This is a genomic window from Spiroplasma endosymbiont of Monopis laevigella (assembly GCF_964019975.1).
Taxonomy (GTDB): Bacteria; Bacillota_I; Bacilli_A; order Mycoplasmatales; family VBWQ01; genus Spiroplasma_E; species Spiroplasma_E ixodetis_A.
The window spans coordinates 807,400-865,070 of the sequence record NZ_OZ026473.1 but is presented as its reverse complement, the minus strand read 5'-3'; the positions used below and the strand labels follow the sequence as shown (position 1 = coordinate 865,070).

Annotated in this window: 51 protein-coding genes and 2 pseudogenes (2 of these 53 only partly in view); 24 read left to right on the top strand and 29 right to left on the bottom strand. The window is 24.2% G+C overall.

Annotation, left to right across the window (positions count from 1 at the left end):
* The 6 genes from AACK94_RS04675 to AACK94_RS04650 form a co-directional block, all read right to left on the bottom strand.
* Window positions 1-3,023: the 5' portion of a DNA-directed RNA polymerase subunit beta gene (locus tag AACK94_RS04675; RefSeq protein WP_338975321.1), read on the bottom strand. 688 nt of this gene lie to the left of the window's left edge; only the first 3,023 of its 3,711 coding nucleotides appear in the window; it begins with the start codon at window positions 3,021-3,023; its stop codon lies off the left edge, out of view.
* A gap of 182 nt (window positions 3,024-3,205) precedes the next feature.
* Window positions 3,206-3,586, bottom strand: coding sequence for a 50S ribosomal protein L7/L12 (gene rplL / locus AACK94_RS04670; protein WP_252320298.1), 381 nt, complete (start codon window positions 3,584-3,586; stop codon window positions 3,206-3,208).
* 41 nt (window positions 3,587-3,627) lie between these two features.
* A complete protein-coding gene (gene rplJ, locus AACK94_RS04665; protein ID WP_338975320.1) occupies window positions 3,628-4,119 on the bottom strand; it encodes a 50S ribosomal protein L10 in 492 nt (163 codons plus the stop codon).
* 363 nt (window positions 4,120-4,482) lie between these two features.
* The gene (locus AACK94_RS04660) at window positions 4,483-4,695 is read right to left on the bottom strand and encodes a hypothetical protein (protein ID WP_252320294.1); all 213 of its coding nucleotides are present in this window, start codon (window positions 4,693-4,695) and stop codon (window positions 4,483-4,485) included.
* A 152-nt stretch (window positions 4,696-4,847) separates the two neighbouring features.
* Window positions 4,848-6,428: a hypothetical protein gene (locus AACK94_RS04655; protein ID WP_338975319.1), complete on the bottom strand. Its 1,581-nt coding sequence runs from the start codon at window positions 6,426-6,428 to the stop codon at window positions 4,848-4,850.
* 506 nt (window positions 6,429-6,934) lie between these two features.
* On the bottom strand, window positions 6,935-7,285 hold the full coding sequence (locus tag AACK94_RS04650) for a TIR domain-containing protein (RefSeq protein WP_338975318.1): 351 nt from the start codon (window positions 7,283-7,285) through the stop codon (window positions 6,935-6,937).
* A gap of 242 nt (window positions 7,286-7,527) precedes the next feature.
* Here AACK94_RS04650 and ileS point away from each other — a divergent pair, with 242 nt between their 5' ends.
* The 4 genes from ileS to AACK94_RS04630 are packed head-to-tail and all read left to right on the top strand — an operon-like array spanning window position 7,528 to window position 13,198.
* Window positions 7,528-10,290: an isoleucine--tRNA ligase gene (gene ileS, locus AACK94_RS04645; protein WP_338975317.1), complete on the top strand. Its 2,763-nt coding sequence runs from the start codon at window positions 7,528-7,530 to the stop codon at window positions 10,288-10,290.
* A 31-nt stretch (window positions 10,291-10,321) separates the two neighbouring features.
* Entirely contained in the window at window positions 10,322-11,029 is a 708-nt protein-coding gene (lspA, locus tag AACK94_RS04640) for a signal peptidase II (protein ID WP_338975316.1), read from the top strand.
* Window positions 10,917-11,840 (top strand): RluA family pseudouridine synthase, encoded by a 924-nt coding sequence (locus tag AACK94_RS04635; RefSeq protein WP_338976343.1) that lies wholly within the window; start codon window positions 10,917-10,919, stop codon window positions 11,838-11,840. The genes lspA and AACK94_RS04635 overlap by 113 nt, the downstream gene beginning before the upstream one ends.
* On the top strand, window positions 11,840-13,198 hold the full coding sequence (locus AACK94_RS04630) for a rhomboid family intramembrane serine protease (protein WP_338975315.1): 1,359 nt from the start codon (window positions 11,840-11,842) through the stop codon (window positions 13,196-13,198). Before AACK94_RS04635 ends, AACK94_RS04630 begins: the two co-directional genes overlap by 1 nt.
* A gap of 40 nt (window positions 13,199-13,238) precedes the next feature.
* On the opposite strand, the gene tsaE is transcribed toward AACK94_RS04630, so the two are convergent.
* Together tsaE and pnuC are read right to left on the bottom strand one after the other, a co-directional pair.
* Complete coding sequence (tsaE, locus tag AACK94_RS04625; protein WP_338975314.1) at window positions 13,239-13,709, bottom strand: tRNA (adenosine(37)-N6)-threonylcarbamoyltransferase complex ATPase subunit type 1 TsaE; 471 nt, start codon at window positions 13,707-13,709, stop codon at window positions 13,239-13,241.
* Window positions 13,710-13,804: 95 nt separating this feature from the next.
* Window positions 13,805-14,566, bottom strand: a complete 762-nt coding sequence (gene pnuC, locus AACK94_RS04620; RefSeq protein WP_338975313.1) for a nicotinamide riboside transporter PnuC — start codon at window positions 14,564-14,566, stop codon at window positions 13,805-13,807.
* 150 nt (window positions 14,567-14,716) lie between these two features.
* Between pnuC and AACK94_RS04615 the strand changes: the two genes are divergently transcribed.
* Window positions 14,717-15,955 (top strand): IS256 family transposase, encoded by a 1,239-nt coding sequence (locus tag AACK94_RS04615; protein ID WP_338976342.1) that lies wholly within the window; start codon window positions 14,717-14,719, stop codon window positions 15,953-15,955.
* Window positions 15,956-16,099: 144 nt separating this feature from the next.
* On the opposite strand, the gene AACK94_RS04610 is transcribed toward AACK94_RS04615, so the two are convergent.
* Window positions 16,100-16,636 carry a hypothetical protein gene (locus AACK94_RS04610; RefSeq protein ID WP_338975312.1) on the bottom strand — a complete coding sequence of 179 codons (537 nt, stop codon included), beginning with the start codon at window positions 16,634-16,636 and terminating at the stop codon, window positions 16,100-16,102.
* Window positions 16,637-16,819: 183 nt separating this feature from the next.
* Here AACK94_RS04610 and asnS point away from each other — a divergent pair, with 183 nt between their 5' ends.
* The 3 genes from asnS to AACK94_RS04595 all read left to right on the top strand — a co-directional run bounded on the left by asnS (window position 16,820) and on the right by AACK94_RS04595 (window position 20,307).
* Window positions 16,820-18,235: an asparagine--tRNA ligase gene (asnS, locus tag AACK94_RS04605; protein WP_338975311.1), complete on the top strand. Its 1,416-nt coding sequence runs from the start codon at window positions 16,820-16,822 to the stop codon at window positions 18,233-18,235.
* A gap of 147 nt (window positions 18,236-18,382) precedes the next feature.
* On the top strand, window positions 18,383-18,604 hold the full coding sequence (locus tag AACK94_RS04600; RefSeq protein WP_338975310.1) for a hypothetical protein: 222 nt from the start codon (window positions 18,383-18,385) through the stop codon (window positions 18,602-18,604).
* A 464-nt stretch (window positions 18,605-19,068) separates the two neighbouring features.
* Window positions 19,069-20,307, top strand: a complete 1,239-nt coding sequence (locus tag AACK94_RS04595; protein WP_338976341.1) for an IS256 family transposase — start codon at window positions 19,069-19,071, stop codon at window positions 20,305-20,307.
* Between the two features lie 61 nt (window positions 20,308-20,368).
* On the opposite strand, the gene greA is transcribed toward AACK94_RS04595, so the two are convergent.
* Both greA and AACK94_RS04585 read right to left on the bottom strand, forming a co-directional pair.
* Window positions 20,369-20,890, bottom strand: a complete 522-nt coding sequence (gene greA, locus AACK94_RS04590) for a transcription elongation factor GreA (RefSeq protein WP_338973629.1) — start codon at window positions 20,888-20,890, stop codon at window positions 20,369-20,371.
* 109 nt (window positions 20,891-20,999) lie between these two features.
* Window positions 21,000-21,347 (bottom strand): HPr family phosphocarrier protein, encoded by a 348-nt coding sequence (locus AACK94_RS04585; protein ID WP_281749432.1) that lies wholly within the window; start codon window positions 21,345-21,347, stop codon window positions 21,000-21,002.
* Between the two features lie 218 nt (window positions 21,348-21,565).
* On the opposite strand from AACK94_RS04585, the gene rpmB reads away from it, so the two are divergent.
* The 5 genes from rpmB (at window position 21,566) to phoU (ending at window position 26,558) form a co-directional block, all read left to right on the top strand.
* On the top strand, window positions 21,566-21,757 hold the full coding sequence (gene rpmB, locus AACK94_RS04580) for a 50S ribosomal protein L28 (RefSeq protein ID WP_252320665.1): 192 nt from the start codon (window positions 21,566-21,568) through the stop codon (window positions 21,755-21,757).
* A gap of 224 nt (window positions 21,758-21,981) precedes the next feature.
* Entirely contained in the window at window positions 21,982-22,947 is a 966-nt protein-coding gene (locus AACK94_RS04575) for a PstS family phosphate ABC transporter substrate-binding protein (protein ID WP_338973633.1), read from the top strand.
* A gap of 14 nt (window positions 22,948-22,961) precedes the next feature.
* Entirely contained in the window at window positions 22,962-24,983 is a 2,022-nt protein-coding gene (pstA, locus tag AACK94_RS04570) for a phosphate ABC transporter permease PstA (RefSeq protein WP_338975309.1), read from the top strand.
* A complete protein-coding gene (gene pstB, locus AACK94_RS04565; RefSeq protein ID WP_338975308.1) occupies window positions 24,908-25,843 on the top strand; it encodes a phosphate ABC transporter ATP-binding protein PstB in 936 nt (311 codons plus the stop codon). The genes pstA and pstB overlap by 76 nt, the downstream gene beginning before the upstream one ends.
* 37 nt (window positions 25,844-25,880) lie before the next feature.
* Window positions 25,881-26,558: a phosphate signaling complex protein PhoU gene (phoU, locus tag AACK94_RS04560; protein ID WP_338975307.1), complete on the top strand. Its 678-nt coding sequence runs from the start codon at window positions 25,881-25,883 to the stop codon at window positions 26,556-26,558.
* Window positions 26,559-27,146: 588 nt separating this feature from the next.
* On the opposite strand, the gene AACK94_RS04555 is transcribed toward phoU, so the two are convergent.
* From AACK94_RS04555 to AACK94_RS04545, 3 genes are read right to left on the bottom strand one after another with little or no spacing between them, the layout of a single operon-like run.
* Window positions 27,147-28,145, bottom strand: a complete 999-nt coding sequence (locus AACK94_RS04555) for an ABC transporter ATP-binding protein (RefSeq protein ID WP_338975306.1) — start codon at window positions 28,143-28,145, stop codon at window positions 27,147-27,149.
* 20 nt (window positions 28,146-28,165) lie between these two features.
* The gene (locus tag AACK94_RS04550) at window positions 28,166-32,161 is read right to left on the bottom strand and encodes an ABC transporter permease (protein ID WP_338975305.1); all 3,996 of its coding nucleotides are present in this window, start codon (window positions 32,159-32,161) and stop codon (window positions 28,166-28,168) included.
* A 40-nt stretch (window positions 32,162-32,201) separates the two neighbouring features.
* Window positions 32,202-33,065, bottom strand: a complete 864-nt coding sequence (locus tag AACK94_RS04545) for a hypothetical protein (protein ID WP_338973642.1) — start codon at window positions 33,063-33,065, stop codon at window positions 32,202-32,204.
* A gap of 118 nt (window positions 33,066-33,183) precedes the next feature.
* On the opposite strand from AACK94_RS04545, the gene AACK94_RS04540 reads away from it, so the two are divergent.
* Complete coding sequence (locus AACK94_RS04540; protein WP_338973644.1) at window positions 33,184-33,477, top strand: hypothetical protein; 294 nt, start codon at window positions 33,184-33,186, stop codon at window positions 33,475-33,477.
* 25 nt (window positions 33,478-33,502) lie between these two features.
* Here the strand turns inward: AACK94_RS04540 and AACK94_RS07465 are convergent, their stop codons facing one another.
* Both AACK94_RS07465 and AACK94_RS04535 read right to left on the bottom strand, forming a co-directional pair.
* A complete protein-coding gene (locus AACK94_RS07465; RefSeq protein ID WP_422397405.1) occupies window positions 33,503-33,634 on the bottom strand; it encodes a hypothetical protein in 132 nt (43 codons plus the stop codon).
* 66 nt (window positions 33,635-33,700) lie between these two features.
* Window positions 33,701-34,818: pseudogene (locus AACK94_RS04535) on the bottom strand (IS3 family transposase).
* A 278-nt stretch (window positions 34,819-35,096) separates the two neighbouring features.
* On the opposite strand from AACK94_RS04535, the gene AACK94_RS04530 reads away from it, so the two are divergent.
* From AACK94_RS04530 to AACK94_RS04505, 6 genes are all read left to right on the top strand, one after another.
* On the top strand, window positions 35,097-35,990 hold the full coding sequence (locus AACK94_RS04530) for a hypothetical protein (protein ID WP_338975304.1): 894 nt from the start codon (window positions 35,097-35,099) through the stop codon (window positions 35,988-35,990).
* Between the two features lie 13 nt (window positions 35,991-36,003).
* Window positions 36,004-37,158, top strand: a complete 1,155-nt coding sequence (locus AACK94_RS04525; RefSeq protein WP_338975303.1) for a YitT family protein — start codon at window positions 36,004-36,006, stop codon at window positions 37,156-37,158.
* A 151-nt stretch (window positions 37,159-37,309) separates the two neighbouring features.
* On the top strand, window positions 37,310-38,347 hold the full coding sequence (locus tag AACK94_RS04520) for a DUF3137 domain-containing protein (RefSeq protein ID WP_338975302.1): 1,038 nt from the start codon (window positions 37,310-37,312) through the stop codon (window positions 38,345-38,347).
* A 54-nt stretch (window positions 38,348-38,401) separates the two neighbouring features.
* Window positions 38,402-39,478: a hypothetical protein gene (locus AACK94_RS04515; protein ID WP_338975301.1), complete on the top strand. Its 1,077-nt coding sequence runs from the start codon at window positions 38,402-38,404 to the stop codon at window positions 39,476-39,478.
* Between the two features lie 22 nt (window positions 39,479-39,500).
* A complete protein-coding gene (locus AACK94_RS04510; RefSeq protein ID WP_338975061.1) occupies window positions 39,501-40,388 on the top strand; it encodes a hypothetical protein in 888 nt (295 codons plus the stop codon).
* A 247-nt stretch (window positions 40,389-40,635) separates the two neighbouring features.
* Window positions 40,636-41,487 (top strand): hypothetical protein, encoded by an 852-nt coding sequence (locus AACK94_RS04505; RefSeq protein ID WP_338975300.1) that lies wholly within the window; start codon window positions 40,636-40,638, stop codon window positions 41,485-41,487.
* On the opposite strand, the gene AACK94_RS04500 is transcribed toward AACK94_RS04505, so the two are convergent.
* A protein-coding gene (locus AACK94_RS04500) for an IS3 family transposase (RefSeq protein ID WP_422397382.1) occupies window positions 41,474-42,591 on the bottom strand; the annotation gives its coding sequence in 2 pieces (ribosomal slippage) (window positions 41,474-42,321 and window positions 42,321-42,591; 1,119 coding nt in all). The two genes, AACK94_RS04505 and AACK94_RS04500, sit on opposite strands and share 14 nt — an antisense overlap.
* A 383-nt stretch (window positions 42,592-42,974) precedes the next feature.
* Between AACK94_RS04500 and AACK94_RS04495 the strand changes: the two genes are divergently transcribed.
* Window positions 42,975-43,118, top strand: coding sequence for a hypothetical protein (locus tag AACK94_RS04495; protein ID WP_338975298.1), 144 nt, complete (start codon window positions 42,975-42,977; stop codon window positions 43,116-43,118).
* A gap of 81 nt (window positions 43,119-43,199) precedes the next feature.
* Here the strand turns inward: AACK94_RS04495 and AACK94_RS04490 are convergent, their stop codons facing one another.
* The 6 genes from AACK94_RS04490 to AACK94_RS04465 all read right to left on the bottom strand — a co-directional run bounded on the left by AACK94_RS04490 (window position 43,200) and on the right by AACK94_RS04465 (window position 47,910).
* Window positions 43,200-43,511: a hypothetical protein gene (locus tag AACK94_RS04490; protein WP_338975297.1), complete on the bottom strand. Its 312-nt coding sequence runs from the start codon at window positions 43,509-43,511 to the stop codon at window positions 43,200-43,202.
* Between the two features lie 134 nt (window positions 43,512-43,645).
* The gene (locus tag AACK94_RS04485; RefSeq protein WP_338960836.1) at window positions 43,646-44,227 is read right to left on the bottom strand and encodes a hypothetical protein; all 582 of its coding nucleotides are present in this window, start codon (window positions 44,225-44,227) and stop codon (window positions 43,646-43,648) included.
* 45 nt (window positions 44,228-44,272) lie between these two features.
* A complete protein-coding gene (gene fmt, locus AACK94_RS04480; RefSeq protein ID WP_338975296.1) occupies window positions 44,273-45,220 on the bottom strand; it encodes a methionyl-tRNA formyltransferase in 948 nt (315 codons plus the stop codon).
* Window positions 45,207-46,961, bottom strand: a complete 1,755-nt coding sequence (locus AACK94_RS04475) for a DUF2779 domain-containing protein (RefSeq protein WP_338975295.1) — start codon at window positions 46,959-46,961, stop codon at window positions 45,207-45,209. The genes fmt and AACK94_RS04475 overlap by 14 nt, the downstream gene beginning before the upstream one ends.
* 36 nt (window positions 46,962-46,997) lie before the next feature.
* The gene (locus AACK94_RS04470) at window positions 46,998-47,606 is read right to left on the bottom strand and encodes a hypothetical protein (protein WP_338975294.1); all 609 of its coding nucleotides are present in this window, start codon (window positions 47,604-47,606) and stop codon (window positions 46,998-47,000) included.
* A gap of 22 nt (window positions 47,607-47,628) precedes the next feature.
* Window positions 47,629-47,910 carry a hypothetical protein gene (locus AACK94_RS04465; protein WP_174480491.1) on the bottom strand — a complete coding sequence of 94 codons (282 nt, stop codon included), beginning with the start codon at window positions 47,908-47,910 and terminating at the stop codon, window positions 47,629-47,631.
* Window positions 47,911-48,122: 212 nt separating this feature from the next.
* Here AACK94_RS04465 and rpsT point away from each other — a divergent pair, with 212 nt between their 5' ends.
* Window positions 48,123-48,383, top strand: coding sequence for a 30S ribosomal protein S20 (rpsT, locus tag AACK94_RS04460; RefSeq protein ID WP_338960848.1), 261 nt, complete (start codon window positions 48,123-48,125; stop codon window positions 48,381-48,383).
* 106 nt (window positions 48,384-48,489) lie between these two features.
* Here the strand turns inward: rpsT and ilvA are convergent, their stop codons facing one another.
* Complete coding sequence (gene ilvA, locus AACK94_RS04455) at window positions 48,490-49,740, bottom strand: threonine ammonia-lyase (RefSeq protein WP_338975293.1); 1,251 nt, start codon at window positions 49,738-49,740, stop codon at window positions 48,490-48,492.
* 173 nt (window positions 49,741-49,913) lie between these two features.
* Window positions 49,914-50,936, bottom strand: coding sequence for a DDE-type integrase/transposase/recombinase (locus tag AACK94_RS04450; RefSeq protein ID WP_338975292.1), 1,023 nt, complete (start codon window positions 50,934-50,936; stop codon window positions 49,914-49,916).
* A gap of 368 nt (window positions 50,937-51,304) precedes the next feature.
* Here AACK94_RS04450 and AACK94_RS04445 point away from each other — a divergent pair, with 368 nt between their 5' ends.
* Window positions 51,305-52,195 carry an ABC transporter permease gene (locus AACK94_RS04445; protein ID WP_338975291.1) on the top strand — a complete coding sequence of 297 codons (891 nt, stop codon included), beginning with the start codon at window positions 51,305-51,307 and terminating at the stop codon, window positions 52,193-52,195.
* A gap of 59 nt (window positions 52,196-52,254) precedes the next feature.
* Here AACK94_RS04445 and AACK94_RS04440 read toward each other — a convergent pair whose 3' ends face one another.
* The 4 genes from AACK94_RS04440 to AACK94_RS04425 form a co-directional block, all read right to left on the bottom strand.
* Window positions 52,255-53,631 carry a hypothetical protein gene (locus AACK94_RS04440; protein WP_338975290.1) on the bottom strand — a complete coding sequence of 459 codons (1,377 nt, stop codon included), beginning with the start codon at window positions 53,629-53,631 and terminating at the stop codon, window positions 52,255-52,257.
* 43 nt (window positions 53,632-53,674) lie between these two features.
* On the bottom strand, window positions 53,675-54,586 hold the full coding sequence (gene holA, locus AACK94_RS04435) for a DNA polymerase III subunit delta (protein ID WP_338975289.1): 912 nt from the start codon (window positions 54,584-54,586) through the stop codon (window positions 53,675-53,677).
* A gap of 215 nt (window positions 54,587-54,801) precedes the next feature.
* Complete coding sequence (locus tag AACK94_RS04430) at window positions 54,802-55,845, bottom strand: SGNH/GDSL hydrolase family protein (protein ID WP_338975288.1); 1,044 nt, start codon at window positions 55,843-55,845, stop codon at window positions 54,802-54,804.
* Window positions 55,846-55,997: 152 nt separating this feature from the next.
* Window positions 55,998-57,095 carry an MBL fold metallo-hydrolase gene (locus AACK94_RS04425; protein WP_338975287.1) on the bottom strand — a complete coding sequence of 366 codons (1,098 nt, stop codon included), beginning with the start codon at window positions 57,093-57,095 and terminating at the stop codon, window positions 55,998-56,000.
* 357 nt (window positions 57,096-57,452) lie between these two features.
* Between AACK94_RS04425 and AACK94_RS04420 the strand changes: the two are divergent.
* A pseudogene (locus AACK94_RS04420) lies at window positions 57,453-57,671 on the top strand (transposase); its annotated part runs 126 nt beyond the window's last position; the annotation flags it as partial.

The window sequence follows — 57,671 nt, the reverse complement described above, 5'->3', positions numbered from 1 at the left end:
AAGACTTTAGAAATAACACCTTTATTTCCGTGTCTTCCAGCCATTTTATCTCCTTCTCGGATTTTACGTTTTTGGACAATAAATACTTTAACTACTTCTTCTACTTCTGAAGGTAAGTCAAAACCATCTTCACGTTTATAACGTTTAATACCTTGAACAATTCCAGCACCACCATTAGGTACTCGTAATGAATTATCTTTAACATTACGTGATTTTTCACCAAAAATAGCTGCTAATAATTTTTCTTCAGCAGTTGATTGTGTTTGACCTTTTGGTGTAACTTTACCAACAAGAATATCTCCTTCTTTAACTTCAGTTCCAATTAAAACAATTCCTTCATCATCAAGATAACGTCTTGATTGTTCAGAAGTATTAGGGATTTCACGTGTAATTTCTTCTTTACCTTGTTTTGTTTTTCGACATTCTAAATTATATTCTTCAATATGCATTGAAGTATAAACATCATCTTTTACTAAACGTTCACTAATAATAATAGCATCTTCATAGTTATAACCATGTCAAGTCATGAAAGCAATAATTACATTTTGTCCTAATGCAAGTTCGCCATCTTTCATCGAAGGTCCATCTGCTAAAATTTGATTAACTTCAACTTTATCACCAACTTTTACTAATGGCACATGAGTTACTGCTGTTCCTTGATTACTACGTTCAAAACGACTTAACTCATAAGTTGTTATTTCATCTTCTGATTTAATAATAATTTCATGAGAATCAACATATTGTACAACTCCCGGTAAATTAGCAACAATAGCTAATCCTGAGTCACGAGCAACAGCATACTCAACACCCGTACCAACAATTGGTGTTTGGGGTTTTAATAATGGAATTGCTTGACGTTGCATATTAGCTCCCATTAAAGCACGGTTAGCATCATCATTTTCTAAAAAGGGAATACAACTTGTAGCTATTGACACAATTTGTTTTGGTGAAACATCAATATATTCAACTTCGTTTGGTCCAACAATAATATTTTGACCATTACTACGAGCAATAACATTATTATTTTTAATAACATTATTAGTATCTAATTCAATATTAGCTTGTGCAATGATATAATTCTTTTCTTCACCAGCAGTTAAATATTTAATTTCATTAGTAATTTTACCTGCAATTACTTGACGGTAAGGTGTTTCAATAAAACCGTATTCATTAATACGAGCATAAGTGGCTAAATTATTGATTAAACCAATATTAGGTCCTTCAGGAGTTTCAATCGGACAAATTCTTCCATAGTGAGAATAGTGAACATCACGAACTTCTAAACTAGCACGATCACGTGATAATCCACCAGGTCCTAAAGCAGTTAAACGTCTTTTATTAGCCAATTCTGCTAATGGATTAGTTTGATCCATAAATTGTGATAATTGTGATAAGTTAAAAAACTCACCAATAACAGCTGTTAATGGTTTATTATTTGTAATATTTGCTGGTTTCATTTTATCACTATCAGTAGTTGACATTTTTTCTTTAACGTTTTTTTCAATACGTACCATTCCAATACGAAATTGGTTTTGTAGTAATTCACCAATTGTACGAATACGACGATTTGCTAAGTGATCAATATCATCAGCATTACCAATACCATGAACAAAATTTAAAATATAAGAAAGAGTTGCTAAAATATCAGCAATAGTAATAATTACTTCTTTACATTTAGGATTAATTCCAACAACATTAATAACTTCATTTAATCTTTCTTTATCATTATAAACTTTAATTAACTGCACATAATGTTTTGGTTCACTATCACTGATTGATGTTTTTAAAGTTACTAAACATGCTCCTTCTTCTAATACTGTTTTTAGAATTTCTAATTGTGATTTACCAATTACTGTTTTTTTGGATAAAACAACATTACCTCTAATATCTTTAATATCTTCAGCTAGAGTGTAATTTAAAACACGATCTGTAATAGCTAATTTTTGAATTAGCTTATATCTTCCTGCTTTTGTTAAATCATATTTTTTTGAATCAAATAATAATCCAGTTAAAAATTTTGCAGCACCATCAACACTGGCAGTTTCTCCGGCTTTAATTTTTTTATAAATTTCTTGTACTGCTGCTGGTCAATTTTGATGTTCATCATATTCATAAGTATTTAATAAAACATCATCTTTACCAATGATATTAATAACATCATCTTTAGTTAATCCTAAGGCAGTAAGTAAAGTGGTTACTGCAATTTTACGTGATTTTTCAATTTTAACTTGAATAATATCTTTAATTGCATTTTTATTACGAACTAATTTATTACGTTTAGAATCAGTTTCAAATTCTAGTCAAGTTCCACGTGATGGAATTAAATCACCTAAAAATTTATATAATCCGGTTTTTGGATCAATTTCAATTTTAAAATATGCACCTGGTGAACGAACTAATTGTGAAACAACAACCTTTTCACTTCCATTAATAATAAATGTTCCTTTTTGTGTCATTAATGGAAAATCACCTAAAAATACATCTCCTTCACGAGTTAATGTATAATCAACAATTAAAACATCTTCTTCTCTACTTTTAATAGTAACTTCAATAGTTGAAAATTCACTATTAGCATGAACATTTTTTTCTTCAAAATAATATATATTATCGCTAACTTTTGGTTCATTAATGTTTTTAATACCAAATTGGTCTTTAATTCAACGCATTAAATAATCTAAAATATTATCTTTAGCAGCAATAGTTAAATGACGATTATTTTCATGAATTGATAGAGATAATTTTGTATAGATTGGTGCTTCATAAGTTTTTGACTCATCTTTTGCTTCTTTTAATGTTCTTCTTGGTTTACGAAATTCTCAATCAATCAATGATAAAATAATACGATTATCATTATCAGTTACCGGAAATATTTCATTAAATACTTCTTGTATTCCTGTATCAATAAATCATTTATAAGTATCACGTTGAATTGAAATTAAATAAGGAAGATCTAAATTTCCTGATACTTTAGTATAGTCACGTCTTTTAGCATAATGACCAAATTGTTTTGTAGTATATGACATTGGTTCATCTCCAATTTTAAAAATTTATTAAAATCAAATAATTTGATTTCAGTTAATTAGTATTAAATTACTAATTAGTTTGATAAAATATTAAGTTTTAAGTTGATAATTTTTAGTTAAATAACAAACAGAAAACCAGTATTAATTAAAACTGGTTTTCATATAAATTTTTAATATTTGAACTACTTAACTTCAACAATAGCACCAACGGCTTTTAACGTTGCTTCGTGTTCTGTTGCTTTTGCTGTATCAATATTTTCTAAAATCTTTTGTGGTCCTGTTGCTACTGCATCAACCATTTTTTTAGCATCCATTAAAGACATTGTTCCACCAACAATTGCCTTAACTGCTTTAATAACATCAACTTTTTTGTCTCCTACTTCTTTTAAGATTACAGAAACTGTTGATGGTTTTGTTGCTTCTTCTTTAGCTGCTGCTGGTGCAGAAGCAACTGCTGCAGTTACTCCAAAAGTTGTTTCAATTAATTCAACTAATTCTTTTAATTGAACTGCTGTCATTGTTTTAACATGTTCAATAATTTGTTTATTTGTAATATTTTCCATTATTTTTTCCTCCATATATTTTTTTATTTAATAAGTGTTAATTATGCGTTTTCTTTTTGTTGGGCTACTGCTTTAATTGCTAAAGCCAAATTGCGAACTGGTGCTTGTAAACAAGAAGCTAACATTGAAATTAATTCTAATTTTGATGGTAATGAAGCTATTTTTTGTAACTCACTTTGGTCAATAACTTTCCCTTCAAAAATGCCACCTCTTAATACTAATAATTTATTAATTTTAGCATAATTAGAAACTATTTTAGCTGTTTCTAAGTCGTTTTCAAATCCAAAGATAAAACCATTTGGACCAACTAAACTACTTTCAAGCGATGAATATTCTTTTTTTAAAGCACGAGCAACTAAATTATTCTTATAAATAGTGAATGTTGCACCTTTAGCTCTTAATTCCTTACGTAAAGAACTAATTTCTTCAACATTCATACCTTGATATTGTATAACAATTGTTGTTTTTGAATCATTAATTTGCTTAGCAATTAAATCAATAGTTTTTTGTTTTTCAACCATTGCTGGGCGCATAAGTACACCTCCTTATTATTCTGAAATAACTAGCAATAAGTAGTAAATAAAACTCGGAGCAAAACCGAGTAAATCACATGCATATATAATGATGGAAATTACCTGAGCAACATAATTAAGACAAAAGTCCGTTGCTGTCTTTGGCTTATTCTAGCTTGTATATTATATGATATATATATATTAAAATCAAGAAAAATTTACAAAAGATTAAATAAATAATTTTTTATTATATATCTTTTAAGTTATAAACACTATTTTTAATAACATAAATGCTAATTTCATCAATATCTTAATTAAGATTAAAAAAATAAATTAAAATAAACTTCATATTGAAGTTTATTTTAATTAAAAAAATTGTTTTTTTTATAACTGGTTACTATTTTTACTACTAGAGTTTTTGCTTTCACTTGAAGAAGATTCACTATTTATTTTTGATTTATCTAACTCAAGATTTTTACAAACTCTTTCTCTTCTTTCAGATTCATTTTTTTCTCCTCAAGCTTTATTTATTTTATCAGCATTTTTAGCATGTGCTTCTTGTTTTAATTTATTATTCTCAATAGATTTTCATGGCATAATTTATTATTCCTTTCACTTTTTGAATATTTTTTCTACCTTTAAATACTCAATAAAATTATATATTTTTTATTAAAAATATATATAAAAATATATAAAAAATTATTCTTACTTAATTAAGTAAGAATAATTAAACTAATTATCGTTATATTTTAAAATGAGTAACGTCGTTGTCTTACATTTGTAGGAGGTTGCATATTGTCCATAGAATTTGCTTTATCTACATCAAACTGATTTTCAACTGGAATTATATTATTTTCAACATTTATTATTGTTTTATCATTCATTAGTTCATTTATAGTTTTAAGTTTTCTACCATCCAGTTCTTGTTTTAATATATTAAATTGTGTTTCTAACTTAGTTTCTAATTTATCACTTGTTAAATCCTTAGATACTGATTTAACTTCTTTTTTTTCTTTTTCTTTTTTATCTTTATTATTTTTAAATATTTTATTATAAATTCATGATTCAACTTTTTTTGATGCAGTTGAAAAAACTGATGTAATTGCTTTAAAACCTCCACTAATAAAAACTGAAGCAATAGCAATATCAATCTTAATTGTTGCCACTACTGCAGCAGCCAAATAAGGAGCTAAAATCACAGGAAGCAAATTTGGAAGAACAGCAATAACAATAGTAATGACTAAAATAATAACCCAAACTTTTCACTCCGTTTTAGATGGCTTTGATTTTAATTCCATTTGTTCTTTTAATAATTCTTTAACTGGCATTGTACTAATATTATTTGCATTTTCTTTATCAATTAAACAAGTGCTTTTTTTATATTCTTCAATACTCTGGTACTTTTTAGTCTGTTTTCAAACTTCAACCTCATTTTTTTCATTATTATCAAAATATATTATTTCTTCAAAAATTGATTCATCATTATAAACTAAAGTTGTTATATAAAATATCTTATCTTCAATTGGAAAAATTTCTTCATAAATTTTTTGAACATTTTGACTTTTAATATTTCATTCTTTTTTTATTTCTTTTTTTAACTTAGAAATATTAGAAAATATTTCTAGTTTTTGCTCTTCAGTTAAATTTTCTTCATCAATTTTTCTTTGTAGTTCTATTCTTCTATTAATATTTTCTTTTAATGATAACGGCATCCAATCATCACTATAACTATCTAGTTCACTATTTAAATTGCTTATAGTATTTTCTAATTCTTCAATTTTAGAATTATTTTTTTCAATATTATTATTCAATTCTTTTTTTATATTTCTTTGTTCTTCAATTTCTAATTCTTTATCTGATATTGTTTCTTTAAGCGCAAAATATTCTCTAAATTCACTATCGGTTGTATTTTGTTTCTTAGTTTTATTTATTTCCATTTTTCTTTCTTTACGTTTTAAATCATCAAGTAAAGGTTTAAGTTGAATAATTTCTAATTCAAAAAGATTTTCTCTAATAATAGTTAATTTTTTATTTAAATCATCATTTGTTCTTTTGACATCTTCTAATTGTTTTGTAAAATTAAAAATTTCTTCTCTAAGTTTACTTATCTTTTGATCTTCTATAATTGTAAGACAATTATATTTATATTTATTTAAAACATTACTATCATTATTTGCTTCATTTAAACTATTTTCACTTCTAGAAGATTTTATTGCTAAACCTCCATGTCTTTTTTTTATAGAACCATCGGTTTGAGCAAAAATATTTTCTGGATTATTTTCCATTATTCGCTGAAATGTTGTTGATTTTCTTTTATCATTATCACGCATTTTATACACCTTCTTAGTAAAATAAAACCCATTTACTTACAAACAAAGCAATGGGTTAAAAACTATATTTAGTTTTACACTTATCTTTTACCAAATTTTAGAAATTTTTACAATATTTTTTATTTTCATATTATATAAATAATTTAAATATTATTAAATTTTGAGGTATATAATAATTATTTAAAATAAAAGAGTTACCAATAATGGTAACTCCTATTCACTGTTAGGTGCCAACCCAATGAATATTTACTTACCCTTAACTAAGTAAGTATTTTTATTATACTACTAAAATAAAGTTTTTTTAGTTTTATTTACTAAAAAAAAATAAAACCTTTTTAATTTTATATATTTTTGATAATAATTTGATTTAAAAAAAGAAATCAACAAATAAATATTGAATAGTTGCAGAAATAGAGTCTATATTATTCACTTTTGTTTTAATGTCTTCAAATAAATTTTTTTGTGATTTCTGTTTTTGTGAAGAGAAATAACAATTTAGTTTCTTTTTAGATTTTTTTTGGACAATCTTCTATTAAAAGTATTAATAAACCATTTTTTCCCCTTCGATGAAGACTACCATATATTGATAATGAAGATGCAATTTCTCAATCAATATGTTTTCTACATTTTGTATGTTTTCCTAAAATAACTACAGTAATATCTGAATCTTTTAAATACTCTTCTCTAATAGTTTTAAATATCTTTTTAGGAGGCAATTGCGGATCAATATCACCTAGTTTTACAGATACGTCTTTCACTTCAAAATATTCTCCATAACACTGCAAAATTAATTCTGATAATTCATCCTTTGCTTTTTGTTCTCTTAAATGATGATATGAAATAAAAATTTTTAACATTATTCATTAACCTCTTTTTTAAAATTTTAAAAATATTTTATAAACTTTAATAAGTTTATACTTTATTATAAAATAATACTCACTAAAAGTAATATTTTTAACTTTTAAGTTTTATAAAATCTTATTATTAAAATAAAGTAAATATTATACAAATTTCAAGTAATTACTAGTATAATGATTTAAGAATAAAAAAGAATAATTAGTACAAATAAAACTTGTTATTTTAAAGGAGAATAATATACATGAATAAAAACTATAAAGATACATTATTAATGCCTCAAACTAACTTTGAAATGCGTGCTAATTTAACTATAAAAGAACCACAACTACAAAAATATTGACAAGACCAAAAAATATATCAACAACTAATTAACAAAAATAAAAAATCTACGAAAACTTTTATCCTTCATGATGGACCTCCATATGCTAACGGTGATCTACATTTAGGACATGCATTAAATAAAATTTTAAAAGATATTATTGTTCGCTATTATAATAGTAGCAATTATTATGCACCCTATATTGCAGGTTGAGATACGCATGGTTTACCTATTGAAACAGCAGTTACTAACTCAGGAATTAATCGTAAAACAATAGCAGTATCAGATTTTAGAAAACAATGTCAAAAATATGCAGAACTGCAAGTTGCTAATCAAATTAATCAATTTAAAACATTAGGATTACTAACAGATTTTGAAGATCATTATGTTACTTATGATAAAAAATATGAATCTGAACAAATTAAAGTTTTTGCTAAAATGGTAGAAAAAAAACTAGTATATCGTAATTTATATCCTGTATATTGATCACCATCAAGTGAAAGTGCCTTAGCTGAAGCTGAAGTTGAATATTTAACAAAAACTAGTGCTGCTATTTATGTTGCCTTTTTACTAAATGATGAAAAAAAAATATTTAACTTACCTACCTCACTAGTAATTTGAACAACAACACCATGAACCATTCCTAGCAATCAAATGTTAGCAGTAAATGAAGAATTTACATATAGTATTATTAAGACTAATGAACAACAATATATTATTGCACAACCATTGATTGATTCTTTTACTAAAGCAAACAACATCACCGATTTTACAATTGTTAAAACAATTTCTGGTAAAGATTTAATTGGATTAACAGCATTACATCCATTATATCAAAGAAAAACCCCAATCGTTCATGGTTCTCATGTTACTATAAATGATGGAACTGGAATTGTTCATACTGCTCCAGCGTTTGGTGAAGAAGATTTTGATTTAGGATTAAAACATAATATCAAAATTCTTTGTCCAATTAATGATCAAGGTCAATTTACAGCAGAAATCAATGATGAACAATTAGTCAATAAGTTTTATGATGATACTAATAAAATTATTGTTGAGCGCTTAAAAAATAATGGTACATTAATTGGTATGAAATGATTTAAACATCAATATCCACATGATTGACGAACTAAAAAACCCGTTATTTATCGTGCTACTTTACAATGATTTATCGCTATTGAAAAAATCAAACCATTACTTACTAAAAATATTAATAAAGTAAATTTTGTTCCTGAATGAGCAAAAAAAAGAATGTTATTAATGACAAATAATCGCTATGATTGATGCATTTCTCGTCAACGTGCTTGAGGATTACCAATTCCAATTTTTTACACTGAAAAAAAAGAACCAATCATGGATATAAACCTTATTAATCATGTGGCTGATTTATTTGCTAAACATGGTTCAAATATTTGATTTGAAAAAGAAGCAAAAGATTTATTACCACCTAAATATCAACATAAAGATAGCCCAAATGGTATTTTTTATAAAGAACAAGATATCATGGATGTTTGATATGATAGTGGTGTTTCCCACTTAGCAGTTATTAAAAATAATAATTTACCTTGACCAGCAGATTTATATTTGGAGGGTAATGATCAATTTCGTGGTTGATTTAATTCAAGTTTAACAACAGGAACTATTACTAATAATAGTAGTCCATATAAAAACTTGTTAGCACATGGTTTTGTAACTGATGCTAAAGGCAATAAAATGTCAAAATCAATTGGTAATGTTATTAGTGTTAAATCAATTTGTGATACTAATGGTGCTGATATTTTACGATTATGAGTAGCCAGTGTTGATTTTACTGATGATACAAGAATTGGTACTGAAATTTTAAAACAAGTTAGTGAAAACTATCGTAAAATCAGAAATATTTTTCGTTTCTTACTAGGTAATTTATTTGATTTAGATATCAAAACTATTGAAAATAAAACAGAAGAAGAAATTATTAATAGTTTATCAGAAGTTGATCAATATATTTTAAATAAATTAAACGGATTAGTGATTAAAATTAATGAAAATTATCAAACTTACCAATTTAATACTATCTATCATTTAATTTTAAATTTTGTTACTAATGATTTGTCTGCTTTTTATTGTGATTTTACTAAAGATATTTTATATGTTAATAGCAAAAAAGACATTAGAAGAAAACAAGTACAAATAACAATGTTTTTAATAGTAAAAACTTTAATTGGTTTATTAGCCCCTATTTTACCACACACTACTGAAGAAGCATTCCAAAGTTTAACTAAAAAAGATTTAAACACAAGCAGTGATTCTATTCATTTAAAAAAATTTCCACAACCATGAAATTTAAACAAACCAACAAAACTAATGGAAAAATGAGAATATTTTATTAACTTTAAAAATGAAGTTAATAAAGTTATTGAACAAGCTAAAAAAGACAAAATTGTTAAAACAGCCCTAGAAACAATAGTAACTATTATTTTTAAAGATAATCATAATATCTTATCAACAATTGATGAAAAAGAATTAGCACAATTATTAATTGTTAGTGAAGTTAATATTAATTATAATAATAGCAACGTTAATGATTGAACTATTAATGTTAAAACAAAAGATGGTACTAAATGTCCTCGCTGTTGATTAATTGTTAATGAAACAAAAGAAGATGTTTGTAATCGTTGTTTTGAAGTGTTATCCTTAATAATGTAAATAACTAATATTAGTTTAGAAAGAAGTAATTATGGAATTTTCTTGATTAGCAATTAAAAATCATTTAAAAACACGTGATTGAAAATGATTAACTAAAATAATTTGTTTTTGCGTAATTATTATTCTAATTATCACTGATCAAATGATAAAATTAGCAGTACAAAATGGAATAAAAGCTGGTGAAGAATATAAATTCATACCCGGATTTATTAATTTAAAATTTATTATTAATTATGGTTCTGCTTTTAGTTTTTTTCAAAATCAAAGAATCTTTCTAATAACTTTTGCTTTTCTAGTAGCAATTGCTAGTAGCACCTGACTATTATTTACTAAATCTATTAACAGAGCACTAGGTATCAGTTTTGTTATTGCAGGAACAATCGGTAATTTAACAGATAGATTTTTACACAAAGGTGGTGTTATTGACTTTTTATTATGACAACTATTCCCACCATATACTATTTTTAATACTGCGGATATATTCATTACCATTGGTATCACAATTATTATTCTACAAATAATTATTGGAACCATAATTAATGCCTATCAAGAAAAGTTTGGAGAACACAATAATGAAGTCAACAATGGAACATTTACAACAATCATCAATGACAGAAAATCAAAAGATGATAAAACTAAAATATCATGAAAACAAAAATATCCGCATCGACAAATATTTAGCAATGGTATTAACAGAACATCATTATTCACGAAATTTTATCCAAAATTTAATCACTAATGGGCAAGTAATAGTTAATAATAAAACTATTTCATCAGCTAACTTATTATTAAAAAATAATGATGAAATAAATATTATTATTAAAAATGACAAAGATAACACTTTAAAAACAACTGCAATTGATTTTGAAATAGTTTATGAGGATAATGAAATTCTTGTTATTAACAAACCTAATAATTTGGTTGTCCACCCAGGAGCAGGTAATTGAGATAATACTTTAGTTAACGGATTATTATTCCAGTCTAAAATTGAAAATATTGAAGAAAATAATTTACGTCCAGGCATTGTTCATCGTATTGACAAACAAACGACAGGATTATTATTAGTAGCTAAAAATAAAATTAGTCATCATATTTTAGCAGAACAATTACAAAAACATGAAATTAAACGAATTTATATTGCATTAGTTCATGGTACAATTAAAGGTAGATCAGGAACCATTAAAGCACCTATTGCTAGAAGCAATAATAATCGTCTAAAAATGATGGTCAATGAACAAAATAGTAAGAAAGCAACTACTCATTTTACAGTTATTGAGCGATTTAAAGACTATACTTTAGTTCAATGTCAATTAGAAACTGGTCGAACACACCAAATTCGTGTTCATTTTGAGTGAATTGAACATCCAATTGTAAATGACCCTTTATACAGCAAGTTTAAATTGGAAAATGCTAATATTGGACAATACTTACATGCTAAAGTCATTACTTTTACTCATCCCACAACTAAAAAAGTTATGACTTTTGAATGTAATTTACCTGATTTTTTTGAAAATAAATTACAATTATTACGAAAGGAAAGTGTTAAATAATGGATGATAATATTCTAGATATTTTAGGTTTACAATTAGTTGATTATTTTATTAGTCATCAAGATTATCGACCATTTAATGTTCCTAAAGAATTAAAACTACATGTTAAAGGTGAAGTATATCTAACTAATAAAGATAGTAATACTTATTATATCATTAAAATTATTAAAGAAAATAATTTTAATCCTCACCATTTAAAAAACAAAGATGAAGTTTATGAAATTTTACATAAACAATTAGCAGATGAAGGTGTTAAAGATATTCGTTATTTAATGGTTATCTTAAATGATGATAACCAAAACGAAAATCGAATGTCACCAGCAGTTGATGTTATTATTGCTACTAGTGATAAAATTGTTCAAGAATTATCTAAATTTTATCCTAGTATTACTAAATTTATTAAGGTAGACTTACCCCAACTTGAAACTGAAACTGAAAATAATGAAGAGACTAATGAAGATAATAGTACTGGAACTTTAAGTGATAATTGAAAAAAAGTTAATTTTCAAAATCGTCGTTACTTAAGCGAAACATTAAAAAAATGTACTAATGCTAATTTGGCAGTTACCTGATTTCTTTTTATAATTCCTATTATTACACTTGTTGTTTTTCTAGTAATTATAAATCTTAGTCAAGATGATTGATTAGCATTAGATTATAAAAAACAACATTTGCTTTTTGGTGCCAATTATCATAACTTAATATTTGGTGCTTATCAATATTGAAGGTGATTAATTTATCCATTTGCTGGTAATGATATAAATCCTTCAGCTCCTATTAATTTAATATTTTCACTTTGAATGTTTTATCGTGTTGGCAGATTTGTTGAAGGATTTTATGGATGATGAAAAGCAATTTTCATTTGAATTGGTGCAATGATTCTAACTGGTATTTTACAAAGTTTTGTTGATAATATTAATATCATGTCAGGATTTTGAGTTTTTCCTGTAATTTCATTAGGAGCAATGTTACCTTTCATTTGAAATTATAAATTATTTAAAACTCCAATTATGAGTCGTTTCTTTACAACTATTTTATTAATGTTAATATTTTGATTTATAACTGATCAACAAGTAGTGACATTATTATATTGAATGATTGCTTTTGTCACAGGATGATTATTTGCTTCTTTAATCGGATATCATAATCGTAAAATAACTGTGTATTATGCTTTTAGTCCAATTGCTATTGGTTCATTAGTATTATTTGCTGGTTTGCTTTGAGGTTTAAATAATTATTATCCTGTTGATGATAATAACTATACTTTAGAAGTATTAAAACAATATCAAAAACTTGGTTTAATTAGTAAAAGTACTATTAATAGCATTATGCTTAATTACTTTCATATACAAGTATAAAAAAAGTAGGATTTTTCCTACTTTTTTTATAAATAAAATTCTATATTTTTTTTAATGCGTCAAATAAATACTTTTCTTCCTCTTTTGTAAGAAGACTAGTATTAATAACTATTTGTCTACTATTAATATCAATAATTTTAAAATCTATAGCAATATATGAATAATTATTAAAATTAATTTTTAATCTTTCTGATCATTCAATTATCATAAAATTATTCATCATTATTTCATAATATTCTTCTAAATGAGGATTAATTAAACGATAAGCATCCATATGAATTAAATTTCATTCATATTTAGTTTGATACTTATTTCAAATAATAAAAGTTGGTGAATTAATAATATTTTTAACTCCAAGTAAATTACCAATTAATTTAGTAATTTGCGTTTTACCACTACCAAGCGGACCATTTAATAATAAAATTAAATTTGGTTTAGCAATTTTAGCAATTATTTTGGCAAGAGTATTAGTGTCATCTAATTTTTTTAATATATATACATTTTTTTTCATAATAACCTTCTTTGATAATTATTTTATACTTTACAAACTATTATACAAAATAATAACTTATTTTCTAAATTATTATTTTTCTTATTTAAAAGTTATTACTGCTCATATGTTTCTTTTTTAACTACCACTTTTTCTTTACTTCTTACAAAAAATCATTGATAAAAACCAAAGCATGAATTACCAAGAGCAACAATTCACATTAATAAAAGATTTACATCCAAACGATTATGAGCAGCTCCCGAATACATAGCTATTTGAAAAATATTAACGATTATTCAAAAAATTCATTGTTCACGAAAACGTAATAACATTAGTATTTGCGCAACAATACTTAAAGAATTAGTTAATGAATCTAGAATATGTGGTAAAACTTGTTGAAAAGTATTACCATCAAAATCATATTTCCCTAAAATTACACGTGAAAATTCAGGAATTTCAAAATAAAAAAATACTGATAAAACAATTGCAAAGTAAATAGTAACAATACTTGTTTTTAAATTTAAACGTTTAGAAATTATTTCTTGTTGTGAATCTAAATGAAATTTCCATAAACTATAGCCAATAAATTGAAAAGGCAAAAAGAAAAATAAATTCAACTGCATATCACCAACATAATCTCAAACTAAAGCAATACAACCATAAATACTAACAGCAAAAAAACCTCAAAAAAAATTAGAAATTTTACCAAACGAAATTAAAATTATACAAATAACATTAGTAAAAGCAGCAATACCATTTAAGAATAATAATACTTGCTGTCAAGGATGATAAGCTTGACGATTTACAATAGTTCAGACCGAAGGATATAAATTAGGATTAATAAAATGATTCAAATCAAAAAATGTATTTCATAACATAAAAATCCCCAAACAAATAATAGCTACTTTAGCAGAAAATGGAATTTTATTAAGATGGAAATGTTTAGTAATCTGTGTAACTTACAAAAATAACTATGTTTAATTAATTCTAGTAAATATAATTAAATGACTAGAAAGAGTGAGTTACAGATGGCTAAAAAAGATAACTTTAATAATAATGATCCAATATCAAAAGCAGTAGATTTATTACTAGAAAATACTGAAGATTTAACAACAGTTTTTAAACCTGGCGGTTTATATAAAGAATTAACAAAAAGATTAGTTGAAAAAATGTTGAATTCTGAAATGCAAAATTATTTAGGATATGAAAAAAATCAACATATTACTACTGAAAATGCTCGTAATGGTACAAGTTCAAAAAAATTAATAACTCAACAAGGTAAAATTGAAATTGATGTACCAAGAGATCGCAATAGTAATTTTACTCCTGTAATAGTTCCTAAAAGGCAAAGAAGATTTGATGGTTTTGATCAACAAGTTCTTTCCTTGTATGCAAAAGGAATGACATTATCTGACATTAGAATGCAGTTGCAAGAGTTATATCATGGTGCTGATATTAGTGAAAGTGTTATTAGTCAAATTACTGATGATGTTATTGATGATGTTAAAGCATGACAAAATCGACCATTAGAAAGTATTTATCCTATTGTTTATTTTGATTGTATAGTAGTTAAAGTACGACAAGATAAACGGATTATTAACAAATCAGTTTATATAGCATTAGGAGTTGATTTAGAAGGCAAAAAAGATGTTTTAGGATTATGAATTAGTGAAAATGAAGGTTCTAAGTTTTGATTATCTAATTTCACAGAAATGAAAAATCGTGGCTTAAATGATATTCTTATTGCTTGTAGTGATAATTTAACAGGCATGTCAGAAGCAATACAATCAGTTTATCCTAAAACAGAACATCAATTATGCATTGTTCATCAAATTAGAAATAGTTTAAAATATGTTTCATACAAACATCGAAAAGGTCTAGTTGCAGATTTAAAACCAATTTATAGTGCATGTAGTGAAGAACAAGCAATGCAAGCTTTAGAATCGTTTGAAAGTAAATGAAATAAACAATATCCTCAAATTACTAAATCTTGATATAAAAATTGAGATAATTTAATGGTTTTTATTAGTTATCCAGTAGAAATCAAAAGAGTGATTTATACTACAAATGCTATTGAATCTGTTAATAGTCAATTACGAAAAATCATCAGAAATAAAAAAGTTTTTCCTAATGATATGGCAGTTTTCAAAATATTTTACTTGGCAATTGAAAATATAACAAAAAAATGAACATTGCCTATTCAAAATTGAAATACAGCAATTGCTCATTTTATGATAAAATTTGAAGACAGAATTAATCTAAATTAGTAACTTTGTAAAACAAAGATACACAGATTATTAAAAAGCCTCCTTAAGATCTTTGGGTATTGATAATAAAAATTCTTTTATATTTTTCTTTCTTTTTATAAATTTAAATTTTATATCTTTAAACATATTTTCTTCCTTTTAAATTTATTTATTTATGTTCACTATTGTATTATTCAATCGTAATTTTCCATAAATTGCCAATGTAAGTGAATCATTAACTTTATCTAGTTCACTCTCATTAATAAAAATACCATTAATACCATTTTCACCAATACTACCATCACCTTTACCAAAATAACTTAACTTTAAATCTAAATTCAAACTAGATAAATCAACAGCATAAAAATGTCATATTTTTATTGAAGTTTTATTAGCATAATAACTACCAAGTCTATAAATACAATCAAGTTTTAAACTGCTAATATTAATTCCTGTCTCTTCTAAAATTTCATTCTTAACAGTTTCTAGTGATGATTTACCTAATTTACAACCACCTGTTAGAGTACTAAAAAATGATATCTTTTTATTTTCAAATAAAGGATTATTTTCTTTCATTAATAAAAATCAATATTGATTATATTTATATACAAAAGGTAAAACTGCAACTCCTTCATTATTACATCATGGTTCACTAACACCTATCATAAAGCCATTAGTAATTAACTTTAAAAATTTGCCCATAATAAACCCCTTTACTATAAGTAATATTATAACATTAACTTAAAATTGAATTTCAAATTTTATACTAACTAAAAATAAAATTTATCCCAAATATTAATGAAAAAAATCATAAATAATTCCCTACTAAGATAATAGTTAATATATAATTTATTTATTATATAAAAATAAATAGGAGGAACAATAATGATTTACACAATTAATAATTTATTTATTAATAGTAACGATAAAACTAAAAAAATACCAACACAAGTAACTGTTAACGGTTGGGTTCGTTCTAATCGAAATAGTAAAAAAGTTGGGTTTTTAGATTTAAACGATGGTTCTTCAATTAATAACTTACAAGTAGTATATGATCCAAATTTAGAAAATAATAACAATTTAACTAATGTTACTACTGGTAGTGCTGTTACTATTACTGGTAATTTAATTTTAACACCAAATGCAAAACAACCATTTGAACTAAAAGTAATTACTGCTACTGTCTACAACATATGCGCTAATGATTATCCAATCCAAAAAAAAGAACATACAAATGAATTTCTTCGTGAACACGCACACTTACGTGTTCGTACTAATACTTTCTTGTCATTATTTAGAATTCGTGATCAAGTATCATGATCTATTCATAAATTTTTCCATGATAATCAATTTATTTACCTACATAGTCCTCTTATTACAGCTAATGATGCTGAAGGTGCTGGTGAAAATTTTATTGTTACTACTATAACTAATGATAAATATGAAAAGGATTTTTTTGGGAAAAAAGCCTCATTAACTGTTAGTGGTCAGTTAAATGCTGAAGCCTACGCTCAATCTTTACAAAAAGTTTACACATTTGGACCAACATTTCGTGCTGAAAAATCTAATACTACACGTCACGCAGCAGAATTTTGAATGGTAGAACCAGAATTTACCTTTAGTAATCTACAAGATAATATTATACTAGCCCAAAAACTAATAAAAACTGTTATTAGAGATGTTCTAAATAATTGTAATTCTGAATTAAAATTCTTAGAACAAAAACAAGAAACTAAAAATGAACAATCACTAATTGAAAAATTAGAAAAAATTGCCGATTTTAAATCTGATTTTAAAGTTATTACTTATACAGAAGTCATTGAATTACTTTTAAATGCACAAAAAAAAGGAAAAAAATTTGAATTTAATGAAATTAAATGAGGAATTGATTTACAATCAGAACATGAAAGATATTTATGTGAAGAAATAACTAAACAATCAACTTTTGTTATTAACTATCCACAAACCATCAAAGCTTTTTACATGAAACTTAATCCAATTGATAGTAATCATCCACAACAAAAAACAGTGGCAGCTATGGATTTATTAGTGCCAGGGATTGGTGAATTAATTGGTGGTTCTGTTCGTGAAGATAATTATGAACAATTACTAAAAAATAAAACTCAATTCAAAATTGAAGGTAATGATCTACAATGATATTTTGATTTAAGAAAATATGGATATGCACCAAGTGCTGGTTTTGGTTTAGGTCTAGAAAGATTTTTAATGTTTATTACTGGTATTAATAATATTAGAGATGTTATTCCTTTTCCTCGTACACCAAATAACTTATTATTCTAAAATAATAATATTTTAATAATATCTTTTTAAATTAAACTTATAATGTTATTTAAAAATCCTATTACCACATTAAAATCCAACATAATATATAATTAATTTAGTATTAAATAATTATTTAATAAGTTAAAAAAAAGAAAGGATATTTATATGCCAAAATCATATGAAATTATAAAAACAATATTAAAAAATAATACTTTTAAATTAAAAAGTAAACGTTTAAATTTAGAAATAATGATTGATTATAATCAAAAAGATCTAATTAATGTTCAACACTCAATTTACAATAGTTCAAAAGCAACCATTTTTTCTAAAGAATTACAAGATTTTTTAAAAAATGCTTACCATAATGCAGTTGCATCTAAAAAATAGATATCCCATGAGTAATAACAGCAACTTTTAATTTACCAAAATTTGAAATTAATCAAAAAAAATTACCAAATTCATCATATATAACTGAAATTAATGACTTAAAAAATAAAATTATTAAAGAAGGTATAACTATTAAAAATGATGAAACATACTTTGAAACTAAACTTTCTTTAAAAGAAATATGTGAAAACTTTAATATTGAAAATTCTAACATAAAAGAATTACTAAATAATTGCTTAAAAATCCCAGATAATAATTTTGAAAAAATCAAACAACAAAGTAATTTAGATACTAAAGAAAACAAAACTTATAATTATCATTCTGTTCAATTATAAATAATTAAAAATGATCACTAATAAATAGTTGATCAGGTAATGTTTAGTAATCTGTGTAACTTACAAAAATAACTATGTTTAATTAATTCTAGTAAATATAATTAAATGACTAGAAAGATTGAGTTACAGATGGCTAAAAAGCAAAATATTAATAATAATGATCCAATATCAAAAGCAGTAGATTTATTATTAGAAAATACTGAAGATTTAACAAAAGTTTTTAAAGAGGGAGGGTTGTATAAAGAATTAACAAAAAGATTAGTAGAAAAAATGTTGAATTCTGAGATGCAAAATTATTTAGGATATGAAAAAAATCAACATAGTACTACTGAAAATGCTCGTAATGGTACAAGTTCAAAAAAATTAATAACTCAACAAGGTAAAATTGAAATTGATGTACCAAGAGATCGCAATAGTAATTTTACTCCTGTAATAGTTCCTAAAAGGCAAAGAAGATTTGATGGTTTTGATCAACAAGTTCTTTCCTTGTATGCAAAAGGAATGACATTATCTGACATTAGAATGCAGTTGCAAGAGTTATATCATGGTGCTGATATTAGTGAAAGTGTTATTAGTCAAATTACTGATGATGTTATTGATGATGTTAAAGCATGACAAAATCGACCATTAGAAAGTATTTATCCTATTGTTTATTTTGATTGTATAGTAGTTAAAGTACGACAAGATAAACGGATTATTAACAAATCAGTTTATATAGCATTAGGAGTTGATTTAGAAGGCAAAAAAGATGTTTTAGGATTATGAATTAGCGAAAATGAAGGTTCTAAGTTTTGATTATCTAATTTCACAGAAATGAAAAATCGTGGCTTAAATGATATTCTTATTGCTTGTAGTGATAATTTAACAGGCATGTCAGAAGCAATACAATCAGTTTATCCTAAAACAGAACATCAATTATGCATTGTTCATCAAATTAGAAATAGTTTAAAATATGTTTCATACAAACATCGAAAAGGTCTAGTTGCAGATTTAAAACCAATTTATAGTGCATGTAGTGAAGAACAAGCAATGCAAGCTTTAGAATCGTTTGAAAGTAAATGAAATAAACAATATCCTCAAATTACTAAATCTTGATATAAAAATTGAGATAATTTAATGGTTTTTATTAGTTATCCAGTAGAAATCAAAAGAGTGATTTATACTACAAATGCTATTGAATCTGTTAATAGTCAATTACGAAAAATCATCAGAAATAAAAAAGTTTTTCCTAATGATATGGCAGTTTTCAAAATATTTTACTTGGCAATTGAAAATATAACAAAAAAATGAACATTGCCTATTCAAAATTGAAATACAGCAATTGCTCATTTTATGATAAAATTTGAAGACAGAATTAATCTAAATTAGTAACTTTGTAAAACAAAGATACACAGATTATTAAAAAGCCTCAGTGATCATTTTTAATTATTTATAATTGATTTTTTACTTCTATAATTTTTACCCTATATGTTTCTTTAATACCTTTAATATCAACAATATCACCAACAACACAATTCATAATTGATACTGCTAATGGGCACTCATTAGAAATTAATCCTTCAAATGGATTACTTTCAATACTTCCAACAATTTTAAATTTTTCTTCTGATTCAGAAACAATTTTACCATCTTTAATTTTTACAATTGTTACTCAACTACCAACACGAACTGCTTTGATATTACTATTTTTACGTTGTTTTTGTTCTTCAAGAATAACAGCACTAGTAATAATCGTTTCAAGTTCTTGAATGCGTGCTTCATTTTTGCCTTGCTCTTCACGCGCACTAGTATAATCAGCATTTTCTGATAAATCGCCATCAGCCCTAGCTGCTTTTAATCGTTCTTTTATTGATTCACGTTCAACATTAATTCGTTTATATAATTCAGTTTTTAACTTTTCTAAACCTTGTTCTGAAATTATTATTTCTTTATTTTTGTTAATTTCGCTCATTAAATGCCTCCATTTATATAATTTAATATTTTAAGAACGTAAATAATTATATCATAAGGATAAATGGTTTTAAAAAAAGTATTCAAAAGAATACTTTTTTTAAAACCATTTACTTTATTAATTTTTCTTCTTTTAATAAAGAAATAATTTCTGATTTAACTTCTTCAAGTTTTTTATCTTCTACTTTTTCATCCATTTTTGTAATAATAAAAGCAATTTTACTAAAATTTTTTGCTTGTAAACCTAGAAAATTAAGAACTGACTTAGCTTTAACTTTAGTTTCATTACCAGTAAGTTTTACTGACTTCGTAATATCTGCATTATCAGGTAATTTAATGACTTCTACCTCAATATTTTTATACTTACTAATAGCAGCTGCAATTTTGGCTATTGGTCGTGCATGTAAACCAATCTTTTTTTCATCATCAATTTGCACAGCATAAATAATACAATTCATTTTTTTCCTCCAAGATTTCTTAAAAATTTGTATAATATAGTTTACTTATAACATATTTTTTATTTTTTTAAAAAAAATATATAATTTAAATTTTTCTTATTAAAATAATGACCTAGTAAATATTCAATTTTTTACAAATAAATTTTAATTTTTTTTAAAATAAATAAATAAATATGGTATTATTTATTAGTTAAAACATTAATAAGGAGAAAATAACTATGGCAAGAAAATGTGCTTTAAGTGGTATTGGTCCACTAGCTGGTAACAACCGTTCGCATGCGATGAACTCTTCTAGAAGAAAATGAAATCCAAACTTACAACCAGTAAAAATTGGTGGAAAAACTTTAATGATTAGTGCTCGTACTTTAAAAACTTTAAAGAAAAATAATGCTTTAGATAATAAAAAATAAAGTTATTTTATCTTTTGAAATATATAAATAAATAATACTAATAAAAGAAAGAAATACTTTTCTTTTATTTTTTATATTAAATTAAAAATATTTAATAAAAAATATTAATAATATAGTCTAGAACCTACATTTTTTATAAAAATGAAATAATTTTTCTAGTTTTTATCAATTATATTGTTATAATACGTGTATGATAAAGAAAACTCTCAGTTGGGTGGATTTATATGCTAAAAAAAAGAATTTTGTCATTATTTTGATTAATCACAATGATTAGTATTTTTATTGTAACTTTAGTTAGTCATAAACCCTATTTTATTATGGGGGGTTCAACTTCAGTAGCACCTTTAATGCATACATTAATGGAAGACTATCCCGATAATCATAAAGAAGCAGACTTTACTTATAACAGTTTAGGTTCAGATGCAGCAGTAATTCCAGTTAATAAAAATATGTTTGGTATTGGCTGACTTTCGAAAGAATATACAACTCCTAATAATAATTTAATTTCTTTTGTTTTATCAAAAGATGGCATGATTTTAGTTTATAATTTGCCACAAGATTGCTTAGGTAATAATAAACCTCTAAATTTTACACAAGATAAAGTAAAAAAAATGTATTTATCGAAATCACCTATTTTCTGAAGAGATTTATTTCCACAAAATACTTCAGAACCAAATCAAGGTTGAATCAAACCAACTTGTGACCTCAAAATTTTAGCTTATACTAGAGAAAATGGTTCAGGAACACGAGATGTTTTTAATGAAAAAGTTCTGGGTGATTCAAAAGCATATTATCCACAAGCAATAACTGTTAATTCAAGTACACAAATGTTTAATATGTCTAGTGGTGGTGTTGGCTATAGTTCATATTCAGATAAAAAACAATTAGATTCGAATAAACAATTCACTAATATTCATATTGCTAATTGAGAAAATATTGCTCCAAGTTTAGACACCATTAAAAATGGTACTTATCAGTTATCACGACCATTTACAGGTTTAATAAATAAAAATTTTAAACAAATTAATACTTTAGTTAAATTTCTAAAATTCTTGTTTATTCCTGACTATCCAGGTCATAACGAATACGTAGTTCCTGCTTTTTCAGAAACTCAGTACGCACAATCAGCAGTAGCATTAACTGACAAATTAAATTATGATTTAAATCAGTGATTAAACAATTTTCCATAAAGGAGTATTAATAAATGAAATCCAAATCTTTTAAAAAGTTTTGACATAAAATAACTTTTAATCATTTTAATAAAAATCATGATCCAAAAAATGTTTTTATTAGTGAACAAAAAAAACATACTTATGATCTGATTGCTAAAATTTGTGTATTGTCTATATCTTCATTAGCACTAATTGCCGCTTCATTATTAATTGGTTTTATTATCGGTCAAACATTTAGTAATATGAGTTTTCTAAATTGATTTAAAATGTTAGGAAATAGTAAATGATTACCTAGTGCTAATAGTTTTGGTATTATTGCCTTTATCGTTGCCACTTTTTGAGTTGCACTATTTTCAATGATACTTGCTGTTCCTTTAAGTTTACTAACATCATTATTTATATGTGAATTTTTACCACCAAAATTAAAAAAAACAACATTAACTTTAGTAGAATTATTATCTGGTATTCCTTCAGTTGTTTTTGGTGCTTTTGGTTTAATGACCATTGGCCCTATTTTTGTAAAAATGGGAGCACCAACCAAAGAAAATATGATGACAGCAAGTTTTATTTTATCAATGATGGCATTACCAACAATTATTTCATTATCTGTTAATGCTATTACTCGAGTACCAAAATCTTATCTATATGCATCATTAGCACTAGGTATTAGCAGGACTGACACTAGTTTTAAAGTCATTTTTAAAGCGGCAAAAACCAAAATCATTGGTGCAATAATTTTTGGATTTGGAAGAGTCATCGGTGAAACAATGGCCGTTGTTATGATTGCTGGTAATAGTACTCTAACCCCAAATTTTGCACATGGTCCACTTGCATTTTTATTTAGTTCAATTTCTACTTTAGCAGGAGTAATTGGACTAGAAATTGGAGAAGCAGTTAGTTCTCAACAAATATCAGCATTATATGGAATTGGTTTATTTTTATTTATTATAGTTTCAATAATTAACTTTATTGTTTTAATAATTTATAAACGTAGTGATAAAAAAGCAAAAGGTCATAAAAAACCACGAAATTATAATTTAAAAAAAATAAATCTATCTGATAATCAACTAATGTTAACTATTAGTGAAAAAACTATTAAAAATCAAGGCTGAAAACACTTTAAAGACTATTTTCGATTATTCTTTATGGGGCTAGCTTGTTTTATTACTATGGGATTAATTATTTGAATTATTGGTGATATTATTATTAATGGTATCTTCAACATTAGTGGTAATGCTGGTAGTAGCATTTTCAATTTTAATTTTGCAGCTTTAATTTCAACAACTGGTGATGAAGGTTACTTATCAATTATCACAATGACATGTTTATTGGTATTAACAACAATTACTATTGCTATGCCATTAGGTATTATTGGTGCAATTTATCTTCACGAATATGCCAAAAATGGTTGATTTGCTTCAATATTACGTTTTGTGCTAAATACCTTAGCTTCTACGCCATCAATTATCTTTGGTATGTTTGGATTTACTTTTTTTATTACTTTCTTACAAATAAGTTTCTCAGCAATTGCTGCTAGTTTAACATTAACAATTGTTATTTTACCACTTATTATTAGAGCAGTAGAAGATACATTAAAATCAGTACCTATTGAATATCGCGAAGCATCATTAGCACTAGGTGCTAGTAAATTTGAAACAATAAGAAAAGTAGTTATTCCAGCTGCCATTGGTGGCATTATTACTAGTATGATTTTATCAATGGGTAGAATTATTGGTGAATCAGCACCAGTTTATCTAACATTAGGAAGCACTGTTGCTTTTCCCAATAAAGGTTTCTTAAGTTCAGGACAAACTTTAACAACCCATATTTTATTAGTTAATAAAGAATCAAATGACCCTAATAAATTAGGAATGATGTACCAAACAGCACTAATAACAGTTATACTAATATTTATTTTAAACTTTATAGCAAAACATTTTGAAAAAAGTTTAACAACAGGAATCGGGGTGAAAACAAAATGCTCAATTGAATTATTAAAAGAAAAAATGAAAGCAAGAAAGAATCAACGAATAGCAATAAAAAAAGAAAAGTAAATGTAATTAAACCTTACTTTTTAAAAGTGAAAGATAAATTTAAGAAAAAACCAAATAACAAATCAAATAATTTATCAAATATAGAAAATATTCCAAAAAGTAATTATGTTTTTACTATTAAAAATTTAAATTTCTTCTATAATCATGGCAAAAAACAGGCTTTATTTAATATAAATTTAGAAATAAGTCGTAATCAAGTAACCGCTTTTATTGGACAAAGTGGTTGTGGCAAATCAACATTACTACGAACTTTAAATAGAATGAATGATTTAATTGATGGTGTTAAAATTAATGGACAAATATTATTTAATAATGAAGATATTTATGAAAATAAAAAAAATATTATTTCATTACGAACTAAAGTTGGAATGGTATTTCAAAAACCTAATCCCTTTCCAATGTCAATTTATGAAAATGTGGCATATGGCCCAAAAAATCAAGGCATTAAAAATAAAAAGATTCTAAATAAAATTGTCGAAGATGCTTTAAAAAAAGCGGCTTTATGAGATGAAGTTGCTCAACACTTATTCGATTCAGCATTATCATTATCAGGTGGACAACAACAACGTTTATGTATTGCTCGTGCTATTGCCCTAAAACCAGAAGTACTATTAATGGATGAACCAACTTCAGCTCTAGATCCGATTGCCGCATCTAAAATTGAAGACTTAATGAATGATTTAAAATCAGACTTTACAATTATTGTTGTTACACATTCAATGCAACAAGCAGCACGAATTTCTGATAAAACTGCCTTTTTCTTAAATGGAGAAGTCATTGAATATAATAATACTAAAAAAATATTTTCACGACCAAAAGATAAAAGAACAGAAGATTATATTACCGGCAGATTTGGTTAAAAATATATATAATTAATTATAGAGAAAGGAGTAAAAAATGAAAATAATTAACCGTAGATTTGATTTAGATATCATAAATTTAAAACAAAACTTATTAACTTTATTAAAAGAAGTAAAAAAAGAACATAAAGACGCTTTAATAGCAATGGAAACCCAAGATTTTGACATGTCAAAAAGAATTGTTGAAACCGATAAAGAAATTAGAACAGTCGCTGAAAGTTTAACAATTACTGCAATTTGAAGTATTGCTCAACAAAATCCTTTTGCTACTGACTTACGTACTATTATTGGCTATATGAATATTATTCGTGATTTAGAACGTATTTCAAATTATGCTAAAAATTTATCCAAATTTAATGTCAAATATAAACCAGAAATTAAATTAACATCTCAATTATTAGGATTAATGAAAAAAGTATTTAAAATGATGGATTTAATTGGTGAATCTATAAATGAAAATGATATTAATAAAGCTTATCAAGCAGCAGAATATGATATTGATATTGATAATCGTTTTCGTGAATCAATGAAAAACATTGTCAATATGTTAAAAGTAAACAAAAATAATGATCAACTTTCTCAATATACATCAACAATGCAACAGTTGAAATATATTGAAAGACTAGGTGATCACTTAGTTAACATTTGTGAAACAATAGTATATATTATTAAAGGTAAATTTTATGATTTATCTTCAACAAAAATATCTGAATAATTTATCAATCAGTGTTAAAATAATTACTTTTTTGCAAGTTTCATTTAAATATTTTTAAGTCATACTTTAATATGATAATATTTATTATTATTTTATTTTTAATTGTATTAAATTAAGGTATGATTTTTTAATTTAATATTAAAATTTCTAAAAAGGAATATTTAACTTAGTTCTTCTATTTTAATATTACTAAACATTTCCTTTTTGTTATCTACATTTTGCTTATTTTTATTATATAATAAAGAAATTCCTATTATTAAACCAATTAAATTTAATGTTAAAAATAATAATATGATGCCTAATGCATTATTACTATTACATAAACTTATACCTCAAATTAAAAATACTATTCAAATTACTAAACATATTCATATAATAAATGTAATTAAACCAATACTCATTGCCTTGCACCTTTTTCTTTCTAAAAAATAATTAAACTAAATAAAATATAGTATTTTCTATTAGATTCTTATAATTTAATATTTTTTTCTTTATACAAGTATTTACTCTATATAAATATAAGAAAAATGCATGAAAATATGCATTTTTCTTATATTTATTAAATCAACCCCCATCTATACCCTTTTCTTATGATCAATTTATTTCATTTGGTTTCATTGGTTTTTCATTATTCTTTACACTAATAATTTTACCATTTTTAACGTTAATAACAGTATTTGCAACATATTGGAAGTTAGGATTATGAGTAACCATAATAATTGATGTTTTATATTCTCGATTAACATCCAATAAAATCTCTAATACCTTACGCCCCATTTCCTCATCAAGTGCTCCTGTTGGCTCATCACAAAATAAAATTGTCGGATTTTTTGCTAGTGCTCTACCAATCGATACTCTTTGTTGTTGTCCACCTGATAATTGACTTGGAAATTTATTCATATGTTCATCCATTTCAATAACTTGAAAAATATCATCAATACTCATATTTTTATTTTTAGCAAGATTTTCACCAACTTCAGCATTTTCACGAGCAGTTAAGTTAGTTAATAAATTGTATTGTTGAAAAATAAAACCAACATTATCTCGTCTAAATTTAGTTAAATGACTATCTTTTAATAAAGATAAATTGTATCCCGCCACAAAAACATCACCAGTATTAGGTTTATCCAATCCCGAAATAATATTTAATAATGTTGTCTTACCACTTCCCGATGGTCCTAAGATAACAACAAAATCACCTAATTTAATTTTTAAATTAACTCCTTTTAATACTTCATATTCTAAGTCTCCAGTTAAGTAAGATTTTTTAACATCAAATAATTCAATAACATTAGTTTGAGTATCAGGAGTATTATTAGTCATTGATATAATTTTACCTGCTAAAATTTCTTTTGAATGAGTTTTTGTTAATTTTTTAATTGCTTTTTGATTATCTTTAAAAGCTTGCAATTTGGCTTTATTAGTTTCTATTTCTTCCTTTGATTCTGGTTTATCATGAGATTTATGGGTTACTGGTGGTATTGCACCTTCATTTTTAGATACTGACTTCTTTGTAAAACTAGATTCTAACTTATTTTTAGTTACTTGTTCACTTGAATTTTTAGTGTTTTTTTTATCATTTTTCATGTTTTTATTCCCTTCTGCTTTTAATCAATTTCATTTAAAGTTTTAATTGGATTAATCTTCTTCATGGCATATCAATCAATAATAAAGGTTGTTGCATAAATACCAAAGACAATTAAACCAACCACAAGCGGTAATCATCAAACAAAGAATAATGGTAAAACCCATGTTGTATTAGCAGCTAAATAGTTAAGAATAAACTTAACAATTATTCATCCTACGGGAAAACCAATAACAAACATAACAGCAATCACTGGTAAATACATACCAATAACAATATTAGTTATTTTTGCATCACTATAACCAAGTGTTTTCATTGTTGCTATTGTTTTACGATTTTCATAAATTACTAAATTACTTGTTAATAAAATAATAAAGAACGAAATGATTAATGAAAAGATAATAAATGCAACCAATACTGTATCAACTAAAGCAGTAATTTGATTTAACAACTGATGATGGATATCTTGTGGCGTAATATTAACAGCACTACCTGCACCATAACCTTGATAAGTACCAGAACCATCAGTACCACCATTTAAACCAAAAGCACTGTAATCTCCATACATTTGCGAAGTTGAAAATGAATTAGTTATATCTGGTAATGATTGCGAATTTGAAAATTTAAAATTAAAAATTGGATTTTCATTTTCAAATATTTGATTAAGTTTATAAATAACGGGATCATTTAATTGATTAAGAAAATTTTGATATTCATTAAATGATTTTAATTTACCAAAATCAACATCACAAGTTGTTTTTTTGTCTTCTCATTCTTTTTTAAATAATAAAAATAAAAATTCTTTTGTTTTATTAAATGATAAAACTTTATCAGCATTAGTTTTACTAATATAAGCATTAGGTTGACCATAACCATTATATATACCAACTACTTTATACGTTGGTGTTTTAGAACTTATCTTATCATTATAAGAATTAACAACCTTACCAGCAGTAACTTCTTTTAACATATTTGTAGCATTAATACCCATATTATCATAAGCCCGATCCTTTAACTCATCAACTTGTGTATAACCAGTTTGTTGTCTTAATAATGTTACATTATTAACATTTTTACTATCACCAACAATGTTATCAATATTAATTTTATCCAAATCAAAAGGTTTCAATTTATTATTATCTTTAAATTTCATAGTATTACCATTACTACTCATTTTAAATTCATCATTTATTTTTAAATTTAATTGTTTAGCAATCGTTTGATTAATAACAAGACTAATACTATCATCACTATTTTCTTGTTCTAAAAGTGGATTTAATGAAGAACCTCCAGCATCATATAATTGCATCATTGAAGGTTTGCCTAACTGTTGTTGATTTTGTAAACCATAAACTTTCATTAAATATTTGTTCTGTTTAAATAATTTTTCAGGAGTACCAATAAAGTAAGTTCCTAATTCATCAGTTTCTTTATCAAAAGGCACAACATTAAAAGCAACATTAAAAGGAGCATTGGGATCACTATAAGCTTTGGCAATATTTTGACGAATAAAATATGGGCTTTTAGTATAAGCACCTTGCACTACAGTTTGTCCCATTCTATTATAAAATAAAGCACCAAATCAAATTCCAACTTTATTAATTCAACTATCACGCTCTTTGTCACTAATTTCAGATGCATTATTATTCAATAATTGTGTTTCATTAGTTAAATGTCACGGATATAATTTATCGCTAGTATCAAAACTTAAATTATCAATATCATTAATAAAAGTAGGACCCTTACTTGAGGCATTTTTGTAAGCAGGAATATTACTATTTGCTCAATCTTTGAATTTTGTAATATCTAAATCATTAGGATTAGTACTAATCTTACCAGTCTTTGAAATCGTACCACTAATATTCATTGCCACTGTTGTTCGATAGTTTTGATAAAATTTTCTAATAATATTATAAGTATTCTCACTATAAAAACTGTTAATATTAGTATTTTTTAAAACTGTGTCATACATTGGTAATGCATTTGGTCAAGCCATTTGTACCATAATTCCAACAATCACAGAAGCATCTTTAATATCACTAGAATCTAATCCATTTAAAAAGTTTTTAGTAAGCATTTTACCATTTAAATACGTTAAACCAGTATATCCTAAATCACTAATAGCACCAACGGGATTAGATTCATCTGACATTGGAGCATATGCTTCAGCATTAATATTATTTTCTAATAATTCTTTAACAAAAGTATCATTTAATGGTCCAGAATTATCAAAACGTGGTGGATGTCAATATGTATCACCAGTAGTACTATCAACAGTAGAAGTATAAGTTCAATCATCTTTATTATTTGGATTATAAGTTTTATAAAAACTATATGGAGAATTATAAGTCGGAATGTCATATTCAACTAAGGAGTGATAATTCATACCAGTAAAAGAAAGTAATTTATTATCAGCCATAATTTTTGGACCAATAATAGATGTTGTCATTAACGTTGTTCCTAAAAACATAGTTAATGATGCTGCTGCCATTTTTCCAATTGATGATGTAAATAGTGATAAACGGAATCTTGTTAAAAATCCACGATTAATACTTTTTGTTTTAATAATTCGACTAAAGCGAGAATTAACAGTAGCTGATTCGTTTTTAATTAAATCTATTGGTTTTTTAATAACTGTTAAAGCGCTAATAACTCATGCAATAATTGATAAAAAACCAAATATTAAAATTAAACAATATATAAATCCTAAACCATCAAAAATAAAACGACCAAAATCTAGATTAAAATAGTTGGCAAATGTTTGAACTATAATTACTTGTAAACCACTTGCTGGTAAAAACACTAAAATAGTACCAATAAGTGCTGCTACCATTGGATAAGCTAAAGATGTAATTAAAATTTTAATATTACTATAACCTAATGATTTTAAAATTCCAATTTGTGTTCGTGAATTATCAATATTTTTATAAGTAATTAATATTACTGTAATTCCTGTAATAATTAAAACAATTAACAATAAACCAATTAATAAACTTTTAAATCCAATAATAGTTGCATTCAAAGTAGCAGTACGATTATTAAATGTATACTTATTATTTCCTAACTTATATACTAAAGCAGCATCAGAATCAATAGTATTAATATATTTACTTCTTAAACTTTGTGAAATTAATTTAATATCATTAATTTTACCTATTGTTGATTTTCCAACAAAATAAATTTCGCGATCATTATCAGAAGAAATTGTGATTTTTTCATTAGCTTTATCATATGATCAAATATAATTATTTTTTTCTAACCTTTTACTTAAACCAAATTGCATTGGATCAACGTATAATAAACCTTCACGAGTTTTATTTGGAATTGGTGTAGTTTGATCAATAATTGGGGTTGTGAAATCAGCAGATACACCATATCCAACAATTTTTAATCAATTATAACTACTATAAGCAGCATCATTTAAATCATATCCTGAAACTTTTAAACTACTTCCTAATTGATCTGATTGCACACGAATTGTATCATTAATATGCAAATTATTTTTTTGAGCAAATTCTTTATTAATAACTACCTGTTTTCAACTTGGAGTTTTATCTGGATTTTTACTATCTCCTATTTGATAACCATCACTAATGATTAATTTATCAATACGAGCATCTTGATTATAAGTTAATATTTTTAAAATTCTAGGATTACTATTATTATCTAATTGCATAGTTCTGCCTTCAACACGATCTCATATAAATTCATTACCAGCATCATTTGCAATATTGTTAATATCAAAATCATTCTTTTCATCAACAGCAGTTGTTGATGTTGAGATTTTATTAGAAACAGTTTTTGGAGTAGTATTAGATAAATCAATAACAAAATCATGTAAATTAGATTTTGCAACTAATGTTGAATATTCATCAGAAATTCTTGCTAAACTTGTTTGCATTAATGAAAAAATAGTTGATGATAATAATACTAAAACAATTAAACCAACTAATTGAATTTTATTACGAAATGCTTGTTTAAACGCATTTTTAAAAAGCAAAAATGATTGTTTTTTCATATTCGTTCTTCCTTTCTTTTAAATTTTAAAACAAAAAAAGTTATTGAATTAAAGCCATTTTTCAACCATTAATTAAAGTTTTTAAATCTTGAATAGTTTTAGTAATAAGTAGTGTTAATTGGGCACTTAAAAAATAAGTTAAATTCTTCTTAAAAATAGCAATTAAAAGTTTTTTATTATTATCAGTAATAAAAACTTGGTGGTCAAAATTAGTAAACATTTGTTTTTTAAATTGCCATGTTAAAATGATAATTTTAGTTTTAGTATATGCTTTTACTGGAAATTGTTTATTAATAATATTAGGTAATGAAGAATTACTAAATAATGTCACTCAAGTTTTTTTCATTAAATTAAAAATTGTAAATAAATTATCACTAAACATTTTTCATGAAAAAAAACCTAATCAATAGTAAAAGAACACTAAAATTAGTATTGAAACAAAGTTATTTATTGATGGTAATGATATTTTAATCATAGTAAAATTAAATTGTAAAATAATGGCAATTATAATAATTGACAAAATAGTAAAACGCATCACTTTCATAATCTGATTATTATTACGGCTTAAAAAACTAAAACAAATAAATAAATGTAAAATTGAAATCAATGATAGCATTGGTAAACTTTCTAAATCTAAAAAATTAATATTAATTACCATTTCTTGAACTGGTAATAAAAATAAACAAAATTGTGCTAAAAATCATAAACTAAATTGAAGAATAATGATTTTTGTTTTATTAAATATTTTTTTATTATTAATACTATTTTTATGAAAATTAATAGTAATTAAAAAAGTTAATTTCATAATTAAAAGTAAAAAAAGAACTGGTAAACCAAAAAAAATAAATAATTGTTCAAAATTATTAATACTATTAATTTTTAAAATATTACTACTACGTAACATTATATTCACCTTTAAATAAACTTTGCTATTATTATAATTATAAACTATTAAAATTAAATAATGCAATTATTTAGTTTTAGATAGTGTTCAAATATTCAAAAAAAAGGAAAAAAAGAAAATGTTATGAAACTGCTGTATTAAATTCTTTAGTAATAATTTTGATAATGAATATCAATATTTACAACCTATGGATTCAAACTATATGTACTACCCCACTACTAATTATCAAACTACTACATCTACTACTAAAACAATAATTGTTGAACAACCAACTAAAAATACATCAACAGTTTTTTCAAATAGAAAAATTATTTCAAAACCATTGAAAAAAAAGATACAAGAAATTAATATTAATAATATTACTATTTTTGAAGAAGAAAGTGAAAATCAAACTAAACATATATCTTTATAAATAAAAAAGAGTTAATAAATATTTATTAACTCTTTGTTTTTAATTTATAACTATCTTTAACTTTTTTAAAAACCATTGTTTTGTAATCTTTATTACGATAATCATCAAAAACAAATATACCTATAAAATGATAACCAATGCCTTTGAGGCTTTTTAATAATCTGTGTATCTTTGTTTTACAAAGTTACTAATTTAGATTATGGAATGGCAACCCTTTTTAGGACTATTTTTTGGTAGACATTTGTTTTTGATAACTAACTGGAGTTAGGTAGTTTAGAGTACTGTGAATTCTTATGTTTTTATATCAATTGATGTAATCAAATAATTATAATTTTAATTGGATTAATGATGTAAAATTTTTATCATTAATAAATTCAATTTTGAAAGTTTTAAAAGTTGCTTCAGCAACAGCATTGTCATAAGGACATCCTTTTTTGCTTAAAGATCGAGTTATGTTGAAAGCTAATAAAAGTTTATCAATAGTTTTATTATTGAATTCATTACCGCGATCAGTATGAAATATTTCAATATCTTTTAAACAGTGATTTGATTGCATAAATGCTTGATATACTAATGATGCATCTTTTTTAACTCCAACACTATGTCCAATAATTTCGCGGTTAAATAGGTCGATTAATAGGCAAATATAGTTTCATTTACCATTAACTTGAACATAAGTTAAATCACTAACAATAACTTCATTTTTAATTTTATTATTAAAGTTTCTATTAACAAGATTGGTTATTTGACTATCATTGACTTTATTATGATAATTTTTGAATGATAATTTAGTGTATTTTGATATTAAATTATGCTTATTCATAATTTCTTTAATTTTTCTGCGTGATAAATAAATTTCTTGGTTTGCTAGTATGACTTTTAATCTTCTAGTACCATAAACTTCTTTATTTTCTTTAAAAGCACTAATAACAGCTTGTTCATAAATATTATTTTGAATTTTATTTTTTTTCTTTAAATTAAAATAATATGTTGATTTAGAGAGTTTTAAAAAATGACACATTGTGCGAATTTTATATTTAGATTTATTATTTGCAATAATCTCTACTTTCTGCCTATTATTAGTGCTGCTTGCTTTAAAATATCAATTTCCATTCGTAACTGTTTTAATTCTTTATTTGCTTGAATTAATTGTTTTTCTAAATCTGAAAGATTATCTTTAGTTTTAAAACTACCTGAATTAGTAAATTGCTTAATTCAATTGTAAGTAGCTGCTCTTGTAACATTGTATTCTTTAACAAGGCAAGATACTGATTTGCCACTTTGATATAAAGCTACTATTTGTTTTTTAAATTCATCTGAATATGAGTTAATAGTGACCATAATTATAATTCCTTTCTTTTAACTAATTTGTTCACTTGTCTATGTAATTAGTGTCCAATAAAGTGTAACCCATCCATATTTATTTTCACTTGGCTTAAATTAGTAAAAGTGACTAGTGAAATAGTAACTAGTGTATATAAAATTTTAAACATATTATCAATTCCTTTAATATAAACTAATATTAATTATAAAGATTTTGAAGATAGTGTATAGCAAAATAATAAAAATAAGTTACAATTTATATATGATATTTTATAAATTAAGGAATGATTATAATTATGAAAAAAATTTTAACATTAATGGGTACTATTGCTTTTGGTAGTGGAATAGTAACGCCAGTTTTAGCTTGTTCTGATCAACAACAAGATAGTATTTTAAAAGCAATTACTAATGGTAATGGTAATTATAATGGTTGAGAAGCAACTTTGTCAAAAGTTGGTATTAAAAAACCAGTGGATGTTCCTATTGATGGTCAAAGACCTGAAAAAGAACAAGTTATTAAAAATGAAGCATTAGAAAACAGTCTTGCACAATCACTTGCCAAATTAATTTTAGATAAAGCAAATATTAAAGAACCAACTTGATTTGATAGTCAATTAGAAGTGGGTACTAAATGTTATTATTTTACGATTGATAATGGTAAAATAGATGAATTAACAAAATCAAGAACTTGAGATGTTGATGCTTCAACTGGTAGAATTAGTATTAATATTACTTATCAAGTTGGAGTAGTAAATAATGATAAAAGTTTTAAAGTTGAACAATACATAAAAAAAACTTTTAATATAAAATGTTCTTATACACAAAGCGATTACATAGTTTATAGTTGTGTTAGTGATGTTACTAAATTATCAGAACAAATAGTACCAATTAGTGTTGATGAAAAAACTAAACCTGATATTGATAAAACATATGCTGATTTTTCTCAAAAAACTAAAACTTTAGTTCAAGAAGGAATAAGTTTAGCATTAAATAATAATCCTCATGTTAATTCTGTTAATATTAATATCAAAGGAATTGATGGTCAAAAAGTTACAAGTTCTGGTCCTAATAAATTAGAACTTAAAGTTAATTTTGTGATTAGTTTTCAAGATTCATTAATTGACATGTCTTTACCTTCGCCTTATGATGATAGTAATTATGTTCCAACAATACTTCAATTTAATAGTTAAAAAGGAGTTTAATATGTCCAATAATTCAGAAGCAAAAAATAAAGATAAAGAGCCACCGTTAATTGTTGATGCCTTTACTTTTAAAAATATTGGTGTTAAGCAAGAGATCCATTCTTCATTAAAAAACTTTAATTGAAAAATAACTTCCAAAAATTTATTATTAATTTTTATTGGTGCTTTTTTAACAACTGTTTCCTTTTTTTATTTTATTAATCGTGCTGGTTTATATACTAATGGTTTATCAGCTTTTGCACAATTAATAGCTAAATTTATTGCCTTATCTTATAATGGCAGTATTACTGAACAAGAAACAACCCAAGCATTTTGATTTTATCCAGTATATTTTCTTATTAATGGTCCTATCATTATTTGAGGATTATTCAAGGTTGGATTTCGTTTTACTCTTTATACTATTATTTATTTGTTATTTCAAAACGGAATTAACTTTTTGTTAACATCAATTGATGTTCTTAAAAATTTTCAAGTTTTAGGTAATGAGCCATTAAAAGGTACTACAGATTATTGGCACTTAGTTTTACCACGTACTTTTATTTTTGCTGCTTTAGGTGGATTAATTTATGGTGCTGGTATTGGTATTTTATTTAAAACTGGTGGATCTAGTGGTGGTATGGATTTTATTAGTACTTATATTTCTATGAAACGTAAATATTCAATTGCTACTATTATTAGAAATACTAATATTATTATTGTTGTTATTGTTTTAATTCTTGATGGAACTTTTTTACAGAAAACTAGTCTTGTTGATAATTTTTTAGTTAGACCTTATTTTATGTCAACGCTTGTTTATATTTATGTAGCAGCTTTTGTTATGAATAGAGTTTATCCAAAATATATGTTGATGAGTGTCTTTATTATTTCTAATGAATTAGAGCAAATCCGTAATGATATTTATCGAAATAATTATTTACGTGGTGGTAATGTTTGAAATGTGAAAGGTTTGTATTCAGGTAATGAATATAAAATGATGATGACAACAATGTCATTATTAGAATATAATTTTTTTAAAACAAAAATAGTTCGAATCGATCCTAAAGTTTTTATGGTAGCAGTTCTTGCAAAATATATGCATGGTGGTAATGCAGGTAAACCTCCACAAAATGCACCTGTTAATATTACTGAAATTAATGATTTTTTAGAAAAAAACTAATAATATATATGTTATAATGTAATTAGTTTTATAATAATAGGTTTTTAGACTTCTAAATAGATTATTACATCTATAGTTAGTCTTTTTCTATTTTTTATAAAACAAAATTAGTTATAAACTATATTAAGAATTAAAAAAGAATGGAATAATTATGAAACATAATTTATCGCCAAAGGTTGTAAATGAGATTGTTAATAATATTCATACTGACTATAATAATAGTAGTAATCATTGATGAATTAAATTAATAAATAATCGTTTATGAATTAGTTTATGAATTATTACTACCATTATTGCTCTAATTGCTATTGGTGCTAGTATTGGTATTAACAAATCATCATTTATTAAAAAACCATTTACCATTATTAGTATTATTGGATTTATTGTTGGATGTTTTTTATTAGTACAGAGTTTTGTATTAAAAACTAAAATTCATGAAAAATTAATAGAAGAATTACCAATTATTAACTATTATCAATGAGTTATTAAAGATAATAATTCACAAATTAATTTAACAACTATTAGTGATTATTGAACAATTGAACCACAAGGTAATTTACCTTTAGATGAACAACCTAATTATTATTATAATTATTGCGAACAAGTAATGATAGGAAGTATTAATGGTCAAAATTTTAACTATGGAAGTATCATTAACCAAAAAGTTATGTATGAAACAAGTTCTGGATATAATAGTGCTGCTCAAGTTATTGAAACAGAAAAAATTACTTGTTATTATACACGTTTTGTTTATTACACAACTATTATTAGGAATAATAATTTTACAATGACATTAACACCACGTAATATATTTTCAAAAAAATTTCGTAGTAAAAAGAAAGTTCAATTAGAATCACATTTATTTGAAGATTTATTTGAAGTAAAATGTGATAATCAAATTAAATTAAGATTAATTTTAGAACCAAAAGTAATGAATTTACTTAATGAATTTGCTTATAGTTTAGGAAATAAGGATTTACCAGTTATTCACATAGAAAATGAACAATTAACATTAAGTTGAAAATATGAATTAGGAAAAAATCCATATAATGATGGAAAAGGAAAATTGATGGTTTTACCCACTACTACTAATCTTGAAAAGTTTATTAATAAATTATTAGCAATGATTAGTAAAGATATTTTAAATTTAACGCAAGCACAAATGTGAGTTAATAGCTTACAATTATAATAATAATTTATATAAATTACTTTACAATAATTTAAAAATAAGGTAGATAAAATTATGAATAACTATCAATTATTAAAATCAAGTTGAAAATGATTTAACAATAAATATTTGATGCAGACGATCTTATGAATATTGTTAACAATTTGTTTGATTATTTGTGCAATTTTATGAGAAGTTAAAAGTAGTATTTTTAATAAAATTTTAACATTTGATTTTTTTAATAATGCTAGTATTACTGATGAAACTATTATTACTTTAAAAACTTATTTATATATTGCTATTTTTAGTAGTTGTATTGCAAGTAATACTTTAATATTTATTCAAATCAGATGTTGAATGAAAAAATATATTGAAAATAAATATAAGGTAATTTCAAATTTTGAAAATAATTTCTTTATTTTTAAAGCTTTATTAGTATTAAATGTTGCTAGAAACATTACTTATATTTTTTGTTTTACTAATGTTTTTACCATATTATTTGTTTTAACTTATTGATTTTGTTATTTTATTATTTATATTATTTTAGAAAAAATATTAGAAGAAAAAAATCAGATTCTTGGTAATCCTTGATGAAAAGATATAGAAAAACGATCATTATTTATTATTTTAGGTTTTGAAGTTTTATATTTAATTGTAAAAAATTCAATTTTGAATTTTACTAAGGGTGCTATTAACATTGATCAAGTTTTAAAGTACTTTATTCCCGCTAGTTCTTTATCATTAATATTAGCAGTCTTTATTCAAAGTTTAGTTAAAAACGATGTTAAAACTATTTTAAAAAATATTAAAGATGTTAAAACCAAAGTTGATGATTTTAAAATATTTTATAATTGAGATTATAAAAATATCATTAGTGATTTTCTATTTGTTAAAGAAGCACCAATAATTATTCGAAATGAATTAAAACAAAAAGTATTAACTAATGAAGAAAAAAATAAAATATTTGAACTTTTACATGAAATTTATCAATTTCTAATATTTGTTGAAAAACAAAATATTAAAGTTAGTGAGTTGAAATATATTTATTATCATTTATTTTATGAAATAACAGATCACGCTGAAATTTCACAAATTAAAAATAGAATTATTAATACAAAAAAGAAAAATTTGAAGATAATACTAAAAAAGTAGTGATTATCTAAGGAAGTTTATTATGAAAAAAATATTAAAAATTATAAGTGTTTTTGCATTTACTAGTATTACTAGTATTAATATTAGCGCATGTGATGTTTTTCACAATTCATCAGTTGATTATCAGCAATTATTAGAAGATGCTGCAAATTTAATTGCTAATAATACTTATCCCAATTTTACTAATTTTTTAAAACCCGAAAATAAAACTCATGTTTCTGATTTTAAAAAATTAATTGAAGACAATATTTGGAACTTGTTTAATACTGCTCCAGAAGATTTTAGTAATATTACTTATGAAATTACTAATGGTCAAGATGAAATAAAAAAAATTAATAGTACTAACATTAAAATTCATTTAACTATTTATAATAATTCTGCAGTAAAAGATTGTAGTTTTAATGCTAATTTTAGTCCATTACAAGATTATATAAATGAAAAATTAGAACCATTAGTTAATGGAACACAATATTTATCAATTAATAAAAAGGATAGTGGTGGATTTTATAATGATTTAGTTACTGCTGGTGCTACTTTTAAAAGAGAAGAAAAAAATCAAAAAGAACAATATTTAAGAAATAATTCAGATGCAGCTGAAAATTTTTGAAAATCATTTCAAGAGTGAATTCCTTCTGAAGAAGTGAAAAACCCTTTACTTGGTAATATTTTAGTTCCATTGTTAAATTTTATTCCAAAAAAACCCGTTACTTGGTTAACTTTTGATAATTTTAAACCATATTTGTTAAATGCTGGTGGATATAATAATGTTATTGCTATTACTGGTAATAAAAAATTTGGTGATAAATATTATGATTATATAAAAATTGGATTAGAGGGTAAAAATTCAAAGGATATTGCTTTTGGTAATAAATATGAAGGTTTAACTTTTATTTTTACTACTAATAGTTAATTAATAAATTTTTAGTTCCTTTTTGAAAAGATAAAAATTAATAATAAAAATTACTTTTATAACTATTTTTGTTTTAAAAAAATTAAAAAAATATAGACAAGTTATAAAACACATGCTATTATTTTTTCATACCTTTTTAGGTTAAATAATATATGCGACTAAAAGAAGTAGTTTCACGTAATAATTATATTACTGGAAGCTACTTTTTATTTTAAAAAAGTAGCAACTTAAAAAAATATTATTATATATGAAAGAAGTGTTTAAAATGTCTCCTTTATTTACAGGTAATCAAAATCCTAATATTCGTAGAATGTCTGATGATAGTGCAATAAGTTTATTGGGTTCAAGTGGTGATTTTTCTAGCATATCTAATAGTAGTACAATATCTATTTTTGAAGAAACTGCTATTAAAGAAAACAAATATTTATCAAAAATAACTAAACTTTTAGGTAAAAATATTACTTTTATTGTTGCTCTTTCTGGTAATATCACTGCTCAAATGATAATTAGTACTACTGTTGCTAAAACACCATGAAATTGACAAACTATTAAGGATAGTTTGATATTTAGTGGTATACTTATTGGTTGTGATACAGCTATTGAACCTTTTATTTTTGATTCAATCGAAAATATTGAAAATTGAGTTATAGATAAATGAAAAAACAATGAAAATAATATTAATGTAGGAAAAGAAATAATAAAAGTTATTCCTTTCTTATTATTTTTAAGTTATTCTGGTGTAATTTTGGATAGAGCTTCTAATAATATTTTAGATAGTTGAATTTCAATGGAAATTCTTGGACAGACAACTATTGAATTTACTAGTTATGTGTTAAATATGACTTTTCATGGTGCAATCATTTCTAGGATAGAAAAAGTAATAAAATTAGGTTGAGAAAAAGTTAAAAGTTTATTTAATAACAATATTAATGATATAGAAAATCAACTTCTTAATAGTGAACAAAATAGTGATGAAAATAGTAATTTTTTTTATAAAAATATTTTACCATTATTTTTTATAACACCAATATCAATGGCTATAACATGAGGTACTGAGAATTATGGAATGGCAACCCTTTTTAGGACTATTTTTTGGTAGACATTTGTTTTTGATAACTAACTGGAGTTAGGTAGTTTAGAGTACTGTGAATTCTTATGTTGTTATATCAATTGATGTAATCAAATAATTCTAATTTTAATTGGATTAATGATGTAAAATTTTTATCATTAATAAATTCAATTTTGAAAGTTTTAAAAGTTGCTTCAGCAACAGCATTGTCATAAGGACATCCTTTTTTGCTTAAAGATCGAGTTATGTTGAAAGCTAATAAAAGTTTATCAATAGTTTTATTATTGAATTCATTACCGCGATCAGTATGAAATATTTCAATATCTTTTAAACAGTGATTTGATTGCATAAATGCTTGATATACTAATGATGCATCTTTTTTAACTCCAACACTATGTCCAATAATTTCGCGGTTAAATAGGTCGATTAATAGGCAAATATAGTTTCATTTACCATTAACTTGAACATAAGTTAAATCACTAACAATAACTTCATTTTTAATTTTATTATTAAAGTTTCTATTAACAAGATTGGTTATTTGACTATCATTGACTTTATTATGATAATTTTTGAATGATAATTTAGTGTATTTTGATATTAAATTATGCTTATTCATAATTTCTTTAATTTTTCTGCGTGATAAATAAATTTCTTGGTTTGCTAGTATGACTTTTAATCTTCTAGTACCATAAACTTCTTTATTTTCTTTAAAAGCACTAATAACAGCTTGTTCATAAATATTATTTTGAATTTTATTTTTTTTCTTTAAATTAAAATAATATGTTGATTTAGAGAGTTTTAAAAAATGACACATTGTGCGAATTTTATATTTAGATTTATTATTTGCAATAATCTCTACTTTCTGCCTATTATTAGTGCTGCTTGCTTTAAAATATCAATTTCCATTCGTAACTGTTTTAATTCTTTATTTGCTTGAATTAATTGTTTTTCTAAATCTGAAAGATTATCTTTAGTTTTAAAACTACCTGAATTAGTAAATTGCTTAATTCAATTGTAAGTAGCTGCTCTTGTAACATTGTATTCTTTAACAAGGCAAGATACTGATTTGCCACTTTGATATAAAGCTACTATTTGTTTTTTAAATTCATCTGAATATGAGTTAATAGTGACCATAATTATAATTCCTTTCTTTTAACTAATTTGTTCACTTGTCTATGTAATTAGTGTCCAATAAAGTGTAACCCATCCAACCCATCCAAATTAATAAAAAAATAGATCATACAGATTATATAATTACAGGTGGTACAGTAACTATATTTTTTGAAAAAAATAATAAACAATTATCTGACAATTATTTATTAAATATTTTATCAAAACCAAATGATGGTCTTGTATTACCTAAATTACCAACCACATCTAACATATCATTAAATAACTTTAATGATATTCCAGAATTTAAAATTGGACAACCTAAATCAAAATTATTAGTTGATACAGATTTAACAAACTATCTAAAAAGTCCAATTTATTCTTTAGGAGAAAGAATTGCTGATCTTATGAAACAAGGTGACCACTTTAAAGTTAAAGTAAGTAAATCCGTAAATGATGGAACTTATTTTTCAAAAGGTGATGTTATTAAAGTAAAATTTTCAATTGGTGAAATTCAATTTAATAATGAATATACGCTAACTATTATTTAAAATAAAAAATGAATATAATAATTATTCATTTTTTTATTATTAATTAAATATTAAAAGTAACATTTCATGATATTAATTTATCTATATTACTGATGTTAATCTCTTTGTTTGAGATTTACTACCTTCAATAACACTATTATTTTCTGATTCATTTATTTTTTCTACTATATATGTCATAGCAGAAACCGTTCCCACCGCAATAATACTACCAGCAAGCACAGGAGCAATAACGGGTGCACCACCAGCTCCAATTATAATACCACTAATAGCAGCAGCAGAAAGAACAGTAGTTGCAATAACTGTTTCAGATGGTGTTGGATCGATTATATGATTTTTAATTACTTTTTTTAACTTAGATATTTTTTTAAAACTTTTTTTAATTTTTTTATTCATAAAACCTTTTTCTCCTTATTTTAATTAAAAACCCTTTACATTAAAACTTAAGTAAATGGGTATAAACTTATATTAAGTTTATAAAATTATACCATATTGTCTATATTAGATATCAATAATTGATAATAAGTAAACTATTCTAAAACAGTTATTTTTTTATTTTTTAAATAATCAAATTCTTGATCATTTCAAAAACTATAATTTGATCTAATCTTATTTTTACTAAGAGCATAATAAAGTGGAATAGCAACAAAATAAGCAAAGATAGCTTGAATACTATCAGTAATTAATTCATTAACTGTAATAGCATAATCTTGATAAATTACTAAATAAGACAATGGGTAAATAAGTAATAAAATACCAGCAAAAAAGAAAGTATAAATAGTACTTCATCAAGATTTATTAATTAATAACTTAATAACAAAAAACATTAAAATTCTAATAAAAATTGTAATAGGAATAACCACAATTTTAACACCACTAATTAAATCAAAAATGCCACCCGCAATTGGTCCTGCAAATAACAGCATTGGCCCTTCAAAAAAAGCACAAAACGGAATAAAAACAGCATCAAATAATTGCAAAGTAGAATTTCCACCAAATAAACTAGTAATTGCTCAACCAAAAAGAAAAGTTGAACAATAACCAATTGTTACTAATAAACCAGTAATAATACCAGTCATTGCTAGATATTTAATTGAGCGAAAACGATACATCTTTTCCTCCTAGATTACCAAAAAATATTAGTTATTTTTTTATTACTATTTAAAGATAAAACCAATTGCAATTGGATTAATTTTAGAACCATAGTAACAAGCTGCTATAATTTCTTTTTTACCTGCTGGTTGAATAACCTTAATTACTATGTTATTAGTTTTAGTGGCAACAATAATACCTAATTTATTTATTGCAACAATTGTTCCTGGCAGAGCATTTGATAATTCATTAGTTACTGTTACTTGATTAATTTTGTATATATTATCATTCAATGTAGTATAAGCGATTGGTGTATTATACAATCCACGAACATGACATGAAATTAATTGTGCTGAAAGATTTCAATTAATTTTTTCATCACTTCTTTTAATATTTAAACCAAAAGTTACTTTATTTTCATCTTGTTCTTGCTCTTGTATTTCATTATTAATGATTTTTAATAAATATTTTATTAACATATTTTGTGCTAAAGTTATCAACTTATTAACTAAAGAAGTATATGTATCCTCAATACCAATTGAAACTTGTTCTTGAACATAAATTGCTCCTGCATCCATTTTACTTACCATTTTCATTAATGTAATACCAGTAGTTTGTAATCCATTAATAATTGCTCATTGAATAGGGGCACCACCACGCAATGATGGTAATAATGAAGCATGAATATTTAAACATTTATATTTTGGTAAATTTAAAATTGCTTTTGGTAAAAATTGACCATAAGCACAAGTAAGAATAACATCAATATTTAATAATTGTAAACTTTTTAAACTTTCAATAATATTTTCTGGTTGGAAAACAGGGATTTGATATTCTTCTGTCAATTGTTTAATTGCTAAAGGAACAACTTCTTGTTTACGACCAATTTTACGATCTGGCTGACAAACAACACCAACTATTTCAACTTCATTTTTCATTGTTATTAACAATGTTTTTAAAATATTTTCAGAAAAAAAAGAAGAACCCATAAATAAAATTTTAAATTTTTTCATAATTTTCGCCCTCAATTTTTGCTTTGTACATTTCAATAATATTTTTTACATGTCAGAATAATACTACCATACCTAAAGTATCTTGAGCACAATATTTTAACATATTTTCACGAAAATTATGAATTCAATTAGTTAAACTAATGTTATTTTCAACTCTTCTACGAAAAACTTCTGATGCCATATCTCCTTTTTTAATAACTAATCCTTCATAAGAAAAGGAAGGTTCAAATGCTGGTAAAGTTTTTTTAATTGAAAGAGAACCATAAAACTGTTCTTTATAAATTTTAAATTCTTTAAAAAAATCTTGTAAATCAATAGTACCATCATGGATTAATGATAATTTATTTTTATATTGAGGATAATAATAAGCTAATTTTTTAAGAACAGATTTCTCAAATGATTGATTATAAGCAACATACGTACCCTTACCATGAATATTAATTAAATCATGACATAATTTTTTTGTTAACATTTCTCTTGGATCATCATTTCCATCTGCTAAAAATTCATAATGTTTAATTGATTTATAAGTTTTAAAATCAAAATCTGGTGCCAATAATACATGGACAGAATATTGAAAAGGAATTTGTTGATATGGTTTACTATTTTTAAACTTAGGTATTGCAGATTTCATAGTCTCAAAATCATACATATAAATTGGATATTGGTACTTTTTGTATTCAATTTTTAAATCAACAAATTTATTGCCATCAATTAATTTTTCACCATTTTTAATTACATCATATTGTCTTAAATGTAAATTAGACTTTGTTAAAAATGGTAATAATCTTTCATCATTAATTTCTAACAAATCTTCTTCATAATATCACAATGCTTTCTTAGTTTTTCTTAAACGATATAATTCAAAAATAGTATTATGAATAGAAAAATATTTAAAAATATGAGGACAAAATTGATTACTATTTTCATGACAATAAGGTAAAGTTAATAATTTAACTATTTCATCAATATCACTAATTTTAATAATATTCTTAATATTTTCATATTGTAATTTCAAATTATTATTTAAAATTTCATCTTGAATTGATTCAAAAAGACTAAAACTTTTTTTAGTATTAGGACTTTTTTGCCAAGTTGATCCATTAACAATAAATAATTCATTTAAATCTATTTTTTCTTTCTTAACATAATTATTATTTAAATACATAATATAAGTATTAACTACTTTAATTCCACATTTGGTTAAAATATCATACTGATAAAGTAAATCTCACATATGTTCTTCTTTAACTCAAGTTACTGCTTTTACTTCAATTAAATCCCAACCATCATTATTTCGTTTTAAAATATCACACTTAGTAACACAGCCCTGATATTCAAATCTTGGTTCAAATAAAACATCATACTCTTTATTATTAATAATTTCTATGACATTATTACCCGGTTCAGACTCAAAATTAAAATAAGAATATTTTACTTTAAAATATTCTTGAGCATAGTGCCCAGTTTCAATACCATCTGCAATTGTTTCACCAAGATAAAATTCAGAATCATCTTCTTCATTATAATTATTTTCAAATGTATCATCATCTAAATCAGAAATAGTAATTAAATTAGATTTAAATTTACTACTTGTTTTAGTATGCGTTAGTTCAACAAAATTTATTATCTTTTTCTCTTCAATTAAATGCTTAGCTAAAGCATAATTTTTTGCATTTAAAAATCATGAAAGTTTTCGACAAATACGGAAATGCTTATAATCATCTTTATAAATTTTCATTACATATCACCCAATTGCCTACTTAAAAATAAAGATTTATTTATCTTTTCATCCAGAAAATTTATCATGAATTGCAATTTTAGGTTTTTCTAAATTTTTAGCACGTTTTTTATTTTCTTTATTTTGTAAACGTTCTTCTTCAATTGCAAGTTTAACGGCTTCATTTTCTTTTTTAATTGTTGTTTTTTCTTCTGCTGTCTTTCTTTTTATTTTAATTTTACCACTACGTTTTTTTGACATTTCAATTTTCTTAAGTGTTTCTTCTAAATCCAATTCACAATTTACTTTTCAAATTGTTTCAAATTCTTTCTTTGATAATTGTTTAGTAAATCCTTCTACCTCAAATGCTTTAGTTGCAAATAAATCATTTTTCTTAGAATCATATAATTTTACAATTACATCAAAAACATCACGATAGCGATATTCTTTACTACTACGTGAAACTACTTGTTCAAATTCTACTGTTTTATGTTGCAATTCCAATTCATCACGCATAAAGGATTTAATAATATTTTTTACTTCTTTTTGACGTTGTTTTTTCTCTTCTTTTTTCTTCTTTTTTGCTGAAATGGTTGTAAAAATAAAAATTATTAAAACTACTCCTATAAGCGCTAACATTCATCATTGACTAGATAAATTTCCCATTTTTTATTCCTCTTTTTTTGATTTATAAATTTTCCTCGATTACTGCTAATAGTTTAGTTGGACTCATCGGTGAAATTGTTAAAATTAAATTAACATCTTTTTTAATTACAAAATAAAGATGTGTTTTATTTACTCTAATATATTTAAAACTTTTTGTCTCTTCAATATCATAAGACTCATTAATCAATTTTAAACAATATTCACGTAATTGGATATCATTTAAGTCTTGCAATTTTAATCTTGTTCTAATCCTACCAATACTATGGTAAGAAAATTGATAAGGGTTACGAAAATAGTAACTCATTTATTTACCACACCTACATTTATCATTAAAGTTTTTAAACAAATAATTTACATTAAAAGTGTAAAAAAATTAAAATATACTATTAACAAAAAGCTAACACATTAATTATACTGAAAAAATAAAAAATATTATACAACATTTATGATTTTTGTTATAATTATTTTTGTTGTAATTAATCTATAAAACATGTTCAAAACAAAAAAGGAGAAAAAATGGCTAACATTGCATCACAAATTAAAAGAATTAAAACAAACCAAAAAAGAAATGAAATTAATAAAAGTTATAAATCTAAAGTTAAAACTGCTTTAAAAAAAGCTGAAATATCAATAAAAAACAAAGCAGAAAATGCTACAGTACTTGTTAATGAAGTATGTAGTTTAATTGATAAAGCTGTTGTTAAAGGCATTTATCACATTAATAAAGCTGCTCGTCAAAAATCTAAAATTATGACTAAATTAGCAAAAGCAAAATAACTATAATTTATTTTCAAAAGAGACACTATTAATAGTGTCTCTTTTTAAAATATAATTGATATTTTTAAACTAAATTTTTGTTTTAATAAAATACCAAATTCAAAAATTATTTAGCTAATAATGTAAAGTTAGAACTTGATGCTCTAATCTCAGCAAAAATTTTATTTTTTTGAAATTCATCTGATGTATCCATAACTATAAAAATACTAAAATTACTAATATCTAATTTATTACGATCAAATGTACTGTGAATTTTATAAATAGAAGCACCATTTTTAGTAATAATATTAATAATTTCGCTAATAGTACTATTATTAATTTTACCGTTAACTGAAAAAGGAACTCGTCGATGTGAACTAATTAAGGCACTATTAATAATTGTTCCTAATGTAGTAATATCAACATTGCCACCACTAATTACACAAACAACATTTTTATCTTTACCAATGATTTTATCTAATTTACCAGAAAGAATAGCAGCAACACTAACAGCACCACTACCTTCAGTTACAATTTTACATTTTTCTAATAAAAATAACATTGCTTGTGCAATTTCTTCTTCGCTAACAGTAATAACTTTATAAACATTTTTCTTTAAAATATTAAATGTTAATTCCCCTGTTTGTTTAACAGCAATTCCATCAGCAATTGAACTTTTACCTTGAATTTTAAATGGTTTTCCTTGTTTTAAAGCTTGATTATAAGAATCAACATTTTGTGCTTCAATACCAATAAATTTAATATTTGGATTTTTACTTTTTAAATAAATTGAAATACCACTTAAAAGTCCTCCTCCACCAATTGGAACTAAACAATAATCAATTTCTTTACCCATTGCATTCATTTGTTCATATATTTCCAAACCAATTGTACCTTGACCAGCAATAACAAAATTATCATCATATGGATGAACTAACGTTAACCCTTCTTCTTTTTCAAGTCTTAATGCTTCAGACATTGCATCATCAAACATATTACCACAAAGTTTAACAGTACATTTAGCACCACCAAATTCTTTAGTAGCAGCAATTTTGGCTAGTGGTGCTGTTACAGGCATAACTATCTTTGATACTAAATTTAAACTTGAAGCTGCTAAAGCGACTCCTTGTGCATGATTACCAGCACTAGCAGCAATTAAACCCTTTGCTTGCTGTTCCTTTGATAAATTAAGAATTTTATTTAAAGCGCCTCTAATTTTAAAACTACCTGTTTTTTGTAAATTTTCTAACTTTAAAAATATATTATTACCAGAAAATGAAGAAAGTTTATCTGCTTTTATCAAACTTGTCTTACTAATTTTATCTTTAATTTTTGAATACGTTTCTTCAATTATTTCTTCACTTACTAAATTTTCCACAATGGTTCCTCCTGAGTTTCTATCTAATTTCTCAAATATAATTAATTATACAATATAATAACTTTTATTTATAAAACAACAAAAGTAATCATTAATAGTGAAAGGGTCACCCCTAAGTTGCAATAATTATACTCTAGTGAAAAAGTAATTGAAATACTCTTTCTGGAGTATTTTTAATTATTGTATTTTCAAATAGCATGATTCATATGTAATAAAAAGGTATTTTTATTTTTGAATTTTTGTCTTTTAAAATAAACAACTTTTAAAGTTTTAAATACAGTTTCAACAATTGCATTTTGATATGAAGCATAGCCATCTGTCATGCTTAATTGAATATTATTTTTTTTAGCATAATTTCAATAATCATGAGTTCGAAACTGTATTCCGCGATCAGTATGAATAATCGTATTATGCAAATTATATTTAAAAGACATGTCTTTTAAAGATTTTATAAGATGTGATTTTTCTTGATTTTTAGATCAGTGGTGATGTAATATTTTTCGTGAATAAAGATCAACAAATGCTCACAAGTATAGTTTTTGATTATTAATTTTAAATTCACTAATGTTTAAAGCAATTTTTTCTAATGGTTTATTAACGTTAAAACTAATGGTATTATTAGCTTGTTTTAATAAATTAGGTGCTATAAATTTATGTTCGGCTTTTAATTTTGATTTTTTGCCATAAGTTCCTTGTTTATGAATTGTTTTTAAACCTAACCTTTTCATTGCTGAAAGTGCTTTTTTTCTACCAATTTTTAAAATGGCAGCCATTCGTTTATGACCATATTCTTGTTGACAACCATAATCTTTATCATCATCATAAAAGATTAAATTTATTGCTTGGTCGTAACTATCATCAAACTTTGGTTTTCATTCTGGACATCCACGGATCTTTCACTTGCGATATCCTTCATTAGAAATTTGTAATAAATTTAATAGAAAAGATTTTTTAAGTCCTTTTTCAGAATAAATTTTAACAATTTTATCACATTCATAAAGATAAGGTTTAAAATGAAATGGTTTATTTTTTAGGTTGTTTTGGTTTTGCTTGTGGTTTTTTCAATTTTGACTGCGGTAGAGATAAGACTTTTCCAATATTTCAATTTTAGTTTGTAGTAATAATAATTCTTTTTCAACACGTTTTTCATATTTTTTTAATGATTCCTTTGGTCTTTTCTTAAAATCTCTACTCACAGCATTTACCTCTTGTTTTTTAATTTTACTTCTTATCGAAACTAAACCTTTTTCACCTTGTAAGTATCATTTTTGTATTCAAATATAAATTATCTTTCTGCTAATTTTATTTTATTTACTTAATGTTGTAGCAGATTTACCAGCAAAATATTGTTCTATGATTTTTAATTTTAATTCCTTATTATATCTTGTCATAAAAAAGGTCTCCTTACTAAGTTAAAACATTGTTTTTTGCAACTTAGGGGTGACCCTTTCTTGAAGAATTTTGTGAAAAGTATATTTACATTCATAATGGAGTTATAAAAGAAGCAGGAAATGTTAAAGATATTGTTAAAAAATATGGCTCAGTTCATAACTTTACATGAAAAATGTTTGATAAAAATAAAAAAGTTGATTTAAAAAAACAATATGAAGAAATAAAAAAAGAAAATGCTGAAATCAAAAAAAATAAGAAAAAAAATAAATGAATTCATAAAGCCAAAATGCCCGAAAAAAGTCGACCATTAATAAACTTAATGTTTAAATATTATTATCGAGGATTTTTTGTACCCTTCTTTCTAGTTTTATTTCCAATTCTAATGTTGTTCTTAGAAGGTTTTGCTTTTAAACAAATGGAAGGTGATACTGTAAAAAGTTTACATACTTTAGTTGGTTCAATTTCAATGTTACAACCAATGGCAGTAGGAATTTTCATTATTCCACAAACAATTGTTGAATTTAAAAATAGTGTTTTAATGAAGCGAATTGGAGCAACAAATATTAAACCAATTTTCTTTGTTCTTTCAGTTATGATAATTGGATTTTTCTTTATGATAGCAACATTCTTATGATCTTTATTATGAGCTGGAATTATGTTTGGTGGTACTTATGGGTGAAGTAATATAGTAACAGCAAATTTTATTGGAGAATCTATCCCATTTATTATCTTAATTTTCTTTTCATCAATGGGTTTAGGAATGTTATTAGCCTCAATTTTCAAATCAGTAACTGCTTTAGTTGCAGCATCAAATGTAATTTATTTTCCAGTTGCACTTTTAAGTGGGGTATTTTTCCCGGCTGAGTTAATTAATAGTAGTCCTGTTTTAAAATACGCAACTTACTTTAATCCATTCAAATACGCTATGGATCCATTTATTCAAGCTTGAAGTGGAACAAGTTTTACTTTTACAACAACTTATGGAATATATCTAGGAGTTGCACTTGGATTGATTGGTATTTACACAATAGTTGCAAGTTCAAAATTACGTTGACAAGCATAATAAAACTAATAATTAAAAATAATAAAATTAAAAAGGACTTTTAGTCATTTTTAATTTTATTATTTAAATAAATCACTATTACGTCAAAATTTATGATCTTTTGTATCTTTTTTATTATCATTATCTAAACTATCATCAAAAAGTGATGGATCGATTTCATAGGGTTTACCACTTAAAGCATTATTAATAGCATTTTGATATTCCGAATTGGCTCTCATAATTTTATTACGATCAATTTTTGGATTCAGAATAGCAATAACTAGTATAATAGCAATTGGTAAAATTGCTGATGCTGCTGTAATATATGTTAATATTTGAAAAGCTTTAAAAGTTGCTAATCCTTTTAATCAAGGTAAAGCATTAGGATTAATTTTGTCACCTTTATCTAAAAAAGAAGTAAATGTTCTTAATAATGAATCATCTGTTGTCATATAAAATAAATTTGAAATTGTATAAATTATTCAAAAAATTAAAATAACTATTAAAAAATATGATGTTCGATATAAATCACGACCTAATTTTGGTGGTTTTAAAATTGAATATAAAAAGCCTCCATTTAAAACTATTGTTGTAACAATAGTGAAAACTATAGTTTTTGATTGTTGTGCAAAATTATAATAAACGGGTGATGTACTATTATCTTTAATTTGAAAAGTACCTGCTATAAAATAAGTTAGTATATAAGTAGCTATTGCTAGCACTGTTGTTAATAAGAAAAAAGCTGATAATATTTTCTTTAAAAGTGGAATATATTTTGGTTTATTCATATAAGGGTAAAATTTAGGATTTGTGGCGGGATGTTGCGGTAATACACCTAACTTCGCTAAATTTGCTAAACTATTATTATCAACATTCTGATTATTTGGAGTAACACTTGGCTTAACCTCAGTAGCATCATCACTAAAATTATTTAATGCAGTAATTTGATCATTTAATTCATTAAAAGTATTATTATCAAACTGTCTTATTCGTTCAAGACTTTCTTTTTCCACAGTCTTACAAATATTAGTAATTGTAACTATTAATAAGTTACGCTCTTCAAGAATTTCAATATGATTTTTAGGAGAACTTTTAGTAATACTCAAACTACGATTTACCAAATTAGAAATTAACTGCAAAAATTCTATTGCATACTTTTTATCTTTTAATTCTTTTAGTTCTTTTTCAAGAAAAAATAAATTAGAAATTTGTAATTCTAAAATTTTTAAAAGTTCTTCATTAGCAAAAATAGATTTTCTAACAATTAAATTATTTAAACTGTTATATATAGTACTTGATATTTCATAGTATAATGCAACATTTAAATCTTCTTCTGAGTACACTTTTTCGGTTTTTTTCTTTGTAACTCTTTTTACTTTTGGTTTAACCAATGTAATGTCACTATTTTCTTCTACTAACTTTTTTTCTGTAACATCAGTATTTTTATTACTTTTCATTATATGTATCACCTCTTGAGTTTAAAACATCTATAATTATATACTAAATATTCAAAAAAAATAAATCAATTGCAATATTTTTATTAAACTTTCCTTTTTTGATATTGTAATCTAATTCATATAATTTTAACAAAATATTATTAATATTTAAATTAATATTTAAATATTGTTCTAATATTTTTACTTGAAACTTGGAAATATTTAATATATTGGAAATATCTTCATTACTTTTTTTTTGTTTAACTAAAATTTTGATATCTCTAATTAATTCTAATTGATATACAAGAATATTAATCAATTTAATTTTATCATAATTAATAACATTATAATAGTTATATTGTGTTCAAAAATTGTTATAATCTTTTTTTAATATATATTCAACAGTTTTAAAAATATTTGTTTCAAAATATTTAGGAACCACCTCAATAATAATATCTGAAGTTATTTTTTTTCCAATTAACCTTAATTTTGATAACTCATTTAAAATAATACTGACATCATTTGGCAAGTATTCTAAAAGAAAATTAGTTGCTTCTTGAGTAATGTTAACTTTAAAACTATTGCAAACTTTATTAATTAATAATAATAATTGTGATTTTGTATAATTTTTAATTTTGATAATATTAAATTGTTGAAATTCTCTACTAATTTTAAAATCAACATTTAAACTTTTAATAATTATCATTGTTTTTTGATTATGATTAAGCAAAGCATTAACAAATTTTTTTTCTTTAATATATTTTTGCCATAAATTACTGCTATCATTAATTACAATTACTTTATTTTCTTCAAATATACTCATAATTTGAATTTCATTAATAATATTAACAATTGTATCCTCTTGTAATTCATATAGATTATAATCATAATTTTCTTTTTTATGATTTTTTTTAATTAATTGTTCAATATTTTTTCTTACTAAATACTCATCTTGACCATGAACAATATAAACCATGTTTCCAACCTCACAAAATTATTAATATATTTTATGTTAATGTTATAATATCATAATGTTTCATATATAATCACACTTTTATTTTTTCCTCAATAATAAACTTTTTTAAGATTATTCAGTGTTTCAATATTCGGAAAACACTTTCGTTTTTGATAATATTCCAAATTTGAACTTTTATCTTATATACTAATTGTTATATCTAATGTTTTAAAACATTATCACTTTTCAACTAAATTATAAAGATCTTCAGCAAATGCTTGATGCACTAATGTTGTTGGATGAACTTCATCAAAGAAGAAATAATTATTTAATGTTTCTTTTGTTGAACCATTAACATATGTTGCTGTAACAGCACCATCTAATGCCATATGAGCATAATCAGATTCAATTGCATTTTGAGTAATATTTTTTCCTTCTTGTTGAAATATCAACGCATATTTACTTAATTCTTCTCTTAAACTAAATCTTCTAATAAAATTAGGATAATTATTTGTATATAAAGATATCTCATGATTTCAAAGTGTTTTATAAGCATCAGATAATTGTTTTGCTAAAACTTGCGATTTAGTTCCATAATATTTTGGGACAAGACTAAAATCTGGAACATCAGTAGCAACAATATGTTGAATGCCTTTATTAATTAATTCTTGAATTATATCTCCTTCTTTTATAATTGCATTATAAATAATATCAAGTCCTTTATAATAGTTACCACTATCAATAGCAGCCAACATATCATTATTTCCTGATTCAAGAAAGACTAAATCATCACTTTGTAAATTTTGATGTTGAGATAATAAAGCAGCCATTTGATGTTGAAGGCTAAAACGATTTGAATAAAATTCTCCTGTTCATGAATCATTTTCAGCTGCAACAGCGCCTCCAACCGCATAGTTATTACCAAATTGTTCATAAGTTGCTGCATCATTTAAAATCGTATATTTTCATCCTGCTTGTAAGTTTAAATGTAATTTATTAGCTAAAATTTCAGCTGCAACCTTACCATTGCTGAAAGAGCGATTTAAATAATATGGATCTCCTAATTCTACTTGAGCGACTCATAAAGGTGCTAATGGTGATTTTTGGACAAAGTCACTCCCAGCTCCAACAAAACTACCAGTATCAGAAAGACTATCACCAAGAACGTATAATTGATGATAATCAGTAACTGTTTTTTCTGCCTTGCTATTGGATGTAATAGTAGTTATTAACATTGAAGGTAACAACAAAATTTTTAATAAATGATTTATTTTTTTCATATTTTTTCCCCTTTTGTTTTAATTATATATTTTTTAGCTTTCTTTTCTAAAAAGTAATTTTCTTTTAATTATTCAATACTTTTACTAAATACTCATATTGAACATGAATAATATAAATACTATTTCTAATCTCACAATATTATTATATCAGTTTATATTAACGTTATAATATCATAATGTTTCATATATATTCTTATAATCACAGTTTTATTTTTTCCCGAATAATAAACTTGAGCATTAATTTTTTTAAGATTATTCAATGTTTCAATATTGGGAAACTGTCTTCGTTTTTGATAATGTCCGGAAATTAATGCTAGTTCTGGATTAAGAGTTTTTAAAAAACTAATAGTTGATGAAGTTTTTGAACCATGGTGAGGAACTTGTAAAATATTAATTTTACTTAATACATGGGTGTTAACTAATAAATTTTCGGTTTGTTCTTCAATATCACCAGTAAATAAAATTTTATAATTATAAACTTTTAATAATAAAACTAAACTTTTATTATTTTCAGAAACATATTGCAAATTAAAACCATAAACTAAATTATGAATTGGATTAAAACCATCAATAACATATTGCGATAATTGATTGGTATTTTCATAAATTTTATCTATTTTTAAGTTCATTTTCAAAAATCCAATATTACTAATATGATCTAAATCATGATGAGTTAAAAATACTGCTTTTAAACTATGAATTCCTTTTGCTGAAAGATAATTATAAATAGTTGGATTATTTGGTTTTAAATCTTCTGTGCCCGCATCAATTAAAATAGCAGATTTATTATAAGGACTAGTTATTAAAAAACTCATAGCATTACCAACATTAATCATTGTTAATTCATAATAAGGTTTAATAATACTATTCATTCATAATGTTGAAAGTAAAACAAAATTAATAATAATAACTGTTAACATTCTTCAATTAAAATATCATCAACAGTTATAAATAACTATTAAAATTAAAAAATAAAGTTGTAAAATTCAAATTTCAATTTTAAAAGTCGGAATTCAAATATTACTCATATTTATTAACTTAATAATAATAATTAAAAAATTTAAAATTGGAGAAACAAAAAAACTTAAAATTGAATTTAAAAATAAATTTAAAAATAAAATAACATCACAAAAAATAATGATTGGTGTAAAAAATAATAAATATGCAACAGTTAATAAACTAAAACCATGATTTATTTGTCACTGAATAGGAATAGTGAATAAAAATAAAACAAAATTAATCGATAACATTCTAATCCAATAACTATATTTTTTAAATTTATTATTAATAAATAAAATCAAAAAAGTAATACCAAAAGAAAGTTGAAATCCTAAAAGATAGAATTGTAAAGGTCATAAACAAAGACAACAATAAGCACTAAAACTAAGAATAGAAATTGGATGAATAGTTTTTTTATTAAATTTTAAAATACAACTAAAAATTAAAAAAAATAATGCTTTCATTGCTGCAATAGATCAATTAAGTAAATATAAATAAAAACATAAAATTACAAGGAAATGTTTAGTAATCTGTGTAACTTACAAAAATAACTATGTTTAATTAATTCTAGTAAATATAATTAAATGACTAGAAAGAGTGAGTTACAGATGGCTAAAAAAGATAACTTTAATAATAATGATCCAATATCAAAAGCAGTAGATTTATTACTAGAAAATACTGAAGATTTAACAACAGTTTTTAAACCTGGCGGTTTATATAAAGAATTAACAAAAAGATTAGTTGAAAAAATGTTGAATTCTGAAATGCAAAATTATTTAGGATATGAAAAAAATCAACATAGTACTACTGAAAATGCTCGTAATGGT